Raw genomic sequence first — 57671 nt, 5'->3', positions numbered from 1 at the left:
CACCATCTGGCCGATCTGCTGGCGGAAGATAACAGCCGCGTCGTGCCGCGCGAGATCAACGTGCTGGATATCGGCTGCGGTGCCAACCTGATCTATCCGATTATCGGCCACAGCGAGTACCAGTGGCGCTTTACCGGCACCGAGGTGAACCCGCAGGCGATGACCGCCGCCAACGGCATTATCGCCGCGAATCCGGGCCTGAACCGCGCTATTCGCCTGCGTCGCCAGAAGGACAGTTCGGCGATCTTCAGCGGTATTATCCATAAAAATGACGTGTATCACGCCACGATGTGTAACCCGCCGTTCCATGCCTCTGCCGCCGACGCGCATGAAGGCAGCCAGCGTAAGCTGCGGAATCTTGGGCTGGATCGTAATGCGCCGCTGAACTTCGGCGGGCAGCAGGACGAGCTGTGGTGTGAGGGCGGTGAAAAAGCGTTTATCGGCCGGATGATTACGGAAAGCGCTAATTTCGCCCGCCAGTGCGTCTGGTTCACCTCGCTGGTTTCCCGCCGTGAGAACCTTCCTGAATTGTGGCGCGCGCTGGAAGAGGCCGACGTGGCCGCCGTGCGCACCATCGATATGGCCCAGGGGCAAAAGCAAAGCCGCTTTATCGCCTGGACCTTTATGGAACAGCCGCAGCGCACGCGCCTGTTGGGCAAGTAAGCTGACCTCGCCTGCGCAGGCGTCATCAGCGCCCTGAACGCACGGGCCAGGACAATCGTGGAGCAGGGCGCGCTGCACTCAATCCCAGCTTTTCGGTGCAGAGTTGCGGGTAAGCTGGCTTCAAATGGCCTGGTCTGGAGCAGGCAGCGCAGCCTGCACCCCAGCCGCCCCGGCGACATCGTTGCCGCTCTGCATCACCTGCACCGTCTGGTAAGGCACTTTGATCCCTGCGGCATCAAAGTGCTTTTTCACCATGCCGTCCAGCGCGAACCGCACCGTCCACTGCTTCAGCGGCTGTGTGGTGAACGACACGCGTACGGTGAACGCCTGATTGGTTAAGCCGACCAGCCCGGCAAACGACGGTTCGCCGATCACCATGCCCCGAATGGTTTTATCCTCCAGAAGCTCCCTGACCGCCGCCTGTAGCGTGGCGTTAACCCGATCGGTATCTTCGCGTCGATCGACGTCGTAGTTCGCCACAAACGAGCCGATGCCGCGCACGAAGTTGGCAAAGGTCGTGATCGAGGACCACGGAATGATGTGGTAAGCCCCGGTATCCTGACGTACCCCAACGGAACGAATCGACATCCGCTCCACCGTGCCGGTAATCGGCCCGATGGTCACCAGATCGCCGGTGTTCATGCCATTTTCAAACTGGATAAACACGCCGGTAATAATATCTTTCACCAGCGTCTGCGAACCAAACGACACCGCCAGCCCCAGCGCCCCGGCACCGGCCAGCAGCGGAGCGATATTCACACCGATCTCGGAAAGTACGATCATAATGGTGATGGTGCTGATCACCACTGCCAGCGCGTTGCGGAACAGCGTCAGCAGGGTGCGGGTGCGCGCACTGGGCATGGGTCTGCCGTGCGAATCCGAGGCCAGGCGGCTCTCAATCAGGCTGGCCAGCAGCGTCCAGCCCACCGCCGAGAAGAACAGGATCACCACGATGCGGATCAGAATATCCACCAGCTTTTCCCCTGCGCCCAAGGTGAGCCAGTGCCAGAGGTCAAACAGGTGCCAGGCATTCAGCAGCATCAGGGTGACGGCAAACACGCTGATCACCCGTGCCAGCTTAAGCATCGCCGACAGCCAGCCGTTTACCCGCTGCTGAAGCTCAGGGTAGTTACGGCGCAGTTCCGGGGAGAGCACGATGGTTTTATTGATCCAGCGAGTCAACATGCCCGACACCAGCGCGCCGATGGCGATGATGGCCAGCGATCGCACGCTGGCGGACATCATAAACTTCAGGCTGTTGCCGGGATCGAACAGGGAAAACAGGAACAGGGCGATAAAATAGGCGCTGGCCAGCCAGTGCCACACCAGCGCAAAGGCGCGAATAAACAGCGCGAAAAAGGCCAGCGAGCGATCCGCCAGCCGCGTCAGCTCCTGCTGGATATTGCGACGGTTGTGGAAAATCAAATACAGCGCCCACGCCGTGACCAGCCCCATGACCAGTATGTTGATCAGCGCCCCGACCTGCACGTTCACCTGATTCGACACGATCGGCACGATGACCAGCAGGCCATAGCCGATCAGCCCGCTCAGCCAGCTGATACGGGTACTCCAGTAGGTGGCGCGGTCGTCGCTGAGATGGAAAAAACGCAGTTGAGGGAAACGTGGGCAGAACATCAACCTGAGTATCGCTTTGAAAAATTCGATCAGCGCAAAGGCGTTAAGGAACAGCCCCTGCTGGTAGGCGATGGTGCGGCTGCCGCCATTCATATTGTCGCTGAGTATTTGCCCGACAAACAGCGCCAGCGCCAGCAGCAGCAGGTCGATAACAAAGGCACCGGCAATCATCGCGGGCAGGTGCAGCCAGCTGGTGCGATCGCTGTTTTTTCGCCGCCCCCAGGCGCCCATACGACGATAGACTGGAGAGACTGCCCAGCGAACCAGCCAGTAAAAGGCGAACAGCGCGGCCGCCAGCATAACAAAGTGGCTCAGGGCGTTAAAAAAGGTCTGCTGGTTAAACGGTTTGTGTGGGGCATCGACGATGTTGCGATGCAGGGTTTGCAGCCGGGAGGCAAATTCGCCGCCAAACTGACGGCTGACGTCGGTCACACTTTGCAGGACGGTTTTATCTTCCTCTTCTTCCGGCGGCGTCAGAACCGGATCTGCTGGTGCCGCCGGAGGTTCTGACGCTTTGCGCAGCTGCTCAATCAGCTGCTGGCGCGACTGGTCGTTATCCAGAATGTTGGCCAGTGCGGCCCACGCGGCGCGCTTTTCATCGGCATCGGGCGGTGTGGTATCAGCGGCGGCTGTCGTCTGCTGAGACTGGGCGGCGACGGCCGCAGCGGGTAAGGTCACTGCCTGAGCGGTGGAAATAAATGTGCTGCACAGCATCAGCAGCAAAGCCTGTAACAGATAGCGCAGTGGGGAAGTGAGTCCGGGCATCCTGTTCTCCTGTTGTGACGCCAGCGTCAGCGGCAACAGAAAAGTATAGACGCCTGGCTCAGGGCCAAAAGGCAATGCGTGGGATTTTAGGAATCAGACGAAAGCGGGGCGGCGGAAACCGCCCCGGCAGGATTACGATACGTGCTGCAGGAATTCGCGCAGGCGGGCGCTCGGCGGGTTAGTGATTAACTCGTCCGGGTTACCGTCTTCGGCGATGCGGCCTTTATCGATAAAGATCAGGCGTGAGGCCACTTTCTGGGCGAAACCGACTTCGTGGGTGACGATGACCATGGTCATTCCCTCTTCCGCCAGATCCTGCATCACTTTCAGGACTTCGTGGCGCAGTTCCGGGTCGAGGGCTGAGGTAGGTTCATCAAACAGCATCATCTTTGGCTTCACCGCCAGCGCACGGGCAATGGCCACGCGCTGCTGCTGGCCACCGGACAGCTCGGAAGGGAAGTGGTTGGCGCGCTCGGCGAGGCCCACTTTGCTCAGCAGCTCTTTTGCCAGCCGATGCGCATCAGCCTTCTTCGCGCCGCGGACGCGGATTGGACCAAAGGCAACGTTATCCAGCGCGCTCATCTGCGGGAACAGATGGAACTGCTGGAACACCATCCCGGCTTCCTGGCGGATCAGGCGATCATCGACCTTCGGGTCGTTAACCTTCAGGCCGTCAACGATCAGCTCGCCGCTGGTGATCTCTTCCAGCTTGTTGATGCAGCGCAGCAGGGTGGATTTACCGGAACCCGATGGGCCGATAATCACGACGACTTCGCCTTTTTCGATTTTCAGGTCGATATCGTGCAGGACCTGAGTGGCACCGAAGTGCTTGGAAACGTTCTTAAATTCAATCACAGGATTTTCATCCTTTTCTCAATGCGACGCAGAACAAAGCTCAGCACCAGCGTAATAATCAGATAGATAACGGCAACGGCGCTCCAGATTTCCAGCGCGCGGAAGTTACCGGCAATAATTTCCTGCCCCTGACGGGTCAGTTCGGCCACGCCGATGACGATGAACAGGGAGGTATCCTTGATGCTGACGATCCACTGGTTACCCAGCGGTGGCAGCATGCGGCGCAGCGCCAGCGGCATGATCACGTAGCGCAGCGTCTCACGGCTGGACAGGCCCAGCGCCAGACCGGCTTCACGGAAGCCGCGGTTAATCGACAGCACCGCACCACGGGTGATTTCAGCGATATAGGCGCCTGAGTTAATGATGATAGTGACCACGGCAGCGCTGAACGGGTCGATCCGCAGATCGGTAAACGCCATGGGCAGAGCAAAGTAAATGAACATCACCTGCACCACGATTGGGGTGCCGCGAATCAGTTCGATGAAAACCAGCGCGATGTTGCGTGACAGCCAGCCGCCGTAGGCGCGGGCAAAACCGGCAATCAGGCCGATAATCACACCGCCAACCAGACCGAGGACCGAAATCCACAGGGTCAGCTTGGCACCTTCAAGCAGGATTGGAATAGCAGGCCAGATGGCGCTCCAGTCAAACTGCATGTTTATTCTCCGGATCTAAAACCATTTTTGTTGATGTGGAAAAATGCGGGAACAAATCGGTTCCCGCATTAAGTACAGCCGTTAGACTCTTATTATTTAGGTTCGCTGCCGAACCATTTTTTGTACAGCGTGTTGTAAGTACCGTTCTCTTTCAGCGTTTTCAGCGCGCCGTTCACTTTCTCACGCAGATCGTCGCTGCCTTTCGGGAAGGCAATACCGTACTGCTGAGCTTCAACCGGCTCGCCTACCGCTTTGAACTGGCCTTTGCCAGCGGTATGGATGAAGTACAGGATGTTTGGCGTGTCGTGCAGCACGGCGTCAGCACGGTTGGTACCAAGTTCCATGTAGGCGTTATCGATGTTCGGGAACTGGCGCAGATCTTTAGTTTTGATGTGCTCTTTCGCGTAGTCCACGGAACCGGTACCGCTCTTCACTGCCACAACTTTACCGTTCAGGTCTTCAATGCCCTTCACGGTGTCGTTATTGGCCTTCACCATCACCTGCAGGCCGCTTTTGTAGTAGCCGTCAGAGAATTCGATCGCTTTCTTACGCTCGTCGGTAATGGTGATACCGGCCAGGGCCAGATCAATATTACGCGTTTGCAGTGCAGGGATGATACCGGCGAAATCCATCGGTTTCAGGGTGTATTCAAGATTCAGCTGTTTTGCAATTGCATCCCACAGGTCGATGTCGAAGCCGACATATTTATCACCCTGTTTAAATTCGAAAGGAACAAAAGCGGTATCTGTTGCTACGATCAGTTTCTTATCTGCAGCTGTGGAAGACACGGCGAACGCCATGGTCAGCGCAGCCAGAGTGACCTTAAAAATTGACTTCATCATTTTATCCTTATCGCTTCCCGGACGTCCCGGGTAAATGCCAGCAGCCCTATGAAAGAATCATGCCAGGTTTGCAATGATATGGAAAACAGCGGGTTAATGCGAGTTTTCCGAAAGGTGCTGACACGATACAGTGTATTGCACTCATGTGGGGCGTCATTTTGGTGCATCTCGTCCAGTGTGGTGCAATGGGCCGCCCCGCTTGCATTAGCAGTTGTAGCAAATTGCCGGATAAAAACAACAGATAGTGTCGTAGGGGATTAATTTATTGCCAGTGGGCTCTGATTTTTTGTGGGAATAGCGTGGGGTATGCGCCGAGGTGCGGGATAAAAAAAGAGCAGATGGCGGGACCATCTGCTCAGAAGTGGTGAACACGTCAGATTAATGCAGCGGGTTTACTCGATATTGGATTCGATGAACCACAGGAATTTATCCAGATCGCGAGACGCGGCGGTGAAGATATCGGCGCTGTCTTCATCAGACACTTCGCTGATGGCTTTACGCACGTCGTTAGCTACAACCGCATAGCGGTCAGCCAGCGCTTTCAGGTGTTCCTGCACGCTGTGAATGTTCAGCGGATAGCTTTTCAGCGGTGTTCTGTCGTTAACAATCTGCGTGGTTCCGAGTGCAACGCCACCCAGCTGCACCACACGTTCTGCAATAGTATCCTGGTGATCGGTAATCGCGGTGCGGAATCCATCCAGCATTTCGTGAACGGCGATAAAGTTAGCGCCGCGCATGTTCCAGTGTGCCTGCTTGGTGATCAGGGACAGGTCGATGAATTCGGTAACCAGACGATTAAGCACCTCAATCGTGGCTTTTTTCTCGTCGTCGGCCACATCGTTACGGGTGTAAATCAGATCAGAAGATTTTGCTTTAACCAGTTTAGCGGTACTCATCATTAATATCCTCTTAATAGTCAGGTTGTCCTGTTAATTGACGGGGATAAGTATAGCACCGTTTTTTAAAGCTGCATTAAAGGTGGTTCCTATCGCTTTAATAGCGCGTGATGAGTTGATTTGCCGAGGGTTTATTTGTTTTTTTCGAAGGTTTAAATATTAACGGGAATGATTTGTATTTCTAATTGTTTTACAGGTCATTGAATTGAATGGGAGTTTTTATTTTTAGTTTGAATATGGATTCTTTGTAATTAATAATTAACGATTATTTCCATGTTAATTAATTGTTACTGCATAAAATTACAAATCGATAAATCTCCCGCTCCGTTTGGGCGAAGCGGGAAGATGCCCGTTATTCTCGACTCTCATTGACCGGCACGATTTTCGCCTTTGCCGGGCGCAGAGTCATGGTCGAACCTGCCGATGCCACAATGATCGCCAGCAGCGCCAGCCACTGCACCAGGCTCAGCACTTCGCCCAGAAACAGAATGCCGGAGATCGCCGCCATTGCCGGTTCCAGACTCATCAGAGTGCCGAAGGTACGTGCGGGCATCCGGGTCAGCGCCACCATCTCAAGCGAGTAGGGCAGCGCGCTGGAAAGGACGGCAATCGCCAGGCCAATCGGGATCAGCGACAGCGCCCAGCCGCCGCTGTTGGCAAAGGTAATGCCTAGCGGAACAAACACCAGTGCGCCGATCAGCGAACCCATAGCGGCGGTAGCCGGTCCGTGCTGGCTGCCCGCACGCTTGCCAGTAATGATATATACCGCCCACAGCGCACCTGCGCCGAGGGCAAGCAGCGCGCCGACGGGATCGACGCTGCTGACGTTCTCACCCAGCGGCAGCAGGAAAACCAGTCCCAGCAGCGCCAGTATCACCCAAAGGAAATCCAGCGGGCGGCGCGAGCTGGCCAGCGCCAGTGCCAGCGGCCCGGTAAACTCCAGCGCCACCGCAATGCCCAGCGGAACCGTGCGGATCGATAAGTAAAACAGATAGTTCATGCCGCCCAGCGACAGGCCGTAAATAATCAGCGGCAGGATCTGGCTGCGCTGAAAGCGCAGACGCCAGGGTTTAAACACGATGCAAAGGATCAGCGTACCCAGCCCGAGACGCAGCGCGGTGATACCCGGTGCGCCCACCAGTGGGAAAAGCGATTTCGCCAGCGCGGCACCACCCTGTATTGACGTCATTGCAATCAGTAAGAGCAGAACGGGAAGCCAGATGGAATTTTTTAACTGTTGAGGGGACATCCTTTATCTCAGTCCTTATGTTCCGTTGTTATCAGATGTAGCGCTAGAGTCTACGTGAATGACGACGATAATCTCAGCTTGCCGCGCTAAAAAATAAACGGAAGCTAAAGAAAACAAAAGAGTTAGGTAAAGAACTGTCAGGTTTCAATTAGGATTACTCTCAATGAACCTTTTTTTACAGGGGATAAAATAGCGAGCGATGTCGCATAAATATAAGAAAAATGAATAACATATAAACTTCCATTAACTTTCTGTTACACCAAATATTCCGTTAGACAATGAAAATAGGGCGGAGTTTCCCACTATATTTTGTTATATTTTTAGCGTTGTCAGGATAGAAGTACTTTTTACATTTGAGGTGGTTATGAAAAAAATTGCATGTCTTTCCGCACTGGCTTGCGTTCTGGCAGTTTCTGCTGGTTCAGCAATGGCACAAAGCACCGTTACCGCTGGTTACGCACAGAGCGACTACCAGGGTATCGCTAACAAGGCGAACGGCTTCAACCTGAAATACCGTTACGAAAACGGTAGCGATCCACTGGGTTGGATCGGCTCTTTCACTTACACCGAGAAAGATCGTACTGACGCTGGCGATTACATCAAGGGCCAGTACTACGGTTTCACCGGTGGTCCTGCTTACCGTCTGAATGACTGGGCGAGCATCTACGGCGTTGTAGGTATCGGCTACGGCAAATACCAGTACAACGAACCAAACCGCGAAAAATATGATTCAAGCGACGTAGGCTTCTCCTACGGTGCTGGTCTGCAGTTCAACCCAATCCAGAACGTTGCTCTGGATGTGGGCTACGAGCAGAGCCGTATCCGCAGCGTTGACGTTGGCACCTGGACTGCTGGCGTAGGCTACAGCTTCTAAGTTGCCTCTGCCCGGTTCGCTTTTGCGAATCTGCGCTGATAAATCCGCCCTTCGGGGCGGATTTTTTTTGGCTGCTATTTGGCGAAAGGGTCCTGCTTCAGCTGGCTGAACGGCAGGCGCTTGAGGGCAAAGTTGGTGACCTGAATCGCCGGGCCCTTATCGTTGGAAATAAACCGATAGGTGGGGGTTATCTCTTTGGCACTGATGCCGGTCCACTGCGAAAACAGCAGCAGGAAGTCATTCGCCGAACGCGGCTGGCTGATGACCTGGTGGCGGCTGTCGTTGCTGGAGCTGATAAACATCGGCACCTCAAAATTCTGCCGGTACTTGTCATCGTGCGTCAGATACTCGTTGCGCGTGCCTTTTTCCTTAAACGCCAGACCGTGGTCGGAGAAATACATCAGCGAGAAACTCAGCCCGCTGCCGTGCAGCTGTTGCCACAGCTGGCTGAGAAAACCGTCGGTCTGCGTGATGCTGTACAGGTAGCAGGAGGTTTCACTGGAGTGCAGATGCTCCACAAAGCGCCCGCGAGTGCGATCGCAGGCTTTCGGGTGCGATCCCACCAGGTGATACACCAGCAGGCGCGGTTTTTCCACCGGCCTGGCCAGCGCCGCGGCGGTAAAGCCCAGCAGATCTTCATCCTGCGTATTTTTATCCGCTTCAAAATCGCCCTGCTTGAGGAAATGCACCGTCTTCGCGCGGCGGGCGATACTGGCAATCGGCGTATCAAATTGCCCAATCTGCCCCTGATTCGACAGCCACCAGGTATCAAAGCCCGCACGGTTCGCCAGGCTGATAATATTGTTCTGGTACTGCGGCTGGCCGTTGACGACCTGATTCAGCGTCAGCCCCAGCGATTTCTGCGTGGAGGAGGCCGCGGAGGTGTACTGGCTGAAAAACTGGCCGTTAAGCTGGCTGGCAAAAGGGGTGTTATCCCAGCGGCCACCAAAAGCACCCATGGCATCACGACGCGCACTTTCGCCGATCACAATAACGTAAATTTGCCGATCGGGTTTGACCCCCAGCAGATGCCAGTCATCCTGCAGCGTGGCAAGCTGATTCATGCGGTCGATCTCTTTATCCACCGACACTTTGCTTTCAATCGTATCTTTCACGAAGCGCACCAGCGGATAGCCGGCATCTTTCAGATTGAATACACCACCGGTGAGCTGATTCAGCACCGGCTGGGTGAGCCAGGCCACCACGACGAAAGCCAGACAGGCGCTCTCGCGATGTCCCCATTTCGCCTTTGGCTCGGGTTTGCGTTTTAACGACATCAGACCGGCGGCGATAATCGCCAGGCCAATCGCATAATCGTGCAGCGGGAAAATCATCAGCACCTCGCTGGCTTCTTCCGCATTGGTGGCGTGCAGGGCGAGCAGGGTGTTGAAATTGGGCGGGCCATAAACCTGGCCAAACGGATAATAGAAGCCGGCAACCAGCGTAGTTAGCACCAGCAGGATCTTTTGCCCACGAGGCAGTACGCGGGCAAGCAGCATCAATAGTGCAGTAAAGGCAAAAAGATAAAGCCACTGCAAAACGTAGCCAAATGCCTGGTTAATCATAAATGAAAGCAGCAAATACAGCCCGGTATACGGGCTCAGCCAGCCACGGTAGCGGCTTACCGAAACGGTTCTCAGCAGGGTCAGGTTCATACTCAATTCTTATAGAAAACGCTATAGCTCACCGCTTCAGTTGACTGAAGTGGCAGACCGCCTGATACAGCTCGTCAGAAATGGGTGGGCTGGGGAAGGGAGGGACCCGATCGGCCTGCACTCTTTACGAAAGGCTGGGAAGATAGTCGTTGTTTTAGCGGAAGGCAACCAGCAATATGAATAAGTTATGTGAAGCAGTATACAAAATGAATACGGACGGGGAAGGGATCAAGAGGCCGGGGTTGCCGGCCTGTTTTTAAGCAGCATGTTCAGCAGCATCAGCCGCAGGGTAAAGGGTGAACGACTAAACAGTTTCAACAGTAGTGGTACTCTCATGTTAAGCCCCTCCAAACGTCAGGGTATGAACGAATTATCAACAGATATAGCACAGGCTATATCCCATAGCCAGTGCTAATACGCTAAATTTTGTGCTTCTTTGAGCTTCGTTTACAATGTCAGACGAACAGACCGCTGCACGCTGTTAAAAAGCAGCGGTGGATAATAAGAGGAAGCTGAATGAGTCGTCGCGCAAAAGTAGCAGTGCCCGCGCCACTGAAAGATATTGAAGAGCATGTCGAAGGCTTCCGCCAGGTACGTGAAGCCCATCGCCGTGAATTAATCGATGACTATGTTGAGCTGATTTCCGATCTGATCCGCGAGTTCGGAGAGGCCCGGCAGGTGGATATGGCTGCCCGTCTTGGGGTTTCACAGCCAACGGTGGCAAAAATGTTGAAACGTCTGGCAACCGCTGGCCTGGTGGAGCAGGTCCCCTATCGTGGCGTCTTCCTGACCCCGGAAGGTGAAAAGCTGGCGGAGGAGAGCCGTGAACGTCACCATATCGTTGAGACATTCCTGCTGGCGTTAGGTATCAGCCCGGATACCGCCCGCCGCGATGCCGAAGGCATTGAGCATCACGTCAGCGATGAGACGTTAGCTATTTTCCAGAAGTTTAGCGAAAGCCGTAAGTAATCTACTTCAACTCTGCGAGCCAGCATGACAACCCTGCTCAGGCCTTTTTTGCACGATCGTTTTCTGCATCTGTTAGTGGTTCTGGGCCTGTTGCTGGCCTGCTTTGTTCCTTTCTCCCTGGCCGAACTGCCCCGAGCAGTTGACTGGCCGACGATGATCACCCTGTGTGGTCTGTTAATGCTGACTAAAGGCATTGAGGCCAGCGGCTACTTCGACGCGCTGGGCAGGCGTCTGGTGCAGGGCTTTAACCATCAGCGCCAGCTGGCGCTGTTTCTGGTGGCTGCCGCCGCGCTGCTGTCGACGTTTCTTACCAACGATGTCGCGCTGTTTATTCTCGTTCCCCTGACGCTTTCGCTGCGGAAATATTCGGCGCTGCCTATCGCGCGGCTGATTATCTTTGAAGCGCTGGCGGTGAATGCGGGATCGCTGCTGACGCCGATCGGTAATCCGCAAAATATTTTGCTATGGCGTCATGGCGATCTGGGTTTCGGCGGATTTATCTGGCAGATGCTGCCGCTGGCGGCGTTGCTGCTGTTGAGTTTGCTGCTGCTAACCGTTTTTTGCTTCCCGGCCCGGCGGATTGAACGCCATCCGCATGAAGACGAAGCCCGCTGGCAGCGGCCTTTGCTGATCGCCAGCGCGCTGCTTTATGCGGTGTTTATTGCAGCCCTGGAACTGGATCTGCCAGTCTGGGGATTGGGCCTGGTGTTTGCTGTTTTCCTGCTGATGGCGCGGCGTATTCTGCTGACCATCGACTGGAGCCTGCTGGTGGTGTTTATCGCCATGTTTATCGACGTATTTTTACTGACCCGGCTGCCGGTGCTGCAGTCGTCGCTGCACGCCGTGGGTCAGCTGCCGCAGCTGGGGCAGTTTCTGCTGGCGGCGGGATTGTCTCAGGTGATTAGCAACGTTCCCACCACCATTCTGCTGCTGAGCAGCCTGCCACCTTCGGTGCTGCTGGCCTGGGCGGTGAATATCGGCGGCTTTGGATTATTACCGGGATCGCTGGCTAACCTGATCGCACTGCGCATGGCGAAAGATCGCCGCATCTGGTGGCATTTCCATCTTTATTCTATTCCGATGCTGCTGTGGGCGCTGGTCAGCGGCTGGATTCTTCTTTTGATTATTCGTGCTGCCTGAACCGTGGACAGTCTGGTTTCGTCAAGAAAGCCTGGTAATTGTCAATTTACGCTTTATGTTTAGATCAGACTGACTCATTGCGACTTAATTTTGAGTGCGCCTTCTGATCGATGGGAACTATGGCTAATCAAACGACACCAGGCTCGACTGATGAGACACCTCATCAGCATGACCAGCAATCCCCGAACCACGATGACAATGAAGCTCCCCGCAAACGGCCCGGTAAAAAGCCACTGATTATCCTTGCGATAGTGGTGGTGGTGATGCTGGTGATAGCGCTGTGGTTCTGGCTGACCACCCATAATATCGAAACCACCGATGACGCCTTTACCGAGGCAGACGCCGTGACCATCTCGCCGAAAACCTCGGGCTACGTCACCGAACTCCGGGTGAAAGATAACCAGCGGGTGAAGAAGGGCGATCTGCTGGTGGTGATCGACCCGCGCGATACCACCGCACAGCAGGCGCAGGCACAGGCCCAGCTGAGTCTGGCGCAGGCACAGCTGCATCAGGCACAGGCGCAGCTCAGCCTGGCGAAGGTGCAGTATCCGGCGCAAAAAGATCAGGCGCTGGCGCAGCAGGCGCGCGCCGAAGCGAACTATGCGAATGCGCTGGCTGATGATAAGCGCCAGCGCAACGTCGATCCACGCGCAACCTCGCAGCGCAATATTGATTCTGCCAGCGCCCAGCTGCGCTCCGCAAAAGCGGAACTGGAAAATGCCAAAGCGCAGGTAGAAGTGGCTTCGCAGGTTGCTCTGCAAATTCGCCAGCAGGAAACCAACGTCGAAGCCCGTCAGAGCCAGGTTGAACAGGCGCAGGCGCAGCTTAACGTGGCGAATCTGAACCTTTCTTACACCGAAGTGCGCGCGCCTTATGACGGCTTTGTCACCAAACGTAATGTGCAGGTGGGTACGCTGGTGCAGGCGGGATCGTCGCTGTTCTCGCTGGTCTCGCCGGATGTGTGGATCGTCGCTAACTTTAAAGAGTCGCAGCTGCGTCGCATGAAGCCGGGCGATAAGGTGGAAATCGGCGTGGATGCCTGGCCGGATCTGAAGCTGGAAGGGCACGTTGACAGTGTGCAGATGGGCTCGGGTTCACGCTTCTCGGCCTTCCCGTCGGAGAATGCCACCGGTAACTACGTAAAAATCGTACAGCGCGTTCCGGTAAAAATCGTTATCGACAAGGGGCTGGACCCGAATAAGCCGCTGCCGATTGGCCTCTCGGTTGAGCCGAAGGTGACGGTGGAATGACCCCCGGCCAAAGCTGGAAGCCGTCCAGCAACCCCTGGCTGGTAGCCATGACGGTCACGCTGGCGGTATTTATGGAGATCCTGGATACCACCATCGTCAACGTGGCCCTGCCGCACGTAGCCGGTTCGCTCTCTGCCAGCTATGACGAATCCACCTGGGTGCTGACCTCGTACCTGGTGGCCAACGGCATCGTGCTGCCGATTTCCGCCTTCCTCAGCCGCCTGCTGGGGCGCAAGCAGTTCTTCCTGATCTGCATTGTGATGTTCACCGTCTGTTCGTTCCTCTGCGGTATTGCCACCGAGCTGTGGCAAATCATTCTGTTCCGCGTGATGCAGGGCTTCTTTGGCGGTGGCCTGCAGCCGGTGCAGCAGTCGGTGCTGCTGGACTACTTTAAGCCGGAAGATCGCGGCAAGGCGTTTGGCCTCTCTTCCATTGCGGTCATTGTCGCCCCGGTTATGGGCCCGACGCTGGGCGGCTGGATCACCGACAACTACAGCTGGCGCTGGGTGTTCTTCATTAACATCCCGGTAGGGATACTCAGCGTGCTGGCAATTTATCAGCTGCTGGAAGATCCTCCGTGGGAGCGGAAGTGGGCGAAGGGCAAACTGCGGGTGGACTATATCGGCATCAGCCTGATCACTCTCGGGCTGGGCTGCCTGCAGGTGATGATGGATCGCGGCGAAGATGAAGACTGGTTTAACTCCAGCTTTATTGTCACCTTTGGCCTGCTGGCGCTGACCGGCATTGTCGGGGCTATCTACTGGCTGATTTATGCCAAAAAACCGGTAGTCGATCTGCACGTGCTCAAGGATCGCAACTTCGCGGTGGCGGGGCTGCTGATGGCGGGGATGGCGGCGATACTTTACGGCAGTTCGGTGGTGATCCCACAGCTCGCACAGCAGGATCTGGGCTATACCGCCACGCTTTCCGGGCTTGTGCTGTCGCCGGGGGCCGTGCTGATCGTCCTGTCGATTCCGCTGGTCCTGAAGCTGATGCCGCTGATACAAACCCGGCTGATTATCGCCTTCGGTTTCACGCTGCTGATGCTGTCGTTTATCTATTCGGCAACCCTGACCCCGGATATCGACTTCACCACGCTGGTAATGATGCGCAGCGCGCAAACCATCGGTCTGGGTTTCCTGTTTGTACCGCTCACCACCATTGCCTTTGTCACCATCCCGCAGCGGCTTAACGCCGACGCGTCGGCGCTGTTTACCATGTTCCGTAACGTGGCCGGTTCGATCGGCATTTCGCTGTCAACGGCGATGATTACCGAGCGAACCCAGGCGCGCAGCGCGGAAATGGTGCACAACATGACGCCGCTTAACGAGCCGTTTAACCTTGCCGTGGAGCGCTGGGCGCAGGGCGTACGCGACTTTGTTCATATGGCGGGCGATCCGATCGCCATCGCAACCGGGCAGCTCTACCAGCAGATGATCGTGCAGGCGAGGTTCCTCGCCTATATTGACGTCTTTATGGGCCTGAGTATTGTGGCCCTGATCCTGATTCCATTTTGTCTATTGCTGTCGCCGATTAAGAGCGAAGGCAGTGCGGGAGCACACTGACATGCACGTTTATTTCCCTCTGGCCCGTTCACGGACGGCAACGCTGGTGGCCGCCGTGCTGGCGCTGAGCGCCTGCGCCGTTGGCCCTGATTACCAGGCTCCCAAACCCGCCACGCCGGGCAGTTTTAACAGCATGCAGTCGGGCAGCGCATCGCGCCCGCAGGCAACGGCGGTTAACACCAGCTGGTGGAAGTCGTTCAACGATCCGCAGCTGGATAGCCTGATTGAGCGGGCGATTGCCGGCAACCTGTCGCTACAGCAGGCGGTGCTGCGCATTGCCGGTGCGCGTCAGCAGCTGAACCAGGCACGCGGAGCCTGGGCTCCCTCGGTGAACGGTAACGCCCGATTTACCCGGCAGCAGTTGGGCATTAAGGGCGAGCTGGAGTCGGAAGGGGCCTACGACCGCGTTGATCAAATTGATACCGATACCGACTTAAAACCGGTTCTGGACAGCCTGTCCAAACCGGTCGGCCTGTACCAGGGCAGCTTTGATGCCTCCTGGGAGCTGGATATGTGGGGCAAAGTCCGTCGTCAGGTTGAAATGGCCGGCGCGCAGCAGCAGCAGTCGGTAGAAAACCGCAATGATGCGCTGGTGTCGCTGGAGGCCGAAGTGGCCCGGGCCTATCTGCAGCTGCGCGGCGCGCAGGCGATCACCGCGACGCTGGAGACGCAAATTGCCGTGGCGCAGCAGACGCTGGAGCTGACTCAGAGCCAGCAGCGCAACGGGCTGGCACCGCAAACTAACGTGGAAAACGCCCGCGCCCAGTTCAATTTGCTGCGCTCCCAGCTGCCGCAGTATCAGGCGCAGATCCACCAGGCGATGAACGGACTGGCGGTGCTGACCGGTCGCGTGCCCGGCGCGCTGGATGGCGAACTCGCCGCCAGCAAACCGTTCCCTGCGCTGCCACAGGTGGTGCCGGTTGGCATCCCTGCCACGCTGGCCCGCCGTCGCCCCGATGTGCGCGAGGCGGAAGCCAGCCTGCATGCCGCCACGGCGAATATCGGCGTGTCGGTGGCCGAACTGTTCCCCAGCGTGTCGCTGACCGGGCAGTTTGGTATGCGCAACAGCGATGCCAGCTATCTGGATAACTGGAGCAGCCACTTTTACAGCTACGGCCCGTCTGTCTCCATCCCTATCTTCCAGGGAGGACGGCTGGTGTCGAGCGTGAAGGTGGCACGTGCGCAGCAGGCCAGCGCCGCACTGGGCTATCGCCAGACGGTGCTGACCGCGCTACAGGATGTAGAAAACGCACTGGTTAGCTACCACAGCGATCAGCAGCAGGTTGTCGGGCTGGATGAAACGGTAAAAGCACAGCAGTCGGCGTTTAATCTGGCCAGTGACAGCTACCGGCAGGGGATTTCTTCGTTTATTGAAGCGCTTGACGCCCAGCGTCAGCTGGCGCAAGCGCAGCAGCAGGCCGAACAGGCAAGGGTGCAGAGCGGTCTGGATCTGGTTGCACTGTATAAAGCGCTGGGCGGCGGCTGGGAAAATTACCAGAACGTTAGCCTGCCGGAATATACCGTATTTGGCCCGGCGGAAACCCCACAGTAAAATTTCCTTCCCTACAGCCCCCTGTTCGGGGGCTAATAACTCTCCGTGTTAATCCCTTCCTGCCGCTTCTGCCTGACAGTTCTTATATCCGCACAAGTTTAATCCCTGTTTTAATTCCGGTTATCTCCTGTAACCCTCACTCCACAAGATAAAAGTGATAGCGATGATGATGAAATGATAAATAAACCATCATTTTCATAACTAATTGATTTTTAATTGGTTTAAATATATTTTTGGTTGATTTTAATTGAGAGGTTGAATGATAGATAGCTATCATTTCTATTTTATGGTGAAACTTATATTCTCTTTTTTGTGATATGAAATGAAATGGCAGGCATACTATCGGGTCAGTTCAACCTTAAAAGCGGATTAATGAGCGATGCGTCACAAATTAAAGGTAGTAATGGGATCGGTTTCTCAAAATTTAATTTTCATTGTTAATTAAAATGAAAAAAATGATCTAAATTGGTTGTGCAGACGGTTGTTGTTAAAACAAGGTTGAGTTTTACCGCTCTGTCCCCTTACCAACCAGGTCGTTAAGAGGTCATTGAAGTCGCTATGGCAAAAGAACAATATATAACCGCTAACCGTGCGTCAGGTCCCAACAGCAACACCAAAACAGAACCCCTTGTTAAAGTGATTGCCGCAATCGCCACTTTAGGTGGCCTGCTGTTTGGCTATGACACTGGCGTTATTTCCGGAGCCCTGCTGTTTATGGGCGACGAGTTACACCTTACCCCCTTCACTACCGGACTGGTTACCAGTTCACTGCTGTTTGGTGCGGCATTTGGCGCACTGTTCTCCGGTCATTTTGCCGCCGCCGTAGGCCGCAGAAAGATCATTATTACCCTGGCGATTATTTTCGCGATGGGATCGATAGGCACCGCGCTGGCCCCTGACGTGGAGTGGATGATCTTCTTCCGCGTGGTTTTAGGCGTTGCCGTCGGCGGCGCGTCGGCCACCGTACCGGTGTATATCGCGGAAATTGCACCCGCCAACAAGCGTGGGCAGCTGGTGACGATTCAGGAGCTGATGATCGTTTCCGGTCAGATGCTGGCCTATATCTCCAACGCCGGGTTTAACGCGGCCTGGGGCGGGCATGATACCTGGCGCTGGATGCTGTTCGTTGCCACGATTCCCGCCGTACTGCTGTGGTTCGGCATGATGTTTATGCCGGATACGCCACGCTGGTACGCGATGAAAGGGCGGCTGGCCGAAGCGCGCAAGGTGCTGGAGCGGACGCGAGCGAAGGAAGACGTTGAATGGGAGCTGGAGGAAATAACCGAGACGCTGGAAGAGGAAGACCGCCAGCAGACGCGCTCAAGCATTAGCGAACTGAAAAAGCCGTGGCTGTTTAAGCTGTTTCTGATCGGCGTGGGCATTGCGGTAATTCAGCAAACCTCGGGCGTGAACACCATCATGTACTACGCGCCGACGATGCTGAAAGCGGTAGGCATGAGCACCGATGCGGCGCTGTTCGCCACCATTGCCAACGGCGCAATCTCCGTCATCATGACCTTTGTCGGTATCTGGCTGCTGGGGCGCATTGGCCGCCGCACGCTGGTGAAGATCGGCCAGTTTGGCTGTACCGCCTGCCTGTTCTTTATCGGTGCGGTGAGCTACTTCATGCCGGAAACCATCAACGGCGAGGTGGATGTTCTGCGCAGCTATATGGTGCTGCTGGGCATGCTGATGTTTTTAAGCTTCCAGCAGGGGGCACTGTCACCGGTCACCTGGCTACTGCTGTCGGAGATCTTCCCAACCCGCCTGCGCGGCGTTTTTATGGGCGGTGCGGTGTTCGCGATGTGGATTGCCAACTTCCTTATTTCTCTGGCCTTCCCACTTCTGCTGGCCAGCGTGGGCCTCTCCGGTGCTTTCTTTATCTTCGGTCTGATTGGCGTTTGCGGCGCGTTGTTCGTCATTAAGTGCGTGCCGGAAACCCGCAACCGCAGTCTGGAGCAGATTGAACACTATCTGCACGACTGGCTGAGTAAAGACGAAGAGGCCGCAACGCTGGCTCCATCGAAGCATAAAGCGGAAAGTCACTAAGCTTATGGCCGGGTACTCACCCGGCCTTTTTACCACTGCGCCCGCCTGCCGCACCAGCACACTGTATTCGCCGCGCCGTTTTTGGCATAATGCGCGCTGACTCACACATCCACCTCGCAAAAGAAAGGCAATCCTGTGCTAGTTTCCAGCAACGTCACCATGCAGTTTGGCAGTAAGCCGCTGTTCGAAAACATTTCTGTCAAATTTGGCGGCGGCAACCGCTACGGTCTGATCGGTGCCAACGGCAGCGGTAAGTCCACCTTTATGAAAATTCTGGGTGGCGATCTGGTGCCTTCTGCCGGTAACGTCTCCATCGACCCGAACGAGCGCATCGGTAAGCTGCGCCAGGATCAGTTCGCCTTCGAACAGTATTCAGTGCTGGATACGGTGATCATGGGCCACGGTGAGCTGTGGGCGGTGAAGGAAGAGCGCGATGCAATTTATGCGCTGCCGGAAATGAGCGAAGAAGATGGCTACAAAGTTGCCGATCTCGAAGAGAAATACGGCGAAATGGACGGTTACACCGCGGAAGCACGCGCCGGTGAACTGCTGCTGGGCGTGGGTATTCCGCTGGAGCAGCACTACGGTCCGATGAGCGAAGTGGCACCCGGCTGGAAGCTGCGTGTGCTGCTGGCGCAGGCGCTGTTCTCTAACCCGGAAATCCTGCTGCTTGACGAACCGACGAACAACCTGGACATCGATACCATTCGCTGGCTGGAGCAGGTGCTGAACGAGCGTAACAGCACCATGATCATTATTTCGCACGACCGTCACTTCCTGAATATGGTCTGTACGCACATGGCCGATCTGGACTACGGCGAACTGCGCGTTTACACGGGTAACTACGACGAATACATGACGGCGGCGACCCAGGCGCGCGAACGTCTGCTGTCGGATAACGCCAAGAAGAAGGCGCAGATCAACGAACTGCAGTCCTTCGTCAGCCGCTTCAGCGCTAACGCCTCGAAATCCCGCCAGGCAACCTCTCGCGCCAAGCAGATTGATAAAATCAAGCTGGATGAAGTGAAAGCGTCAAGCCGCCAGAACCCGTTTATCCGCTTCGATCAGGATAAAAAGCTGTTCCGTAACGCACTGACCCTTGAAGCGGTGACCAAAGGCTTTGATAACGGCCCGCTGTTTAAGAACGTCAACACGCTGCTGGAAGTCGGTGAGAAGCTGGCGATCATCGGTCCGAACGGTATTGGTAAAACCACCCTGCTGAAAACGCTGGTTGGTGAGCTGACGCCGGATTCCGGTACCGTCAAATGGTCTGAAAACGCGCAGATTGGTTATTACGCGCAGGACCATGCTCATGACTTCAGCGATAACCTTACCGTGTTTGACTGGATGAGCCAGTGGATGCAGGAAGGGGACGATGAGCAGGCAGTACGCAGCATCCTCGGCCGCCTGCTGTTCAGCCAGGACGACATCAAGAAGCCTGCTAAAGTGCTTTCCGGTGGGGAAAAAGGCCGCATGCTGTTCGGTAAGCTGATGATGCAGAAACCGAATATCCTGATTATGGATGAACCGACCAACCACCTGGATATGGAATCTATCGAAGCGCTGAATATGGCGCTGGAGATGTACGAAGGAACGCTGATCTTCGTTTCTCACGACCGTGAGTTCGTCAGCTCGCTGGCCACCCGCGTGATTGAAATGTCCCCGGGCAAGATCACCGACTTTACCGGCAACTACGAAGACTACCTGCGCAGCCAGGGCATCGTCTAAATTGCTGTTCGTGGGCCAGGCTCCTCTGGCCCACGCTTAATGGCTCTCCGCCACCTGATTTTTCCCCGCATTTTTCGCCACGTACAGCGCCCGATCCGCCCCGGCGATCAACGTCTGCGGCGACAGTATCTGATTTTCCTGAGTCATTACATGCAGCCCAACGCTAACGGAAACCGCCTGCTGACCACAGCTGTTTTGCTGGTGTGGAATGTTCAGAGCGGTAATCGCTTCAAGCGCCTGCAGTGCTAAACGATAAGCCAGATCGCGATCGCAGCCGGGAAGAATAATCGCAAACTCTTCTCCGCCGTAGCGGGCCACCAGGTTATCCGGGCGATGGGGTAGGTGGGCCAGCGCATCGGCAATTTTCTTCAGGCAGTCGTCGCCCGCCGGATGACCGTAGCTGTCGTTGAACGCTTTAAACGAGTCGACATCAATCATCAGCAGCGCCAGCGGAATATGTAATTTGTTCGCCCGATCGATGCTGTGCTGCAAATAGAGATCGAACTGACGACGGTTTGCCAGCCCGGTCAGGCCGTCAACCAGCGCCAGCGTCTGCAACGTCCGGTTCATTGCTGTGAGCCGATCGCGTACGGCGGTCAGCTCCTGCTGGTTCTTCAGGTTCAGGCCGATATGCCGCAGCACCAGCATCCCCAGCAGGAAAATCACCAGCAGCAGAATCGTACAAAGTGCGATGTAGACGCTCAGCGTAGAGAACCAGCCGCGCATCAGCTGCCCTTTATCATAGCCGGCGGCGGTGACCAGCGAGTAGCGCTCCAGGGCCGAGTAGCCGAAGACGCGCTCTTTACCGTCCAGCCTGGATTTATATACGGCGGTGCCGCTGGAGGCGTTTTTCAGCAGGGTGGTGAACAGCGGGCTGTCGGAAATATTGCGGTTAATGGCGCTCTCAACATAGGGGCGCACGTACAGGATCGTGCCGTCGCTGAGCATCAGCGCCAGTACGTTGTGGCGACCCAGGTTGTAGTAGCCGTAAACCGTTTTAAAAAAGCTGAGATTGACCGAAGCGAGCAGGATACCGCGAAAGGACCCATCGCTGTTATTCAGGCGCAATGATACCGGGATCACCAGATCGCCGGTCGCGCGGCTGCGGATCACCTTGCCGATATGGACCTTGCTGTCGGCATGGGTGAGGTGATAGCGGAAATATTCTCGATCGCTGTTGTTAATCTGCTTTGGAATATTGCCCTTGGAAGTGACCAGCCAGTTACCCTGTGCGTCATAAATAGCCATGCCGTTAAGCTGCGGCAGTGAGCTGGTGCGCGAACTGAGCAACTCGCGCAGATAGCCGTGCTGTGCCTGATTCAGTCCAATGAGCGAGATGCGATCGCTGACATCCTGTAGCGTCAGGTCGACCTGTAAGAAGGTATCCTCCGCCTGCCTGGAGAGTGACTGTGAAAGATTATGTGCATCATCCTGCGCCGAGGCGATGGTCCGCTGCCAGGAGTTCCAGATCAGCCAGCCGTTTATCAGAATCACTACGCTCACGATCGCCAGTAAAAAAATAATCATCATCTGGCGCAATGAAAGCTTACTGGAGTGAGTGGTCACGGCGTGCTGGTCTGCAATCATCTACGTCATCCTTCCTGCCACCGGGGCGGTCATACTTTATTATAGGTTCTGCCAGCCGAAACGCTTGTTTTTACTCCGTAAAAATTACGAAAAGCGTTTATTCCGATGCGCTGTCTGAGCAAACTTCACAGTGGGGATCGCGGGCTACTTTCATCGTGCGGAACTGTAAGGTCATGGCATCGTACAGCAGCAGTTGACCGGCAACCGGGCTGCCGTAGTCGGTGAGTGTGCGAATTGCCTCCATCGCCTGGAGAGAACCGATCACCCCGACCAGCGGTGCCATCACACCGGCTTCCACGCAGCTGAGCGTTGCGGCACCAAACAGCCGGCTGATGCAGCGATAGCACGGTTCGTTATTGCCCCAGCGAAACACGCTGATTTGCCCTTCCATACGAATCGCCGCGCCGGAAACCAGCGGCGTTTTGCTGCCATAGCACAGGCGGTTGAGCTGTTCACGCGTGGCGACGTTATCGCAGCAGTCGACCACCAGATGATGATCGGCAATCAGCTGCGCCAGTTCGCCATCGTCAAGCTGCGCATTTATCGTGCTGTAGCGGATCTGCGAGTTGATGGCTGCCAAACGCGCACGCGCTGACTCGACTTTCGCCATACCCAGCTGCGCTTCGCCGTGCAGCACCTGCCGCTGCAGGTTCGACAGTGAAACGCTGTCGAAGTCGAGCAGGGTCAGATGACCGACGCCCGCAGCGGCAAGATACTGGCTGGCGGCACAGCCCAGCCCGCCCAGCCCGACCACCAGCACGCTTGCCGCTTTCAGCTGCTCCTGGCCTTCAAAATCAAAGCCGCGCAGCACAATCTGGCGGTTGTAGCGCAGCATCTCTTCATCGCTGAGTTCGGGATGCATATCAACCTTCCAGCAGTGCGTTAAACGGTTCAATCTCCACCCACTCACCGGGCTGTACAGTGCCGCGTTCGCGCTCAAGAACGATAAAGCAGTTTGCCTGATGCCATGAGCTGAAGACGTGAGAACCCTGATGGCCGGTAGATTTCACCTCCAGTTCTCCCTGCGCGTTACGCAGCAGGAGCCCGCGCTGGAAGTCGAGGCGGCCCGGCGATTTTTTTAGCACATCGGCACTGCGTACCCGCTGGCGCGGCGGCAGGGCAGGGCCGCTTTGACCGGTGAGTTTAGCCAGCAGCGGCTGCACCAGCTGATAGAACGTGAGCATGGCCGAGACAGGATTGCCCGGCAGGCCGCAGAACCAGCTGTTTTTCAGTCGGCCAAAGGCGAACGGTTTACCCGGTTTGATCGCCAGTTTCCAGAAGGTGACTTCGCCCAGTTCTTCAAGCATCTCCCTGGTGTAATCGGCCTCGCCAACGGAGACACCGCCGCTGCTGATCACCACGTCAGCACGGGCGTCGGCTTCATGAAAAGCGGCACGTAGCGCATCGCGATCGTCACGAATAATGCCCAGATCGATCACTTCACAGCCCAGCTTATTCAGCATCAGATGCACGGCAAAGCGGTTAGTGTCGTAGATCTGCCCGGCGGCCAGCGGCTGGCCCGGTGATTGCAGTTCATCACCCGTGGAGAAAATCGCCACGCGTAACGGGCGCAGTACCTGCACGCTGGCGATCCCCAGCGAGGCCAGCAGCGGCAGTTCGGCGGCGCCGAGCCTGACACCGGCGGTCAGTACTTCGCTTCCCTGGCGGATATCTTCGCCAGCGCGGCGGATGTTTTGCCCGGCACTGACTTTGGCGGTAATCACCACCGCGTCACCCTGCTGTTCGGTCTGTTCCTGCATCACCACGGCTTCACATCCCGCAGGTATCGGCGCGCCGGTCATAATGCGAATACAGCTGCCGGCCGGCCAGTTACCGTTAAAAGGCGAACCGGCAAAGGCTTTACCCGCGACGGTCAGCGGCGTGCCGGATTGAACATCGGCCATGCGGACGGCATAGCCATCCATCGCAGAATTATCAAAAGGGGGAACCGCCATCGGCGATATTACCGGCGACGCATTGATGCGTCCTGCCGCCTGCGGCAGCGGTAAAAGCTCACTTTCATCAATAGGGGTAATGCGGCTCAGCATGTTGCTCAGGGCATCGTCGAGGGAGATCAATCCCGATGTAAACGCTTCCATAACTTCTCCTCGGTTCGCGCCGCAGGGCGGGCGAAATGCTTTTGGCAGTATTATGGCGCGATTCGACAGCAGGGTCACGCATGCTGAAAACGGCGGTGCGAAAGTACGAAACGCAGCTAAGTTAGAACCATTGGTTATTATCAGGGTGCGAACTTTCCGCTTTACAACCTCAGGTATGCTACCTATAGTCAAAACGGTATTTTTTCAAAAAATACCAGCTAACCCGGTGTTTTTCATGCTGATTTAACAGACAGGATAAATAATCATGGTCAGAGCGACGATTGCCATCCACGGTGGTGCAGGCACGATAACTCGTACCAGTATGGATGCAAAAGCCGAGCAACGCTATCGTCAGGCGCTGACGCAGATCGTGGCCAGCGCCCAGGCGATGCTGGCCAGCGGTGCCAGCGCGCTGGATGTGGTAACCGAAGCGGTCCGTCTGTTGGAAGAATGCCCGATGTTTAACGCCGGGGTGGGATCGGTATTTACCCATCAGGCGACCCACGAACTTGATGCCTGCGTGATGGATGGTCGGACCCTTGAGGCCGGGGCTGTCGCGGGCGTATCCCATATTCGTAATCCGGTGCTGGCAGCGCGCGCGGTGCTGGAACACAGTCCCCACGTGCTGTTCACTGGCGCCGGTGCGGAATCGTTTGCGGCTGCCCAGGGGCTGGAAATGGTTGCCGCTGACTTTTTCTCTACGCCGGGGCGCCGCAAGCAGCTTGAACGCGCGCAGAACCAGCAGAAAGTGGTGCTGGATCACGACGAAGCCCGTTCGGGCGAGCCGCTCGACCCGGATCGTAAAATGGGCACCGTCGGTGCCGTCGCGCTGGATTCCGCAGGAAATCTTGCTGCAGCTACCTCCACCGGTGGCATGACCAATAAACAGGTTGGCCGGGTGGGTGACTCCCCGCTGCCGGGCGCGGGCTGTTATGCCAGCGATACGGTGGCGGTATCCTGTACCGGTACCGGCGAAGTCTTTATTCGTACTCTTGCGGCCTATGACGTTGCCGCACTGATGAACTACGGCGGCCTGTCGCTTCAGCAGGCAACCGAACGGGTCGTTATGGAAAAAATCCCTCAGCTCGGCGGCAGCGGTGGGCTGATCGCCATCGATCGCCAGGGAAATGTGCTGTTGCCGTTTAACAGTGAAGGGATGTATCGCGGTTACGGCGTGGTCGGCGAAGCGCCGGTGGCGGCTATTTTTCGCGAGGAGTATTGATGAGCGCGCTTCACCAGCACAATGAACTGGTGCTGACGGTCAGTGACCTCAGCGTTAGTTTTCAGCAGGAAGGTCAGCGCATTCAGGCGGTAAATAATCTCTCGTTAACGGTTCGCGAAGGCGAAACGCTGGCGATTGTCGGCGAGTCCGGCTCCGGTAAATCGGTGACTTCACTGGCACTGATGCGGCTGGTAGAACAGGGCGGCGGCAGCATTGATAGCGGCAGTATTCTGCTGCGTCGCCGCAATCAGCAGCAGGTCGATCTGGCGACGCTCTCCGCCCGGAAACTGCGTGAGATTCGCGGTGCCGATATCGCGATGATCTTTCAGGAGCCGATGACCTCGCTGAACCCGGTGTTTCCGGTCGGTGAGCAAATCGCCGAATCTATTCGCCTGCATCAGGGTAAAGATCACCAGCAGGCGCTGGAGGAAGCGAAGCGCATGCTGGATCTGGTCCGCATTCCGGAAGCTAAAAATATTATGTCCCGCTATCCGCATCAGCTTTCCGGCGGCATGCGTCAGCGGGTGATGATCGCCATGGCGCTCTCCTGTCGCCCCGCGCTGCTGATTGCCGACGAGCCGACCACCGCGCTGGATGTGACCATTCAGGCGCAGATCCTGCAGCTGATCCGCGTGCTGCAAAAGGAAATGCAAATGGGGGTGATATTTATCACTCACGATATGGGCGTGGTGGCGGAAATGGCCGATAGGGTACAGGTGATGTATCGCGGCAACGTAGTGGAAACCGGCGAAGTAGAAACGCTGTTTTCCGCACCGAAAGAGCCTTACACCCGTGCGCTGCTGGCGGCGGTGCCAAAACTCGGTGCAATGACCGGTCGCCCCTTTCCGCAGAAGTTTCCACTGGTGGGTGAAGAAGATCCCACGGCGGAACTGCCGCAGGATACCGTGCGTAAAGACGGCCCGCCGCTGCTGCAGGTTCGCGATCTGGTGACCCGTTTTGATATTCGCAGCGGTATCTTTAACCGCGTTACACGGCGAGTGCATGCGGTGGAAAAAGTCAGCTTCGATCTTCATCACGGCGAAACGCTGGCGCTGGTCGGTGAATCCGGCTGTGGCAAATCCACCACCGGGCGCTCGCTACTGCGGCTGGTAGAGAGCCAGGGCGGCTCGATTACCTTTGACGGTAAGCGCATCGATCTGCTCAAGGGCAGCGCGCTGTCGCATCTGCGCCGCGATATTCAGTTTATTTTTCAGGATCCATACGCCTCTCTCGATCCGCGTCTGACGGTGGGCTACTCGATTATGGAGCCGCTGCTGGTCCACGGCATCGCCCGTGGGCAGGAGGCCGAGCAGCGAGTGGCCAGCCTGCTGGAGCGGGTCGGGCTGCTGCCGGAACATGCGCAGCGCTATCCGCACGAATTTTCCGGCGGCCAGCGGCAGCGTATCTGTATCGCCCGGGCGCTGGCGCTGAATCCGAAGGTGGTGATTGCCGATGAATCGGTGTCTGCGCTGGACGTGTCGATTCAGGCACAGATTATTAATCTGATGCTTGACCTCCAGCGCGACTACGGCATTGCGTTTTTGTTTATTTCCCATGATATGGCGGTGGTTGAGCGCATCAGTCACCGGGTGGCGGTGATGTATCTGGGGCAGATCGTAGAGATCGGCCCGCGCCAGGCCGTCTTTGAAAACCCGCAGCATCCGTATACCCGCAAGCTGATGGCGGCCGTGCCGGTCGCCCAGCCCGGCCATCGCCGCCGCGAGCGAGCGCTGCTTGTTGATGAAATTCCCAGCCCGATCCGTGCCCTTGGCGATGAGCCGCTGGTGGCCCCGCTGGTTGAGGTCAGTGCCGGGCATTATGTTGCCCGACATGTGATTAACCGCGCCTGATTATTTGATAATGAAAATAAGAGACAGGAGATTGAGATGATGGTTCTGAAAACGCGTAAGCTGTTGTTAACCGCCGGGCTGCTGGGCACTATTGCCGCTCTGCCTGCCTGGGCGGCGAAGGATGTCACTATCGCCGTGGCCTCCAACTTCACCACCCTCGACCCGTATGATGCCAACGATACGCTGTCGCAGGCGGTGGCGAAATCCTTCTATCAGGGCCTGTTTGGTTTTGATAAGGATATGAAACTGCAGAACGTGCTGGCCGAGAGTTATCAGGTCAGCCCCGACGGTCTGAACTACACCATCAAACTGCGCAGCGGCGTGAAGTTCCAGGACGGTACGGAGTTCAACGCGGCGGCGGTGAAGGCCAACCTCGATCGCGCCAGCAATCCTGACAATCACCTCAAGCGCTTTAACCTGTTTAAAGTGGTGTCCGGCACTGAAGTTATCGACCCGACCACGGTGAAGATTACGCTTTCGCAGCCGTTCTCCGCCTTTATCAATACCCTGGCCAGCCCGGTGGCGGCGATGATCTCCCCGGACGCGCTGACGAAGTACGGTAAGGATATCGGCTTCCACCCTGTGGGAACCGGTCCGTATGAATTTGTCACCTGGAATCAAACCGACTTCGTTAAAGTGAAGAAGTTTGACGGCTACTGGAAGCCGGGCTATCCGAAGCTGGATTCGATTACCTGGCGGCCGGTGGTCGACAACAATACTCGTTCAGCAATGCTGCAAACCGGTGAGGCGAACTTTGCTTTCCCGATCCCCTTCGAGCAGGCCAAACTGCTGGAAAAAAACAGCAAGCTCGATCTGGTCACCTCGCCATCGATTATGCAGCGCTACATCAGCCTGAATGTCACCCAGAAGCCGTTTGATAACCCGAAAGTGCGCGAGGCGATTAACTACGCGATTAATCGTGATGCGCTGGCGAAAGTGGCCTTTGCCGGTTACGCCACCCCGGCTACCGGCATAGTTCCGCCGTCTATTCAGTACGCGCAGAGCTATCCGGCACCGGAGTACAACCCGGCGAAGGCGCGCGAGCTGCTGAAAGAGGCGGGCTATCCTGACGGTTTCAGCACCACGCTGTGGTCATCCCATAACCACAGCACCGCGCAGAAGGTGCTGCAGTTTACCCAGCAGCAGCTGGCGCAGGTGGGGATTAAGGTACAGCTGACGGCAATGGATGCCGGCCAGCGTGCGGCGCAGGTTGAAGATAAGGGTCAGAAAGAGAGCGGCGTGCGGATGTTCTACACCGGCTGGTCGGCGTCAACCGGTGAAGCCAACTGGGCGCTGACGCCGCTGTTTGCCACCCAGTCCTGGCCGCCAACCATCTTTAATACCGCCTTCTACAGCAATCCGCAGGTGGATAAAGATCTGACCGACGCGCTGAACACTACCGACGGCGAGAAGAAATCCGCCCTGTATAAAGATGCCCAGGATCTCATCTGGAAAGATCAGCCGTGGGTGCCGCTGGTGGTAGAGAAGCTGGTTTCCGCCAACACTAAAAACCTGACCGGTTTCTACGTGATGCCGGATACCTCGTTCAGCTTCGACGATGCTGACCTGAAGTAACGCCCGACAGCAAAAACGCCCCCTGTGAAGGGGGCGTAGGAACATCGATGCTTAACTATTTTATTAAACGCCTGCTGGGCCTGATCCCGACGCTGCTGATTGTGGCGGTGCTGGTGTTTCTGTTTGTTCATCTTTTACCGGGAGACCCGGCGCGATTGATTGCCGGCCGCGAAGCGGATGCCGAAGTGGTGGCGATGGTACGCGAACAGCTGGGGCTGGATTTGCCGCTGCCGCAGCAGTTCTGGCGCTATATCACCAATGCGTTGCAGGGGGATTTTGGCCTGTCGATGGTGTCTAAACGCCCGGTGTCTGAAGAGATTGCGCTACGCTTTATGCCCACTTTCTGGCTGACGCTGAGCAGCATGGCGTGGTCGGTTGTTTTCGGCATGGCGATTGGCATTGTTTCCGCCGTGTGGCGCAACCGCTGGCCCGACCGTCTGGGGATGACGCTGGCGGTGTCCGGCATTTCCTTCCCGGCTTTTGCTCTGGGTATCCTGCTGATGCAGGTTTTTTCCGTTGAGCTGGGCTGGTTGCCGACCGTTGGCGCTGACAGCTGGCAGCACTATATTTTACCCTCGATTACCCTTGGTGCCGCCGTAGCGGCAGTGATGGCTCGCTTTACCCGCGCGTCGTTTGTCGAAGTGATGCAGGAAGATTACATGCGTACTGCGCGGGCCAAAGGCGTGCGTGAATCGCTGGTGGTGGTCAAGCACGGCCTGCGCAATGCGATGATCCCGGTGGTGACCATGATGGGGCTGCAGTTTGGTTTCCTGCTCGGCGGATCGATCGTCGTGGAGGTGGTGTTCAACTGGCCTGGGCTGGGACGGCTGCTCGTTGATTCCGTTGAGATGCGTGATTATCCGGTGATTCAGGCCGAAGTGCTGCTGTTCTCACTGGAGTTTATCCTGATTAATTTGATGGTCGATATGCTCTACGCGGCGATCAATCCGGCAATTCGCTACAAATAAGGATGGTTGATGCTTAACTGGCGACGCAAAGCTGCGCTATCCGCACTGCCGACAATCAGCCCCGATCGTCTGCGTACTCCGTGGCGTGAGTTCTGGCGGCGTTTTCGTCGTCAGCATCTGGCGATGGCGGCAGCCATATTTATCGTGCTGCTGGTCGTGGTGGCTGCATTTGCCCCCCTGCTGGCACCGTTCGATGCGGAAAACTATTTTGACTACGACAGGCTTAATGAAGGGCCGTCGATGCTGCACTGGTTCGGCGTGGATGCGCTGGGCCGCGATATCTTCAGCCGCGTGCTGCTCGGTGCGCGTTTGTCGCTGGTTGCCGGGGTCTTTTCGGTGGCGGTGGGGGCCGCTATCGGCACGCTGCTGGGTTTGCTGGCTGGCTATTACGAAGGCTGGTGGGACCGCATTATTATGCGCATCTGCGACGTGCTTTTCGCCTTTCCCGGTATCCTGCTGGCGATAGCGGTGGTGGCGGTACTCGGAAACGGCATGTCTAACGTGATCCTCGCGGTGGCGATTTTCAGCATTCCAGCCTTTGCCCGGCTGGTGCGCGGTAATACCCTGGTGTTGAAGCACCTGACCTATATTGAATCCGCGCGCAGCATCGGTGCGCCGGACTGGGTGATTATTCTGCGCCATATTCTGCCGGGAACGCTCTCTTCCATCGTGGTGTATTTCACGATGCGTATCGGCACCTCGATTATCTCTGCCGCCAGCCTGTCGTTTCTGGGGCTGGGTGCTCAGCCGCCAACGCCGGAGTGGGGCGCAATGCTCAATGCGGCGCAGGCGGATATGGTGATGGCACCGCACGTGGCGATCTTTCCGAGTCTGGCCATTTTCCTGACGGTGCTGGCCTTCAATCTGCTGGGGGATGGTCTGCGCGATGCGCTGGACCCTAAACTGAAGCACTGAAGCACTGAAGCACTGAAGCACTGATAGCACTGATAGCACTGATAGCACTTTGAGCGCGCAGGGAGAGCTGCGCGCTCAAACCATCCGGTTGACATTACCCAACGCCCACCGTGCGGTTCACATCATCCAGCTCAGAGCATTTAACTTACATCGTCCTTCTCACGGCACATCATCCAACTTACATCATCCTTCTCACGCCACATCATCCAGCTTACATCATGCGGCTGAGCACGACCGCGGCAGCGTAGATCGCGATGGCAACAATGCTGATGCAGGTTCCGCATGAAATTGCGCGCGCCGAACGGCCGGTGCCGAGGTAGTGGGTTTCCAGTACGATAATATTCGCTGCGGGCGGCAGCAGGCAGAACAGATACAGCGTGGCCGCGTTATCGGTCAGTATCTGAATGTCATAAAGATGCCCACATAACAACAAGGCGCTGACCAGCAGGAAAATGGCCCCGCCGCGCAGTAGAAAAGGGCGCAGCTCGTTACGGAAATCCGCTGCCGTCACCCGGACTTTCGCCAGCCAGAATCCCAGAATAGCCATCCCAAGGAAGCTCATCAGAAATTTGGCAGCATCGTAAAGTCCTTCCCCGAACTGGGTAATCTGCTCGCCGAAAGGGATCAGCACGATACCCGCACCCAGCGCCAGCACCGGCGGCGTTTTTAGCAGACCTTTCAGGTCCAGGCCCGCGCCGGAGAGCATACCTGCACCAATCGAATTGCCAAAAATCGAACTGCCGACGTACGCGGCGATAACGATCACTATCGCCTGAGCGGAGAACAGGGCGCTGACGATGGGCAGACCCAGCCAGCCGATATTCAGATAGAAGAAGCAAAGATGCTGCACCGGATCGCGGCTAACAAGGCGGCCAACGCTCAGTAAAATCAGCATTAACAGCGCGGTGACCAGAATAATGCCGCTCATGGCATGAAAGTGGCTGGAGACGTTATAGATGATGACCAGCGGAATGATGAGTCGGGTTAACAGCAGGGAAGCCAGCGCTTTGAAATCCCAGCGGCTATGCCCCATAGCGTAACCCGCCAGCAGATAAATCAGCGGTAGGAAAATGGTCATCGGCGTTCCTTAGCGTTTTTTCCGGCTGAATGATATAGCACTTTTGTTAATGAATTGTCATTGACTAATACTCAGGCATGCTGCCTCTAAGTAGTTGTTTGTAGAACTGGGAGTTGGCGCTGGCTGGCCGTGCCCATGGCGGACGTCCTGCCTCTAAGTTGTTTGCATCGCTTGGAGTTGGCGCTGGCTGGCCGTGCCCCCGTTCGGGCGGTCCTCGCGCCGCGTTGCGGTTCCTTCACTTCATTCGTCAGCCTCACGGACCGGCCCAGACGCGCGTCCTGCGCGGCTGGGCCTTTCGCCTGCGTCCATGCAGGCGAATCCTGGCTTCCTCTCTGCGTTCAGCGCTGCGGATTGCCCGAGCGGGGGCACGGCCAGCCTGCTTTCTGACTTTTGCGTTGCCTGATCTTTAAATAACTCTGTAGGTTCATGCTTACATCTAATGCTAAAACGACGTTCAGGCAGCGATGATAAGCTCAAAGGGGAAAGCCTCTGCTGCTGCGTAAGGGCATCCGCAGCGCTGAGGTGGAGGCATTACGCCAGGAGAAGGCAGCAGGGACGCTGCCATCAGGCCGGGTTTGAACAGGGACGTTCAATCCTGGCCGATCCGTCGGCGAAATGGCGTAACCGAAGGCACCGCAACGCGGCGCGAGGACCGCCCGGAGCAGCAGCAGAGGCTGAACCTCATGCACCCATCCCTCAGCGGCATGTGCATGAACTCATACCATACACGAATCAATAGTGATGGATTCCGTTCAGCGCTGCGGATTTCCCATTCCTCATTAAGGTTTTGTAAAAAGCCCGCCGCTTTAGCCCCGATTCGCTACGGTTATCTGATACATCCCGTTACGGAGAGAAAACAATGTTCAAACCTCTGGCCGCTGTTAGCCTGCTTGTACTGCTGTTTAGCCCGACGGCGATGGCGGAAAACGTAACGGTTGAGGAACTACAGGATGGCCTTAATCATCCCTGGGCACTGGCGTTCTTACCTGATAATCAGGGGATGTTAATCACTGAACGATCCGGCGAGCTCCGGCGCTGGCAGGCCGGAAAAGGGCTATCTGCGCCGCTTAAAGGCGTACCGGAAGTCTGGATCCGCAGTCAGGGTGGCCTGCTTGACGTAGTGCTGGCCCCCGACTTTGCCGAGAGCCGCCGCGTCTGGCTGAGCTATACGCGAGGCGAGTCGGATGGACGCGGTGGGGCTGCCGTAGGTTATGGCAGATTGAGCGAGGATTATCAGCAGCTCAGCGATTTCCGCGAAGTGATCCGCCAGCAGCCGGGCCTTTCCGGCGGGGCTAATCTGGGTACCCGCATGGCCTTCGACGACAGTGGCGATCTGTTTATTGCCTTCGGGGATAACTTCCAGGCGGAAAAAGCGCAGGATCTGAATGCGCTACAGGGAAAAATTGTGCGGCTGAAGGCGGATGGTTCAATACCGCCGGATAATCCGCTAGTGGGTAAAGCAGGGGCGCGCCCGGAAATCTGGACGTGGGGAATGCGCAACCCGCAGGGGCTGGCGCTCAATCCCTGGACCCGGCAGATGTGGGAGAGCGAACACGGTCCACGCGGCGGTGATGAAGTGAATATTTTACGTAAAGGGGCCAACTACGGCTGGCCGCTGGCGACCTGGGGTATCGATTACAGCGGCGCGAAAGTTCCCGGCTCAAAAGGCGGCGAGGTTGAGGGAACGCTGCAGCCGATCTGGTACTGGAAGGTTTCACCCGCTATCAGCGGTATGGCATTTTATAACAGCGACCGCTTTTCGCAGTGGAAAAACTCGCTGTTTATCGGCGCGCTGAAGGAAAAGAATCTGATTCGGCTCAGCCTGAACGGCGAGCGGGTAGTCGATCAGCAGCGCCTGCTTGAGGATCGCGGCGAGCGCATTCGCGATGTCCGCGTGGGGCCGGACGGCTGGCTGTATCTGCTCACCGATGAGTCCGACGGCAAGCTGCTGCGGGTGGGGCTGGCTCCCTGAAGTACAGCGTCTAACGTACCCAGTTACACACTTCCCAGCCGCGCTGCTGCGCCAGGGAGAGCAGTGTATCGGCCGGATTCACCACGTGCGGGCGATCGGCATTTTCCAGCATCGGCAGATCGTTTATTGAGTCGCTGTAGGCCCAGGTTTTCTCAAACTGACGGGCGCTGCTCTGAGACAGCCAGCGATTAACGCACTCCACCTTGCCTTCTTTATAGGTCAGCGGTCCGAAGATTTTGCCACTGTAGCGGCTGTCGACCACCTCGACGCCAATCGCCAGTGCGCAATCGGCACCCAGGCGTTGCGCAATGGGGGCCACCAGATGCTCGCCGCTGGCGGAAATCACCATTACCGTATCGCCGCGCTGCTGATGCCAGCGCATACGCTCGCGTGCCGCCGGATAGACGCGTGGCACAATGTCACGCTGGATAAATCGACGTATCCAGCCGCTAACCGTCGAGGTCGCCAGGCCCGCCAGCGGTGCAAGCGTGGTATCCATATATTCTTCCATTGAAAGAGTTCCCTGATAGTACCGATCCATCAGCGCCTGCTCCTGTTGAAGGATCGCGGGAGGGGCGAAGCCCTGAGAAACCAGCCAGTGTAGCCATAATCCTGTGCTGTCTTCACAAATAATAGTTTCATCCAGGTCAAACAGTGCGAGATCCATGGTCACTCCTCCTCAGCAGATTGCTCTCAGAGTAGCGAATTATTGTGACAGGCTTAACCGTTTAGCCCTAATTCAGAATTAGTCCTGGTGTAATCGTGTCGGGGTTGGCGATTATTTACCCATCATGACAGGCAAGGTTAAGATTTATCTAATAAACTCTAAGAAACTTTACGGTTCGAAGGTTCTTTTAAGTGATGTAACGTCTTAGTGTAGGGTGGCTCTGTACCCGATTGCGCTTCGAATACACGTCTTTCAAATGGATATCCGGTCACGCCATGAAGAAAAAACTCCTTTCTGCCAGCGTTATTACGCTGGTCACTGCCACAACGGTGTTATTGACACTGCCAGCGGCCTACGCTGAACAGGCTCCTGCTGCGCCTCAAATTGATGCCAAAGCCTGGATATTGATGGATTACAACAGCGGTAAAGTGCTGACGGAATACAAGGCGGACGATCGCCTCGATCCGGCCAGCCTGACCAAAATGATGGCCAGCTATGTGATTGGTCAGGCGTTGAAATCCGGCAAAATTAACAAAGATGATATGGTCACCGTGGGTAAAGATGCCTGGGCGACCGGCAATCCAGTATTGCAGGGGTCATCGCTGATGTTCCTGAAGCCGGGGGATCGCATCCCGGTTTCAGAGCTGAACAAAGGCATTATCATTCAGTCCGGCAATGACGCCAGTATCGCCCTGGCGGATTATGTTGCGGGCAGTCAGGATTCTTTCGTTGGCCTGATGAACAATTACGCGAAGGCGCTGGGTTTACAGAATACCCATTTTAAGACCGTACACGGGCTGGATTCTGACGGGCAGTACAGTACCGCTCGTGATATGGCGCTGATTGGTCAGGCCCTAATCCGCGATGTGCCCGATGAGTATGCGATTCACAAAGAGAAAGAGTTTACTTTCAATAAAATCCGCCAGTACAACCGTAATCGCCTGCTGTGGAGCACCAATTTGCAGGTGGACGGCATTAAGACCGGCCATACTTCCGGCGCGGGAAATAACCTTGTCGCATCGGCGGTTGACGGCGATCAGCGGCTGATTTCCGTGGTGCTGGGGACGGCAACCGATGCGATTCGCATGCGTGAAAGCGAGAAGCTGTTGACCTGGGGGTTCCGTTTTTATGAAACGGTGACCCCGATAAAGGCCGGTAAACCGTTTGCCACGCAGCGCGTCTGGTACGGTGAGCAAAGCGAGGTCAATCTTGGTGTTGCTAAGGATGCGGCAATCACCGTGCCGAAGGGACAGATGAAGAATCTGAAAGCCAGCTTTACGCTGACTCAGCCGCAGCTCACTGCGCCGCTGGCAAAAAATCAGGTGGTTGGCACCATTGATTTCCAGCTGGATGGCAAATCCATCGATCAGCGTCCGCTGGTGGTATTGGAAGAAGTGAAAGAGGCGGGATTCTTTGGCCGTATCTGGGACTTTATCGTGATGAAAATCACCGGGCTGTTTAGCTAACGCTAATTGTTGCTGACTTACGCTCGTGAAGCAGGGGCGGACCGGTCGGTCCGCCCGCTGAGGAACATCAGATTAAATCGTAAACCACGGCGGAAATCGCCACCAGGCCTACCAGCACCACAAACACGTTGCTCAGCTTGCCGCTGTACTTGCGCATTGCCGGAACTTTGTTAATGGCATACATCGGCATCAGGAACAGCAGCACGGCGATAATCGGGCCGCCCAGGCTTTCGATCAGGCCGAGAATGCTCGGGTTCAGCGTGGCAACAATCCAGGTCGTTACCAGCATAAACAGCGCGGTAAAGCGGTTCAGTTTATTTTCAGCGATAGTTTTACCACGGCTGCGCAGCATCTTATTAACTGTACCGTTGAAGCCTTCACGCGCGCCAAGATAGTGGCCGAGGAAAGATTTGGTGATCGCCACGATGGCAATCATCGGTGCCAGCCACGCCATCAGCGGAGTGCTGAAGTGGTTTGCCAGGTAGGACAGGATAGAAATGTTCTGCGCTTTGGCTTCCGCCAGGTTTTCCGGTGACAGGCTCAGCACGCAGCTGAACACAAAGAACATCACTGTAATCACCATCATGATATGGCTACGGGCCAGGATGCGTGAGCATTTATTCTCGGCCATGTCTCCGTACTCACCGCGTTTGGCAACGGCAAAGGCGGAAATAATCGGCGAGTGATTGAAGGAGAAGACCATCACCGGGATCGCCAGCCACAGCGTCATCAGCAGACCACTGCCGCTGCCGCTCAGGCTGACGTTGTTGAAAATCGAGCTGTTCCAGTGTGGGATCAGATACAGCGCCAGCGCCATCAGCACCAGAACAAACGGATACACCAGCATGCTCATGGTTCTGACGATAATGTCTTTACCAAAACGCACGATGGTCATCAGGCCGACGATCAGGATCAGCGACAGCAGCGCGCGCGGCGGTGCCTGCATATGCAGCTGATGGGTCATAAAGCTTTCGACGGTGTTGGTAATTGCCACGCTGTAAACCAGCAGGATAGGGTAGATGGCGAAGAAATAGAGCAGGGTGATCAGCTTACCGGCACCCACACCAAAGTGTTCTTCCACCACTTCGGTAATATCGCCGTCAGGTTTGCTGCCTGAAAGCACGAAGCGGCACAGTCCCCGGTGGGCAAAGAACGTCATCGGGAAGGCCAGCAGCGCCATAATGATCAGTGGGATCAGGCCACCGATTCCGGCGTTAATCGGCAGGAACAGCACACCTGCGCCAATGGCCGTGCCGTACAGGCCCAGCATCCACATGGTGTCGGTTTTACGCCACGTACTGGCATCCTGAGGGGCTACGGGATTGAGCACCGCTGTTTGGGATGAGTCCATCACTTTCTCCAGTGTTTAAAAACAATTAATTAAATCGCTTAACATCCGCACAGCAATTTTTAATTACCGATAACGGATTTAATTAATCACTCTGATTTTTATGGCGCACACTCTACCATCAGAAAAAATAGATGAAAGCACTGGATGATCTATTACCGGTGATCGCAGTCACAATTCTATTACCTTTTTTGGTGTGAACATCTGTTGGAGGAGGTTTTGCAGGGATTATCTACCAGGTAACTGCTTTCTTAACAGGCATTTAAACTGAATTTAAGGTTTTTTAAATGGTTAAATAGTAGTCTTGTTGGCTGTTTTTTGTTAGCGCCATTTTTTATATTTTATTAAAAACAATGAGTTATTTTAAATTCATGGATTGAAGTGTTGCTGGTTTAATCAATTGCGCAACGGCAGTGAGCAGGCAGCATTTAATTCGGATTTATTGCGCAATAAGAAAAGTGGAGGGAGAGGAAGAGGTTTATCCTGGCGTTGCGGGCCGGAGGATTCCGGCCCGTCAAATAATTAGTGGCGTACCCAGCCTTTACTGATTGGAAAAGCAAATACCGTTCGATAAAGAGAAGAGAGCAGCGGTAACAGGCGACTACCGAACATCAGCCAGAAAATTTGTGCAAACAGGCAGGACAATACGCCGACCAGCAGCCCGCCCAGCATATCCATTGGCCAGTGGACGCCAAGGTAGATGCGTGACCAGGCGATAGCCGCACCGGTAGCCAGCAGTACGGCACCGGACCAGATGCGATGCCAGGCAATAAACGCCAGTGCAAAGGTAAAGATCACCGTGCCGTGATCGCTGGGGTAGGAGTCATCAGGGGCATGGGCAAGATACTGGTGGCCAAGCCCGATTGCGAAGGGGCGAGGATGCGGGAAAAGATGGCCGAGGCTCCAGGATATTGCCAGCGCATACAGCAGCGCCACACCGGTTTTCACCACCAGCACGCGCTGCGAGGTCAGCTGGCTGCGTGGCCCCCACAGCCACAGTACGACGATCATCAGCGGGACGATGGCAATCACGTCGCGGGCGATAAACGTTGCCAGTGCGATCAGCCATCCCGGCGAGTCGCCGTTGGCATTAATCCAGAGAAACAGCGAGCGGTTAATCTCTTCCATCATTGTATTTATTTCCTCTTCATTTTAAACAGATGCGTCACGCACCCGAAAATTACACACTGCGTCAGCCATACCCACCACGCTGCCCAGAGGTTGTGGGACATGAAGTGTGCGCCTCGCATAATCTGACCAAAGCCCATGGCCGTCCCCAGTACCAGCGCCGCCCACCAGCAGCACCAGGCGAGGCGCGGGCGACGGGGCCAGAACAGGAAAAACAGCGCCATCGCACTGAATCCGCTGGAGGCATGCCCCCCAGGGAAGCAGCGGCCCGGCCCGCTATTTTCGGGAATAGATCCAAATAGCGGATAGGAAACGGCATGACCACCAAACTGCACCAGGTCCCACGGGCAGGAGTGCGCACTGCTGCTTTTCAGCACACCAACCACCAGCGGTCCGATACCCATCAGCAGTGCCACCAGTACCCATCGCCACTGGCGGCGTACGATCCCGGCAATCAGCAGCAGTACACCGCCGCCGATGACCAGGTCTTTTAACAGGCGGTGGTTAATCACATCCAGCCAGACGTTATCTTTCCATGGAAACCGCTGACTCAACGGGTCGTACCACATCTGGCTAATGGCCATGTCCCAGCTTTCACTGCGCGACAGCCAAATCAGAAACATCGCGCTCAGTACTAACAGCACGGATTGCTTAAAATAAAAGTCAGCCGGAAGAGGGTAAAGAGCTTCCCTCCTAATTACGCGCTTCGTTTCGGGTTTGTTGAGAATTGATGACATTTTTATGACGCTTTGGCGATAAGTACAGGGAGTCTACGATGCCTGAAAGCGCTTAAGGCAACATTAAGAGCGGAAGGAAAGGGTGCTGCGGAAGTCACGGAGCAGAAAAGAAAAAAACCCGCTAAACATAACGTTTAACGGGCTCCTCAATTTGGGGATTTCAAAGAAAAGCAGTGGCATTAATTCAGACTGCACCCCGCCATAAAAGTTCTCTGAAGTCCCTAAATATTTTTAGTCAGCCGAAAATTGGCCAGATTACCACGATCAGCGTACCGGCGAGCGTAAGCAAAACGTTAGCAATCGCATAAGTTCCTGCATATCCCAGTGCCGGGATGTTGCTGCGCGCCGTGTCGCTGATAATTTCCATCGCCGGAGCACAGGTCCGTGCGCCCATAATGGCACCAAACAGCAGGGCGCGGTTCATCTTAAGCACCAGCGCACCAAACAGGAAACAGATCACCACCGGCAGCAGGCTGACAATCAGGCCGGCCGCCAGCATCAGCAGACCGGTTTCACCCAGCCCCTGATTAATTCCGCTGCCCGCGCTCAGCCCGACGCCAGCCATAAACACCATCAGGCCAAACTCTTTCACCATCGTCAGTGCGCCCTGCGGGATATAACCAAACGTTGGGTGGTTAGCCCGTAGGAAACCGAGCATGATCCCGGAAAACAGCAGCCCGGCGGCATTACCAATGCCAAAGTTGAAGCTGCTGAACTGGAAGTTAATCATGCCGATCATCAGACCGATGATAAAGAAGGAGCAGAAGGCCAGCAGGTCGGTTACCTGGCTGTGGATCGAAATAAAGCCAATGCGGTCAGCAACGGACTTCACGCGCTTTGCTTCACCGCTGATGTGCAGCACATCACCTTTATTCAGGATGATGCTGTCGTCGATCGGCATTTCAATCTGGCTGCGGATAACCCGGTTGAGGAAGCAGCCGTGATCGGTCAGTTTGAGCTGGCTGAGCCGCTTGTTGACCGCATTGTTATTTTTGACCACGATTTCTTCATTAACGATGCGCATGTCCAGCAGATCGCGGTCGAACACCTCTTTGCCGTTGCGGAAGCTGGGGTCCAGGCGCGAATGGGCATCCGGGTACCCCACCAGCGAAATCTCGTCGCCGGGCTGGAGTACCGCATCGCCGTCGGGATTTGCCAGAATGCCGTTGCGGCGAATACGTTCGATATAGCAGCCGGTCTGCCGGTAAATGCCCAGTTCGCGCAGATTTTTGCCGTCACTCCATGCGACTAATTCGGGGCCAACACGATAGGCGCGGATCACCGGAAGGTAGACTTTCCGCTTGCTGTCCGGGTCGAGGCCGCGTTCGCGGGCGATTTGCTGGGCGCTGGTCGGCAGATCCTGGTGCTGCAGTTTGGGAAGATAGCGGGCGGCAACAATCAGGCTGACGAGGCCAATCAGATAGGTCAGGGCATAGCCGAGGCTGAGATGATCCTGCGCGTGGCTGAGGCTATCGCTTTCGGTCATTGTTTGCCGCAGGGTATCACCCGCACCCACCAGAACCGGCGTAGAGGTCATCGACCCCGCCAGCATTCCGGCAGTCAAACCGATGTCCCAGCCGAAAAGTTTGCCCAATCCCAATGCGAGAATCATTGCGCTGGTGACCATGACCACCGCCAGCATCAGATAATTTTTTCCATCCCGGAAGAATATAGAAAAAAAGTTCGGGCCAGCTTCAACTCCGACACAAAAAATAAATAACATAAAGCCAAGATTCAGGGCTTCGGTATTAATTGAAAAATGCTGTTGACCGAGCAGCAAAGAAACCACTAAAACGCCAATGGAATTACCCAGTTGTACCGAGCCCAGTCGTATTTTTCCTAAACACAAGCCCAATGATAAAACAACAAACAATAACAGTATGTAATTTCTACTTAACAAGTCTGCGACGTTTATATTCACGGTTTAACTTCTTGTTTACCATTAACCTATTGATGAAAGGGCATTTATGCGCTAAATTTTATCCGCCAGGCCCCGTTGCAGTTCAGTCACAGCATGAGAGCTGTGGGCTAATTTTTAGCAATGATGTTTACGGATAAAGCGACGACTATTTTAATCGTTATACTGCCTTACAGCCAGCATCCGCCTGGTTTATTTTTAGCAATATCAAGATAATTAAATTTGTTGTTGTATAACAATCACACGCTCATTCTTTTTTGAATTGATGTTGGGTTAAAAATAACCTGGAGAAGATTCTGATGTGGGTTAAAGCCTTCAGCTGGTCTGGTGTTATTGCCTGCAGCTCTCTTTATGGGTTGCTCTTTCTTGCCGTGCGTTATCTGATCGCTATCGGCGGGGCTAACCACGTCCAGTTTGGCCTGCTGCTGTTTATGATCCCCGGCGCGCTGGCGGCGCTGATGTCGAAAGAGGCGCCGTTTACCGTTTTACTGCTGGCGGTGCTGCTGGCATCCCCTCCCTGCCTGGCACTGATGCAGTTAAGCACCTTCCATAGCGTGGGCCTGGGTCAGGAGATCGCGATTATCACCAGCGCGGTTTTCTGGTGTGGCTCAGGAGCATTGGCGGTGATGCTTTGCCGAACGCTGGTGGAGATTCATCAGCGGCAGAGCAGAGGGTAAGGGGAGCAAAGAGGGAAGTACAGCATCAGGGGGTGCGATATCGCCTCCCCTGAGGAACAAAGCTGTTAAGACTGGAACAGTCCCAGATTAGCTTTAGCGTAGGCTTCAAAATCAGTGCAGCCACCGATGTGAGTCTGATCGAGGAAGATCTGCGGCACGGTTTCAACAGGTTTACCCACGGTCTTCTCCAGATCTGCTTTGGTGATCCCTTCCGCGTGAATGTCCACATAGCGGAAGTTAAAATCATCACGCTCTTCAGTCAGTTTCTCAGCCAGTTCTTTAGCACGCACGCAGTAAGGGCAGCCCGGGCGTCCGAAAATCACAGCAAACATAGATGTCTCCTCAAGGGTTGGATTCTTTTATGTGACTTAAGTCACAACTTATTGCTCAATGCCGCCTATGATGCCCGCAACCCCTGTTGAATGAAAGAAGGAATTACCTGTTGGTATGATTCGTACAGGCTATACCCCTTGCGTTTTTCTGTTCTTTTAAGGCAGAGTGTGGCGGCGCGAGGCCGGGACTTTTGGGTTGATTAACAGAGCGTAAGGAGAGTCAAAATGCGTGCTTTTACTCAGTTACCCCGACCGGTTCTTATTCTCGAAGCCCTGGGTGGAATCGTGTTGCTTATTGCCCTGCTGACGCTGCATGAAGTGCTTCCTTTACCTTCGCCTTTCACCGGTAAACTGGCCGTAACCGTCATGATTTTCGCCGGAATTGTCCTGATGCTTCCTGCGGCAATCGTGATGATGTGGCGCACCGCTAAAGCTATGGCCCCGGACTTATTTAACACGCGCCGTTCCCACACGAAAAAAGAAGGAGATTCTCATGACGCCGACCATTGATTTGCTCTGCGCCCATCGTTCCATTCGCGCTTTTACCGAGCGGAAGATGACCGGGGAGCAGCGCGCTGCCATTCTTGCCGCTGCGCAGTCGGCTTCCAGCTCCAGTTTTTTACAGTGCACTTCAATAGTACGCATCAGCGATCCCGCACTGCGTGAGGCGCTGGTCACCTTGAGCGGTGGGCAAAAATATGTTGCCCAGGCCGCTGAGTTTTGGGTGTTTTGCGCCGATTTTAATCGCCTGCAGCAGATTTGCCCAAATGCGCAGCTGGGGCTGGCAGAGCAGCTGCTGTTGGGCTGTGTTGATACCGCACTGATGGCGCAGAACGCAATGACCGCTGCGGAATCGCTGGGTTTTGGCGGCGTGTTTATCGGCGGTATTCGCAATAATATCGCCGAGGTGACGCAACAGCTTAAGCTGCCGAAATATGTGCTGCCGCTGTTTGGGTTGTGCCTGGGGGAACCCGCGCAGGACCCGGTTTTCAAGCCGCGCATGCCTGCAACAATGCTGGTGCATGAAAACCAGTATCGGGATCTGGAACCGGCCGAGCTGGAAGAGTATGACCGCCAGCTGGAAAGTTACTACCTGAGCCGCGACAGCAATCGCCGGGTGGAAAGCTGGAGCGACCATATTCGTAAAACGCTGGTGAAAGAAAGCCGACCGTTTATGCTTGATTACCTGCACCAGCAGGGCTGGGCTACGCGCTGATCTTCCCGCTTCCGGAGGTAACTGTTGAAAATTGCCGTACTTTCTCGCGATGGTTCGCTTTATTCCTGTAAGCGTCTGGTTGAGGCTGCGCGGGCGCGCGGCCACAGTGTGGAGGTTATCGATCCGCTCTCCTGCTATATGAATATCAACCCTGGCTCCTCGGCGATTCATTATCGTGGCCGCCAGCTGGAACATTTCGATGCGGTAATTCCTCGTATTGGCCCTTCTACCACTTTCTATGGAACGGCGGTGCTGCGCCAGTTCGAGATGTGCGGGAGTTATCCTCTTAATGAATCGCTGGCGATTGCCCGTGCGCGCGATAAGCTGCGTTCGCTACAGCTGCTGGCTCGCGCCGGGATTGCGATGCCCATTACCGGTTTTGCGCATTCGCCTGACGATACCAGCGATCTGATTAAGATGGTCGGTGGCGCGCCGCTGGTGGTTAAACTGCTGGAAGGAACCCAGGGTATTGGCGTAGTGCTGGCGGAAACACGGCAGGCGGCGGAAAGCGTGATTGACGCCTTTCGCGGGCTGAATGCGCACATTCTGGTGCAGGAATTTATTAAAGAAGCGCAGGGGCGGGATATTCGTTGTCTGGTAATTGGCGGCGAAGTCGTTGCCGCCATTGAACGGGTGGCGAAAGAGGGGGAATTCCGGTCCAATCTGCATCGTGGCGGCAGCGCCCGACGCGTGGTCATTGACGATCGCGAGCGGGAAATTGCGGTTCGTGCGGCCGCAACGCTCGGTCTGGATGTGGCCGGGGTGGATATTCTTCGTGCTGAACGCGGCCCGCTGGTCATGGAGGTCAACGCCTCTCCCGGACTGGAAGGCATTGAAAAAACGACCGGTCTTAATATTGCTGCAATGATGATCGGCTGGATCGAAGAACAGGCTCGTCCAGGTTTCTGCCTCAAAACCGGTGGCTGATGTCTTATTTCTGTCGTAAACGTAGTTTTTGTTAACGATTTTCCGTAAGCTAGTGCGCAATTTTATGGCGGCAAGAGATAAAGCATATGGATTCACTCATCGTCCCGGATCTCGACGTATTACGGCGTTGGCTGGATCAGCAAAGCATCACCTGGTTTGAGTGTGATTCCTGCCAGGCCCTTCATCTGCCGCATATGCAGAATTTTGACGGTGTGTTTGATGCCAAACTGGATCTGGTTGATAACGTGATCCTGTTTTCGGCGCTGGCCGAAGTGAAGCCTACTGCACTGATTCCGCTGGTCGGAGATTTGTCGCAAATTAACGCCAGTTCACTGACGGTGAAGGCGTTCCTCGATATTCAGGATGATAATCTGCCAAAACTGATTGTCTGCCAGTCGCTCAGCGTGAGTGCCGGTGTGACCTACGCGCAGTTCGTTCACTTTATGAAGCAGAGTGAAGAGCAGATTTCGATGATCGTGATGGAAGCGTTTGCTAATCATCTACTGATGATCGGTGAAGATGAAGAGCGGGCACCGGTTATTACCGGGCACTCTATGCTGCACTGATTCTATTCTCTCCTCCCCGGGCAGTAGAGCATACTGCCCGACAGCCCGACAGCCCGACAGCCCGACAGCCCACAGCCCACAGCCCACAGCCCACAGCCCACATCCCGGTTTCCGACTTTTCAGCATTCTGCTTAATTATTTGCGCGAGCTGTATTTTTCCTGCCTCTTAACGTCCGAACGCCACCACTTTTTATTCTGCATTTTGCCCTTAATTGCCAGATATCTATCGCTGTTTATGCCGCGAATGGCATATCACGTAGAGGAAACATGCATAGAAAATCGATAAAAGGCGTTTTTTACGCTAAGGTCTGGTCTGGACCAGTGAGTGGGGCTATTCTTGCGTTGCCGTATTCATGCGTGCAACGTCGCTACAAATATAGGTTTTTTCTATTAACGGCGCAGTGAATAATGATTCATTGTGGACCTGTATTTTGCGGCAAGCGCTCACCGGTTCGCTTGCTGAGAAATGTACCTCTGGGTACTGCTGTGATTATCCCTGTTCAGGAGAATGGAAGATGTTCAACCAACGCAAAAAATGGTTGTCAGGTGTGGTTGCGGGTGCGCTGATGGCGATCTCCGCTGGCTCTCTGGCGGAAGATAAAACGCTGCACGTTTATAACTGGTCTGATTATATTGCGCCAAACACCGTAGCCGATTTTGAAAAGCAAACCGGCATCAAAGTCGTTTACGACGTGTTTGACTCTAACGAAGTGCTGGAAGGCAAACTGATGGCGGGCAGCACCGGCTACGACGTGGTGGTGCCATCTTCCAGCTTCCTGGCGCGTCAGCTGCAGTCCGGTGTGTTTCAGCCGCTGGATCGCAGCAAGCTGCCAAACTATAAAAACCTCGATCCGGATCTGATGAAAAAGCTGGAACAGCACGATCCGGGTAACAAATACGCTATTCCTTACCTGTGGGCTACCACCGGAATCGGCTATAACGTCGATAAAGTGAAGGCCGCGCTGGGTAAAGATGCGCCGGTTGACAGCTGGGATCTGGTACTGAAACCGGAAAACCTCGAAAAACTGAAAAGCTGTGGCGTGTCGTTCCTGGATGCCCCGGAAGAGATCTTTGCTACCGTGCTGAACTACCTGGGTAAAGATCCGAACAGTAGCGATGCAAAAGACTACTCGGGTGCGGCAACCGATCTGCTGTTAAAACTGCGTCCAAGCATTCGTTACTTCCACTCTTCTCAGTACATTAACGACCTGGCGAACGGTAACACCTGCGTGGCCATTGGCTGGGCGGGTGACGTCCTGCAGGCGAAGAAACGTGCGGAAGATGCGAAAAACGGCGTCAACATTGCCTACAGCATTCCTAAAGAGGGCGCTCTGGCGTTCTTCGATATGCTGGCGATCCCTAAAGATGCGAAAAATACCGATGCGGCCTATCAGTTCATCAACTATCTGATGGAACCGAAAGTGATGGCGCAGATCTCTAACACCATCTTCTATGCCAGCGGCGTGAAAGCATCGATTCCGTTTGTTGATGAAGCTATCCGTAACAACCCGGGTATCTACCCAACTCCTGAAACCATGGCAAAACTGTTTACGCTTAAGTTGCAGGACCCGAAACTTGATCGTGTGCGCACCCGTGCATGGACTAAAGTTAAAAGTGGTAAATAACTGAGTAGTGAGTCTGACTCACTCTTGCTAAGCAGCAGAGGCCGGTTATCGGCCTCTGTTTGTTATTTTTGGGCCTGTCCCACAGCGGGAAGGCTCTTTAGCGCCGGAGAGTAATGGTAGTGAACGACGCGATCCCCCGTCCTCAAAGCAAGGCTGGCAGGGCGTTAACGCCGCTGCTGGAAATCCGCAATCTGACGAAATCGTTTGATGGTCAGCACGCGGTAGATGATGTCAACCTGACCATCTACAAAGGCGAAATCTTCGCCCTGCTGGGTGCTTCTGGCTGCGGTAAGTCTACGCTGTTGCGTATGCTGGCCGGGTTTGAAAGCCCGACGCAGGGACAAATCCTGCTGGATGGCCAGGATCTCTCCCACGTGCCGCCTTATCAGCGCCCCATTAACATGATGTTTCAGTCCTATGCGCTGTTCCCCCATATGACGGTGGAGCAGAATATTGCTTTTGGTCTGAAGCAGGACCGCCTGCCTAAAGCTGAAATTGCCAGCCGCGTCGCTGAAATGCTGACTCTGGTGCACATGCAGGAATATGCGAAACGTAAGCCGCACCAGCTTTCCGGCGGTCAGCGTCAGCGCGTGGCGCTGGCACGTAGCCTGGCGAAGCGGCCTAAACTGCTGCTGCTGGACGAACCAATGGGTGCGCTGGATAAAAAGCTGCGCGACCGTATGCAGCTGGAAGTGGTCGATATTCTGGAGCGCGTGGGCGCCACCTGCGTGATGGTGACGCACGATCAGGAAGAAGCGATGACCATGGCGGGCCGTATTGCCATTATGAACCGCGGCAAGTTTGTGCAGATCGGCGAGCCGGAGGAGATTTACGAGCATCCGACTACCCGCTTCAGCGCTGAGTTTATTGGATCGGTTAACGTCTTCGAAGGCCTGCTGCGCGAGCGCCAGGAAGACGGGCTGATTATTGACAGCCCCGGACTGGTGCATCCGCTGAAAGTGGCGAGCGATGTGTCGGTTCTCGACGGTGTGCCGGTGTACGTGGCGCTGCGCCCTGAAAAAGTGCTGCTGTGCGACGATGTTCCGGCCGACGGCTTCAATTTTGCCGTGGGTGAGGTGGTGCATATTGCCTATCTGGGTGACCTGTCTATCTATCACGTGCGCCTGCGTAGTGGCCAGATGATCAGTGCTCAGTTGCAAAACGGCCAGCGTTTCCGCAACGGTACGCCGACATGGGGTGATGAAGTTCGCCTGTGTTGGGATGCCGATAGCTGTGTGGTTCTGACGGTATAAGCGGGGGTAATAATGAGCCAATTTTCTGAACGTACCACCAAACCACCGAGCGTGCGGCGCATCGGCGTTTCGCTGCTGACCCGGCTGCAGATGGCCCACGGCCGCAAGCTGGTAATAGCACTGCCTTACATCTGGCTGTCGCTGCTATTTTTATTGCCGTTCCTTATCGTACTGAAAATCAGTTTTGCTGACATTGCGCGTGCCATTCCACCGTACACTGAGCTGCTGACCTGGGCCGACGGCCAGCTGAGTATGGTATTGAATCTCGGCAACTATTTCACGCTGACCGACGATCCGCTCTACGTCGATGCTTATCTGCATTCGCTCCAGGTTGCGGCCATTTCAACGGGTATCTGCCTGCTGATCGGCTATCCGCTGGCCTGGGCGGTGGCGCATGCCTCACCCTCAACGCGCAATATCCTGCTGCTGCTGGTGATCCTGCCATCCTGGACCTCCTTCTTGGTCAGGGTTTATGCGTGGATGGGTATCCTGAACGATAACGGTATTCTAAACCGCTTCCTGATGTGGACCGGCGTGATCGATCACCCGATCGCCATTCTGTACACCAATATGGCGGTGTATATCGGGATTGTTTACTGCTATCTGCCGTTTATGGTGCTGCCAATCTATACCGCACTGACCCGCATCGATTATTCGCTGGTGGAAGCGTCTCTCGACCTCGGCGCGCGTCCGCTGAAGACCTTCTTCAGCGTGATTGTGCCGCTGACGAAAGGCGGCATTATTGCCGGTTCAATGCTGGTCTTTATCCCGGCGGTGGGCGAGTACGTGATCCCGGAACTGCTGGGCGGACCGGACAGTATTATGATTGGCCGCGTGCTGTGGCAGGAGTTCTTCAATAACCGCGACTGGCCTGTGGCCTCTGCGCTGGCGGTGATTATTCTGCTGATCCTGATCATGCCGATCGTCTGGTTCCACAAGCATCAGAACAAAGAAATGGGGGATAAGGCATGAACAGTTTGCCGACCATTCGCTCGAAGTGGCGTACGGCGATCCTCGCTGTTTGTTTCTTCTTCCTCTATGCGCCGATGCTGCTGCTGGTGATCTATTCGTTTAACTCGTCGCAGCTGGCCGCGTGGGAAAGCTTCTCGTTCCACTGGTATAACGTGCTGTTCCACGATGATGCGATGATTAGCGCCGTCACGCTCAGCCTGTCGATTGCCGCACTGTCGGCAACGGCGGCGGTGATCCTCGGCACCATTGCCGCCGTGATCATTGTGCGCTTTGGTCGCTTTAAGGGATCGACCGGTTTTGCCTTTATGCTGACCGCTCCGCTGGTCATGCCTGACGTGATTACCGGTCTTTCGCTGCTGCTGCTGTTTGTGGCGATGGCGAACGCCTTTGGCTGGCCTGCCGATCGCGGGATGTTGACCATCTGGCTGGCACACGTGACCTTCTGTACCGCGTATGTGGCAGTAGTGATCAACTCGCGCCTGCGGGAGCTGGATCGGTCAATCGAAGAAGCGGCAATGGATCTGGGTGCGACACCGCTGAAGGTGTTCTTTGTGATCACCGTGCCGATGATCGCGCCGGCCATCGTCACCGGCTGGCTGCTGGCCTTTACGCTGTCTCTGGATGATTTAGTGATTTCCAGTTTTGTTACCGGACCGGGGGCTACAACGCTGCCGATGCAGATCTTTGCCACCGTTCGTCGCGGTGTGAATCCGGAAATCAACGCGCTGGCTTCGTTAATTCTGTTTGTGGTTGGGCTGGTGGGCTTTATCGCCTGGCGCCTGATGGCACACGAAGAGAAGCAGCGAATTAAGGATATTCAGAAGGCCCGTTCCGGGCATTGAGTTGTCAGGCGGGTGCGTTCGTCTTCAGCATCCGGTCGACGAACCACCAGGGCGCGGGCTTCCTGCCCGTGCCCGACCTGATGGCCGCTCCGTGCTGTTCTCTCCTGGCCCCTGGCTTTCGCTACCGTGCTGCGGAATCCGATAGCTCTCGCAAAGGCCTGGCAGCAGTTACCCCAGCACCCTTCGAACGCAGGCTTTAAATATTTTCACCCCAACCGGTAGCGAAGCCAGATCGAAATGCATATCGGGATGATGCAGCCCCGGCAGCAGACCCGTACCCAGCCCCCAGAAACCTGCCTTCACCTCCGGCCGCTGTACCGGATACTGGAAGAAATCTTCGCTGCCTGGCGTTGAACGTACCGGCATCAGCGCAGCTTCACCCTGCACATCAACAATCGCCTGCGCTATCAGTGCGGTCATCTCGTCATCAATCACTGCCGCAGGCATGCTTTTCACCACCGTCACATTGGCTTTGGCACCGTAGGCCGCCACGCTGTGCTCAACGGCCCGCTGAACGCGCGCCTGTAGCTCAACCATATCTTCATTCTTGGCTGTACGCAGATCGAACACTACCCGGGCTTCATCCGGGATGGAATTGGTTACGCCGGCATCGCAGATAAAGCGAGTGGCTTTTACACTCCAGCCACTGTCCGGGGCCAGATGTACCGCATTCACCGCCTGTACCGCGCTGACGGCGGCATCCAGCGCGTTGATACCCAGATGCGGTCGTGCACCGTGTGCCGCCTGTCCATAAATAATGGCTTCCAGTGTGACGCATGCCGCATAGTGAACGGCCGGAATGGCTGTACCCACGGCGCATTCCTGGGCCGGGCGCACATGGAAGCCTAAAATCATATCCACATCGTCAATTGCGCCTCCGGCGATCATCGCCAGCGCACCGGCCCCCAGCTCTTCCGCCGGTTGGAAAATCAGCTTCAGCCGACCGCGTTTCACTTCATGCCCGGCAATCAGCTCCTCGGCGGCGCTCAGCACGACGGAAGAGTGGCCATCGTGGCCGCAGGTGTGCCGCGCGCAGTGTACTCCGTCAATAATGTGCCCCAGTGCATCCATATCCGCCCGCAGCGCCAGAGTCGGGCCTGGAATACCGCTGTCAAGGATCGCCACAATACCGGTAGTCCCATTGAAATTATCCTGTACGACAAAGCCCGCGTTTTTTAACTGCTGGCTGATATAGGCCGACGTTTTAAATTCCTGGAATCCCAGCTCCGGGATTTCATGCAGGTAGTTATAGTGCTCCAGAACCCTTGACACGTTTTCCACTCCATTCAGAAATAATTAAAGTAATACGCTTACCAGTGGGCGGTTACCTTACGGTAATCATGCATCTGGCCATCCTCAGCCAACGGGTACGCCGTTTTCCTGAGAGATTAAAATATATTCAGATGCAGAAATATACTTTTTGTCTGGTTTTATTTTGGGATAATTAATGACCGAAAATAATTTTATTTCGTGGAGTGGAATTATTGGCGCGTATAGGCTAAAAATAGTTGAATTAATCTGTCTGAATGCGTGTTGCAGGTTAATAACCAGACAGTAGCAGTGCGGGTTGACGATATTTAGCACAGGGCAGGAGAGGGATATGTCAGAGGTGTTCAGAGGTGGTGGTACATTGTCCGGCGACCGGATGGCTATCCCTGTACCGGTGCTGATTGCTGGCAGCGCGGTGATCGCGACCCGTGTGCTTAGCGTGCTGCTTCTGGCCAATGAACTGGGATATGAAGAGGTGATGAACTTTATTCACCGCAGTGCACAATCCTGGGATTCCACTTTAATTTTTATTGCCAGCCAGCTGATCTTCTTCCTTGAGCTGCGCTGCGCGATTGCAATGATCCGTGGGCGGAACTGGGGGCGCTGGACGTTCCTTGCCACTCAGGTGATTGTGCTGCTGTATATGATGGTCGCAACGCTGACCGGGATCTATCCGGAGATTTTCAGCATCAGTGGCGAAGATAACGTCCGTATTATCAGCTCGCTTATCGCGCAAAAACTCCCGGATATGCTGGTGTTGCTGTTAGTGTTTGTGCCGGTGAGCAGCCGACACTATTATCGCTGAACCGCATTTCGTCTGAGACTGCACCCGGCGCGAATTTGGGTATATACTGTCGCCCTGCATTTCGCACTCCCAATCAACAGGCTTTAACATGCATTGCGCGCTCTACGACGCCGGTCGTTGCCGATCCTGCCAGTGGCTGGAAACGCCGTACACCCAGCAACTTTCGCAAAAACAGGCTCATCTGCAGCAGCTGATGGCTTCTCTGCCGGTGGCAAACTGGCTGGAGCCGGTGATCTCTCCGCCGGAAAAATTCCGTAACAAGGCGAAAATGGTGGTCAGCGGAAGCGTTGAGCGCCCGCTGCTCGGTATGCTGCATCGCGACGGTACGCCGGTCGATCTCTGTGACTGCCCGCTTTATCCCGACAGCTTTACCGATGTGTTTGCCGCGCTGCGCCCGTTTATTGCCCGCGCCGGGCTGACGCCCTATAACGTTGCGCGCCGCCGCGGCGAGCTGAAGTTTATTCTACTGACGGAAAGCCGCTACAGCGGTGAGCTGATGCTGCGCTTTGTGCTGCGCTCCACCACTAAGCTGGCGCAGCTTAAGGCTGCACTGCCGGAACTACAGCGCACGCTACCGCAGCTGGCGGCGATTTCCGCCAATATCCAGCCGGTGCCGATGGCGATTCTCGAAGGGGATGAAGAGATCCCGCTGACCGATAATCAGGCTCTGGCCGAGCAGCTCAATGACGTACCGCTGTGGATACGGCCGCAGAGCTTTTTCCAGACCAACCCGGAAGTAGCGGCATCGCTGTATGCCACCGCGCGCCGTTGGGTGGCGGAATTAGGCGTTAACAGCATGTGGGATCTGTTCTGCGGCGTCGGGGGCTTTGGCCTGCACTGCGCCACGCCGGACATGCAGCTAACCGGCATTGAGATCAGTAAAGAAGCGATTGCCTGCGCGAAACGTTCCGCCGAACTGATGGGATTAACGCGGGTGAATTTTGCGGCGCTGGACTCAACGGCATTTGCCACCGGAGAGGGCAGCGTGCCGGAGCTGGTACTGGTTAATCCGCCACGACGCGGTATCGGTGCGGAGCTGTGCGACTATCTCACCCGAATGGAACCGCCGTGGATACTCTATTCCAGCTGTAATGCGGTGACGATGGCAACGGATCTTGCCCGGCTCAGTGACTATCGTATTGTGCAGGTGCAGCTGTTTGATATGTTCCCGCATACGGCGCACTACGAAGTGCTGACGCTGTTACAGCGGAAAGCATAAAGCGGGCAGGCGAGATATTCGCCTGCCGTTTGTGCATTACTCAGGGAACCAGCGCTGATTAATTTTCTCAATCGTGCCGTTTGCGCGCAGCGTATCCAGCGCGGTATTCAGTTTTGCCAGCAGCTCTGCGTTATCCTTACGCACGGCAATCCCTAAGCCCGTTCCAAAATAGCTGCTGTCGGTAACGTGCTTGCCTACGGTGCCAAGATTCGGACTGGTTTTCAGCCACTGATTGACCACTGCGCTGTCGCCGAAAATACCGTCCAGGCGGTTATTTTTCAGGTCCAGAATAGCGTTCTGATAGCTGTCGTAGGCCACGGCGGTAATCTCAGGATGCTGCTCCTGTAGATACTTCTGATGCGTGGTGCCGTTTTCCATACCAACGCGTTTGCCTTTCAGCTGCGAAAGGTCGGTAAATTTACCCTTTGGCGCAATCAGAATCGCGGAGTTAGCGTAGTAAGGCTTGGTGAAGCTGACCTGCTGACTGCGCTCCGGGGTGATATCCATGCCGGAAATCACGGCGTCGTAACGGCGAAACTTCAGGGCAGGAACCAGGCTGTCGAACGGGTTATTAGTGAAGGTACATTCTGCTTTCATCTCTTCGCACAGCGCTTTGGCCAGATCGATATCAAATCCAACAATCTGATTCTCACTGTCCAGCGATTCAAACGGTGGATAGGTAGCAGAGGAAGCAAAACGAATTTTATCTGCGGCTACAGCCCCAAAGGTCATGCTGGCCAGAACCGTGGCCAGAATAATTTTTTTCATGTTATCAGTTCCTTTTTTAGAAATCGTTCGCTCAGCTGCGCTGCTCAAAGGCTAATGCCCGGCGTTCAATTAGCCGCATCAGCAAGGTTAGCAACCCATTGACGATGAGATAAATTACCCCAGCGGCGGCAAACACCGTCACGTCATAGGTTCGGCCGTACAGCAGCTGCCCGTGGCCCATCACTTCCATCAGCGTAATGGTGTAAGCCAGCGAGGTACTCTTAAACACCAGCACCACCTCGTTCGAATAAGAGGAGAGGGCGCGCTTAAAGGCATACGGCAGTAAAATGCGCAGCGTATCCTTGCGGTTCATGCCCAGAGCCGCACAGGATTGCCACTGCCCGGCAGGGATTGCCCGCACGGCACCGTGGAACAGCAGCGTGGTATAGGCGGCACTGTTTAACGACAGCGCCAGCAGGGCACACAGCCACGGCTGTGACAGTAAATGCCATAGCCAGGGAATATTTTGTATGGAAGGAAACTGGCCCGGGCCGTAGTAAATCAGGAATATCTGCACCAGCAGCGGCGTACCGGTAAACAGTGTGATATAGCCACGGGTAATCAGGCTGAGAACCGGCACCTTCAATGCCAGAATCACCGTGAAGATCAGCGCCAGCAGGAGTGCCAGCAGCAGCGATGCCACGGTCAGCGTCAGGCTGGTTTGCAGCCCTTTAAGCAGTTCGGGGAAGTAACTCAGCATCAGGAATCTCCGCGCTCGAAGCGCGTCGTGCGCAGTTCAATACGCTTCAGCACCTGCTGACTGAACAGGGTGATTAGCAGATAAATCGCCGCCGCAATGACGTACCAGGTAAACGGCTCCTGGGTACGGGTGGCAATGCTTTTGGTCTGCAGCATAATATCGTTCACGCTAATCAGTGAAACCAGTGCGGTATCCTTGAGCAGCACCAGCCACTGGTTGCCTAAACCGGGCAGGGCGTGTCGCCACATCTGCGGCATGATTAACCGGAAGAATATCGCCGCTTTTTTCATTCCCAGCGCCTGGCCCGATTCCCACTGGCCAGCAGGCACCGCTTTCAGCGCGCCGCGCAGGGTTTGTGAAGCATAGGCAGAGTAGAGGATAGCCAGCGCAATCACGCCGCACAGGAACGGGCTGACGTCAAAGTTTTCAATGGTGACCTGAATCGGGATCTGCACCACGCCGAGATTCAGGGTGAAGCCATCCGAGAGCGTCAGCAGCAGCTGCGAGGCGCCAAAGTAGATAAACAGCACCACAAGAATTTCCGGCAGCCCGCGAAACAGGGTAACCAGCAGCGTGCCCAGCCACGCCAGCGGCCGCCAGCGTGCGGATTCCCACACGGCGAAAACCATCGCGAGAGCCAGTCCGACCACCAAAGCACAAACGGCAAGGCCGACGGTCATCCCGGCGGCGCTGGCAAGAGAATAAAATTCGCTCATTAATTACTGCTGAAACCACTTGCTGTAGATAGTTTTATAGGTGCCGTCGGCTTTCACCTTGTCCAGCGCCGCATTGAATTTGCCCTGCAGCTCGGTATTGCCCTGACGAACGGCGATGCCCAGGCCGGTACCGAAGTAAGACTTATCGGTCACTTTCTCACCCAGTGCGGCCAGGTTCGGGTTCTGTTTCAGCCACTCGTTAACCACCGCGGTATCACCAAATACCGCGTCGATGCGGCCATTTTTCAGATCAAGGATGGCGTTTTGATAGCTGTCGTAAGGGACCAGTTGAATATCAGCCTGTTTTTCGCTGAGGTATTTCTGGTGAGTGGTGCCGTTCTGCACGCCAACGCGTTTGCCTTTCAGGGCATCAATACTGGCGACTTTGCCTTTCTGCACCACGAACAGCGCGGAGTTGTCGTAGTAGGCATTTGTGAACAGGACCTGTTTTTCACGCTCTGGCGTGATGTCCATACCGGCCATTACCGCATCGAAGCGACGGAATTTCAGGCTGGGGATCAGGCTGTCAAAGGCCTGGTTGCTAAAGGTACATTCTGCACCAATTTCGCGGCACAGTGCGTTAGCCAGATCGACATCAAATCCCTGGATCTTATTGTCGGCGTCAACAAACTCAAACGGAGGGTAGGACGCTTCTGTCGCAAAACGAATGGTCTGGGCAGCGCTGGCTCCCAGGCTGATGCTGGCTAAAAGTGCGGCAAGTACAACTTTTTTCATCATTATGTCCTGCGTTAGTGCGAAAGGTAATTTGCAAACGCCTCGGTTTGCGGCTGTGTAAAGCGGCTGGCATCGCCCTGTTCAACGATGTACCCATTTTCCATGTACACTACGCGGCTGGCGGTTTTACGCGCGACTTCCACCTCGTGGGTGACGATTACCTGAGTGATATTGGTTTCCGCCAGTTCGCGAATAATGCTGACAATCTGCGCGGTAATTTCCGGGTCCAGTGCTGCGGTTGGTTCATCGAACAGCAATACCGCCGGCTCCATCATCAGCGCGCGAGCAATGGCCACGCGCTGCTGTTGACCACCGGAAAGATGCAGTGGAAAGCGATCGGCAAAGGGCGTCAGGCGCAGGCGATCGAGCAGTTTACTGGCCCGTTCATGGGCCTGTTCTTTACTCAGACCCAGTACGCGGCAGGGCGCTTCAATCAGATTCTGCGTGACGGTCAGATGCGGCCAGAGATTATACTGCTGGAAGACCATACCGACGTTCTGCCGTAGTTCACGAATGGCACTTTCGGTTGGCGGCTTGCTGAAGTCGAAGTGATTACCGGCGATCTCAAGCGTTCCGGCACGCGGCATTTCGAGCAGATTCAGCACGCGCAGAAGTGAGCTTTTCCCGGCACCGCTTGGCCCCAGCAGAACCAGCGTTTCGCCCTGCGGGCACGCCAGCTGTATGTCAAATAGCGCCTGGTGGGCACCGTAATAGCAGTTAATACCGTTTAGTTGAATACTCATGCGCAAAAAGTGAATAGCAATTGATGCCGCAAATCTTAACGTCGACAGAATAGTTATGCAATCATCGTGCGTTAAAATTTATAATTGTTGGCGAGGTGATTAAAGAGTAGCACAAGATAGGGCAATGTTGCCGTTTACCATGAAAAGCTTTGCTGTTGTTATGCAAATGTGTGAGTGAGATCGTGCCGTCGGGTCTGACGGCACGGAAGGATTGGTCACTCTTCGAACCGCTGGCGCAGTGAACCGCCGGTAATATGGGGAACGGGGCCGAGGTAGCGGATGTCGTCTACGGTCCAGCAGGTGCCTTCCCGCGCCATCAGGACTTCATCCTGCCATAGAACTTCCGGCTTTCCGGTATGGCTGAGATTCACCCGCAGGGCAATATTACGCGCGTCGGTATTGGGGATAGTGGATGAGTCGTTCACGCTGGCGCTGGTCGCTCCCGCAGAGCGGCTGCTGAACACGTCTCCCCGCAGTGGAGTTTTAGGTGATTTCTCTCGGCTGGCTTTCAGTAAATCCTGATAAAGCGGCCCGCTAAGCCAGGGACGGTATTTAGCCAGCTGTTGCTTATCGGGAACGCCGAAGGAAGGTTGTTCCAGGCGCATATCGTAGAACTGCTGGGCGACCTGGTCCGGCCCGCCGCTAATGCAGGGAGCATCACGTGAACCGATATCCTTATAAGCGGGTTCGACAGTGGTACAGGCGCTGAGTAGTATAGTCAGGGGAATAACAGCAGCAAAGACTTGGTATTTCATCTTGATTTCCTTATTGTTCTGCTTGAATGCTTTTACCACCGACGGCATTTGCTCTTCTTCACAGTAAGAGCGTTGTAATTGTTACAAGGAGAGATACATGAAATTTTCCACTACCCCAACGCTGGAAGGGAGCCCGATCGCTGACTATTGTGGCGTCGTGACCTCAGAGGTGATCCTGGGTGTAAATATCTTCCGCGATTTTTTTGCGGGCATACGCGACATCGTGGGTGGTCGAGTGGGCTCTTATGAGAAAGAGCTGGCTAAAGGACGTAAAATTGCCTTTGAAGACCTGGAAAAACAGGCAAAAGCAATGGGGGCTGATGCCGTGGTTGGCGTCCATATTGGTTATGAGAGCGTCGGTAAGGACAATATGCTGATGATTCTGATTAGCGGCACCGCGGTGAAGCTGAGCCGCCCATGACCCCGCTGTCCTTTATTCGCCCACTGCTGGTACTGCTGGCAATCTATTTGCTGACCTCTATTACGCCGCAGGGGCTGCATGAACAGAAGGGATATACGGTGGATACCCGCCAGGAGGCCTGGGGGGCACGTCCGCGTATTAAAGTGCTGGTTATCCACTATACCGCAGGTGATTTTTCCCCTTCACTCAATACGCTGACTAACCACTCGGTGAGTGCACATTATCTGTTGCCGGCATCACCCCCGAAATATGATGGG

Annotated in this window: 54 protein-coding genes (2 of these 54 running past the window's edge); 29 read left to right on the top strand and 25 right to left on the bottom strand. The window is 55.4% G+C overall.

The annotated features are described in order from the left end of the window. Nucleotides 1-663, top strand: the 3' portion of a protein-coding gene (gene rlmF, locus JOE09_RS07045; RefSeq protein ID WP_105593518.1) for a 23S rRNA (adenine(1618)-N(6))-methyltransferase RlmF. It extends 267 nt beyond the left edge of the window; only the last 663 of its 930 coding nucleotides appear in the window; the start codon falls outside the window, past its left edge; it ends in the stop codon at nucleotides 661-663. Between the two features lie 120 nt (nucleotides 664-783). Here rlmF and ybiO read toward each other — a convergent pair whose 3' ends face one another. From ybiO to rhtA, 6 genes are all read right to left on the bottom strand, one after another. Beyond that, nucleotides 784-3063: a mechanosensitive channel protein gene (gene ybiO, locus JOE09_RS07040; RefSeq protein WP_205065288.1), complete on the bottom strand. Its 2280-nt coding sequence runs from the start codon at nucleotides 3061-3063 to the stop codon at nucleotides 784-786. Nucleotides 3064-3195: 132 nt separating this feature from the next. Then, complete coding sequence (gene glnQ, locus JOE09_RS07035) at nucleotides 3196-3918, bottom strand: glutamine ABC transporter ATP-binding protein GlnQ (protein WP_205065287.1); 723 nt, start codon at nucleotides 3916-3918, stop codon at nucleotides 3196-3198. Continuing rightward, nucleotides 3915-4574, bottom strand: a complete 660-nt coding sequence (gene glnP, locus JOE09_RS07030) for a glutamine ABC transporter permease GlnP (RefSeq protein ID WP_205065286.1) — start codon at nucleotides 4572-4574, stop codon at nucleotides 3915-3917. The genes glnQ and glnP overlap by 4 nt, the downstream gene beginning before the upstream one ends. Before the next feature lie 92 nt (nucleotides 4575-4666). Beyond that, nucleotides 4667-5413, bottom strand: a complete 747-nt coding sequence (gene glnH / locus JOE09_RS07025; RefSeq protein ID WP_205065621.1) for a glutamine ABC transporter substrate-binding protein GlnH — start codon at nucleotides 5411-5413, stop codon at nucleotides 4667-4669. A 395-nt stretch (nucleotides 5414-5808) separates the two neighbouring features. Further along, nucleotides 5809-6312: a DNA starvation/stationary phase protection protein Dps gene (gene dps / locus JOE09_RS07020; RefSeq protein WP_200545817.1), complete on the bottom strand. Its 504-nt coding sequence runs from the start codon at nucleotides 6310-6312 to the stop codon at nucleotides 5809-5811. 352 nt (nucleotides 6313-6664) lie between these two features. After that, nucleotides 6665-7561, bottom strand: coding sequence for a threonine/homoserine exporter RhtA (gene rhtA, locus JOE09_RS07015; RefSeq protein WP_205065285.1), 897 nt, complete (start codon nucleotides 7559-7561; stop codon nucleotides 6665-6667). Between the two features lie 364 nt (nucleotides 7562-7925). Between rhtA and ompX the strand changes: the two genes are divergently transcribed. Next, a complete protein-coding gene (ompX, locus tag JOE09_RS07010) occupies nucleotides 7926-8435 on the top strand; it encodes an outer membrane protein OmpX (RefSeq protein ID WP_105593511.1) in 510 nt (169 codons plus the stop codon). A gap of 74 nt (nucleotides 8436-8509) precedes the next feature. On the opposite strand, the gene JOE09_RS07005 is transcribed toward ompX, so the two are convergent. Next, entirely contained in the window at nucleotides 8510-10090 is a 1581-nt protein-coding gene (locus JOE09_RS07005; RefSeq protein ID WP_205065284.1) for a phosphoethanolamine transferase, read from the bottom strand. Nucleotides 10091-10318: 228 nt separating this feature from the next. Continuing rightward, nucleotides 10319-10426, bottom strand: coding sequence for a hypothetical protein (locus tag JOE09_RS26500; RefSeq protein ID WP_476703938.1), 108 nt, complete (start codon nucleotides 10424-10426; stop codon nucleotides 10319-10321). Nucleotides 10427-10606: 180 nt separating this feature from the next. Here JOE09_RS26500 and mntR point away from each other — a divergent pair, with 180 nt between their 5' ends. From mntR to JOE09_RS06970, 7 genes are all read left to right on the top strand, one after another. Continuing rightward, on the top strand, nucleotides 10607-11059 hold the full coding sequence (gene mntR, locus JOE09_RS07000) for a manganese-binding transcriptional regulator MntR (protein WP_105593509.1): 453 nt from the start codon (nucleotides 10607-10609) through the stop codon (nucleotides 11057-11059). Between the two features lie 24 nt (nucleotides 11060-11083). Then, nucleotides 11084-12199, top strand: coding sequence for an SLC13 family permease (locus JOE09_RS06995; RefSeq protein ID WP_205065283.1), 1116 nt, complete (start codon nucleotides 11084-11086; stop codon nucleotides 12197-12199). Nucleotides 12200-12309: 110 nt separating this feature from the next. After that, nucleotides 12310-13449 carry an HlyD family secretion protein gene (locus JOE09_RS06990; RefSeq protein ID WP_205065282.1) on the top strand — a complete coding sequence of 380 codons (1140 nt, stop codon included), beginning with the start codon at nucleotides 12310-12312 and terminating at the stop codon, nucleotides 13447-13449. Continuing rightward, nucleotides 13446-15014 (top strand): DHA2 family efflux MFS transporter permease subunit, encoded by a 1569-nt coding sequence (locus tag JOE09_RS06985; RefSeq protein ID WP_200562218.1) that lies wholly within the window; start codon nucleotides 13446-13448, stop codon nucleotides 15012-15014. The genes JOE09_RS06990 and JOE09_RS06985 overlap by 4 nt, the downstream gene beginning before the upstream one ends. Before the next feature lies 1 nt (nucleotide 15015). Then, on the top strand, nucleotides 15016-16566 hold the full coding sequence (locus JOE09_RS06980; RefSeq protein ID WP_205065281.1) for an efflux transporter outer membrane subunit: 1551 nt from the start codon (nucleotides 15016-15018) through the stop codon (nucleotides 16564-16566). 558 nt (nucleotides 16567-17124) lie between these two features. After that, a complete protein-coding gene (locus JOE09_RS06975) occupies nucleotides 17125-18615 on the top strand; it encodes a sugar porter family MFS transporter (RefSeq protein WP_205065280.1) in 1491 nt (496 codons plus the stop codon). Nucleotides 18616-18750: 135 nt separating this feature from the next. Further along, a complete protein-coding gene (locus tag JOE09_RS06970; RefSeq protein ID WP_205065279.1) occupies nucleotides 18751-20343 on the top strand; it encodes an ABC-F family ATPase in 1593 nt (530 codons plus the stop codon). A 36-nt stretch (nucleotides 20344-20379) separates the two neighbouring features. Here JOE09_RS06970 and JOE09_RS06965 read toward each other — a convergent pair whose 3' ends face one another. The 3 genes from JOE09_RS06965 to moeA all read right to left on the bottom strand — a co-directional run bounded on the left by JOE09_RS06965 (nucleotide 20380) and on the right by moeA (nucleotide 24029). Then, nucleotides 20380-21930 (bottom strand): sensor domain-containing diguanylate cyclase, encoded by a 1551-nt coding sequence (locus JOE09_RS06965; RefSeq protein WP_205065278.1) that lies wholly within the window; start codon nucleotides 21928-21930, stop codon nucleotides 20380-20382. A gap of 97 nt (nucleotides 21931-22027) precedes the next feature. After that, a complete protein-coding gene (moeB, locus tag JOE09_RS06960) occupies nucleotides 22028-22792 on the bottom strand; it encodes a molybdopterin-synthase adenylyltransferase MoeB (protein ID WP_205065277.1) in 765 nt (254 codons plus the stop codon). Nucleotide 22793: 1 nt separating this feature from the next. Beyond that, nucleotides 22794-24029 (bottom strand): molybdopterin molybdotransferase MoeA, encoded by a 1236-nt coding sequence (gene moeA / locus JOE09_RS06955; RefSeq protein ID WP_205065276.1) that lies wholly within the window; start codon nucleotides 24027-24029, stop codon nucleotides 22794-22796. A gap of 265 nt (nucleotides 24030-24294) precedes the next feature. On the opposite strand from moeA, the gene JOE09_RS06950 reads away from it, so the two are divergent. The 5 genes from JOE09_RS06950 to gsiD are packed head-to-tail and all read left to right on the top strand — an operon-like array spanning nucleotide 24295 to nucleotide 30559. Continuing rightward, complete coding sequence (locus JOE09_RS06950) at nucleotides 24295-25251, top strand: isoaspartyl peptidase/L-asparaginase (protein ID WP_205065275.1); 957 nt, start codon at nucleotides 24295-24297, stop codon at nucleotides 25249-25251. Next, on the top strand, nucleotides 25251-27101 hold the full coding sequence (gsiA, locus tag JOE09_RS06945) for a glutathione ABC transporter ATP-binding protein GsiA (protein WP_205065274.1): 1851 nt from the start codon (nucleotides 25251-25253) through the stop codon (nucleotides 27099-27101). Before JOE09_RS06950 ends, gsiA begins: the two co-directional genes overlap by 1 nt. Nucleotides 27102-27137: 36 nt before the next feature. Next, the gene (gsiB, locus tag JOE09_RS06940) at nucleotides 27138-28676 is read left to right on the top strand and encodes a glutathione ABC transporter substrate-binding protein GsiB (protein ID WP_205065273.1); all 1539 of its coding nucleotides are present in this window, start codon (nucleotides 27138-27140) and stop codon (nucleotides 28674-28676) included. A 47-nt stretch (nucleotides 28677-28723) separates the two neighbouring features. Further along, nucleotides 28724-29644: a glutathione ABC transporter permease GsiC gene (gsiC, locus tag JOE09_RS06935; protein ID WP_105593496.1), complete on the top strand. Its 921-nt coding sequence runs from the start codon at nucleotides 28724-28726 to the stop codon at nucleotides 29642-29644. A gap of 9 nt (nucleotides 29645-29653) precedes the next feature. Next, a complete protein-coding gene (gene gsiD, locus JOE09_RS06930; RefSeq protein ID WP_200562202.1) occupies nucleotides 29654-30559 on the top strand; it encodes a glutathione ABC transporter permease GsiD in 906 nt (301 codons plus the stop codon). Nucleotides 30560-30770: 211 nt separating this feature from the next. Here gsiD and JOE09_RS06925 read toward each other — a convergent pair whose 3' ends face one another. Then, nucleotides 30771-31637, bottom strand: coding sequence for an AEC family transporter (locus JOE09_RS06925; RefSeq protein WP_205065272.1), 867 nt, complete (start codon nucleotides 31635-31637; stop codon nucleotides 30771-30773). Between the two features lie 859 nt (nucleotides 31638-32496). Here JOE09_RS06925 and JOE09_RS06920 point away from each other — a divergent pair. After that, entirely contained in the window at nucleotides 32497-33609 is a 1113-nt protein-coding gene (locus JOE09_RS06920; protein ID WP_205065271.1) for a PQQ-dependent sugar dehydrogenase, read from the top strand. Between the two features lie 10 nt (nucleotides 33610-33619). Here the strand turns inward: JOE09_RS06920 and JOE09_RS06915 are convergent, their stop codons facing one another. After that, complete coding sequence (locus JOE09_RS06915; RefSeq protein ID WP_105593492.1) at nucleotides 33620-34276, bottom strand: HAD family hydrolase; 657 nt, start codon at nucleotides 34274-34276, stop codon at nucleotides 33620-33622. A 275-nt stretch (nucleotides 34277-34551) separates the two neighbouring features. Here JOE09_RS06915 and JOE09_RS06910 point away from each other — a divergent pair, with 275 nt between their 5' ends. Continuing rightward, nucleotides 34552-35742, top strand: a complete 1191-nt coding sequence (locus tag JOE09_RS06910; protein ID WP_205065270.1) for a serine hydrolase — start codon at nucleotides 34552-34554, stop codon at nucleotides 35740-35742. A 67-nt stretch (nucleotides 35743-35809) separates the two neighbouring features. Here the strand turns inward: JOE09_RS06910 and JOE09_RS06905 are convergent, their stop codons facing one another. The 4 genes from JOE09_RS06905 to JOE09_RS06890 form a co-directional block, all read right to left on the bottom strand. Further along, nucleotides 35810-37093 carry an HAAAP family serine/threonine permease gene (locus JOE09_RS06905; protein ID WP_205065269.1) on the bottom strand — a complete coding sequence of 428 codons (1284 nt, stop codon included), beginning with the start codon at nucleotides 37091-37093 and terminating at the stop codon, nucleotides 35810-35812. Between the two features lie 519 nt (nucleotides 37094-37612). Continuing rightward, complete coding sequence (ybjG, locus tag JOE09_RS06900; RefSeq protein WP_200545818.1) at nucleotides 37613-38218, bottom strand: undecaprenyl-diphosphate phosphatase; 606 nt, start codon at nucleotides 38216-38218, stop codon at nucleotides 37613-37615. An 8-nt stretch (nucleotides 38219-38226) separates the two neighbouring features. Further along, a complete protein-coding gene (locus JOE09_RS06895; RefSeq protein ID WP_239552983.1) occupies nucleotides 38227-38955 on the bottom strand; it encodes a phosphatase PAP2 family protein in 729 nt (242 codons plus the stop codon). 235 nt (nucleotides 38956-39190) lie between these two features. Next, complete coding sequence (locus JOE09_RS06890) at nucleotides 39191-40876, bottom strand: aspartate:alanine antiporter (protein ID WP_205065268.1); 1686 nt, start codon at nucleotides 40874-40876, stop codon at nucleotides 39191-39193. A 296-nt stretch (nucleotides 40877-41172) separates the two neighbouring features. On the opposite strand from JOE09_RS06890, the gene ybjM reads away from it, so the two are divergent. After that, entirely contained in the window at nucleotides 41173-41550 is a 378-nt protein-coding gene (gene ybjM, locus JOE09_RS06885; protein ID WP_105593487.1) for an inner membrane protein YbjM, read from the top strand. Between the two features lie 65 nt (nucleotides 41551-41615). On the opposite strand, the gene JOE09_RS06880 is transcribed toward ybjM, so the two are convergent. Then, a complete protein-coding gene (locus JOE09_RS06880; protein ID WP_105593486.1) occupies nucleotides 41616-41882 on the bottom strand; it encodes a GrxA family glutaredoxin in 267 nt (88 codons plus the stop codon). Nucleotides 41883-42107: 225 nt separating this feature from the next. On the opposite strand from JOE09_RS06880, the gene JOE09_RS06875 reads away from it, so the two are divergent. From JOE09_RS06875 to potI, 8 genes are all read left to right on the top strand, one after another. Further along, the gene (locus JOE09_RS06875; protein ID WP_205065267.1) at nucleotides 42108-42392 is read left to right on the top strand and encodes a YbjC family protein; all 285 of its coding nucleotides are present in this window, start codon (nucleotides 42108-42110) and stop codon (nucleotides 42390-42392) included. Continuing rightward, nucleotides 42376-43098 (top strand): oxygen-insensitive NADPH nitroreductase, encoded by a 723-nt coding sequence (nfsA, locus tag JOE09_RS06870; protein ID WP_205065266.1) that lies wholly within the window; start codon nucleotides 42376-42378, stop codon nucleotides 43096-43098. The genes JOE09_RS06875 and nfsA overlap by 17 nt, the downstream gene beginning before the upstream one ends. Nucleotides 43099-43122: 24 nt before the next feature. Further along, nucleotides 43123-44025 carry a 30S ribosomal protein S6--L-glutamate ligase gene (rimK, locus tag JOE09_RS06865; RefSeq protein WP_200545748.1) on the top strand — a complete coding sequence of 301 codons (903 nt, stop codon included), beginning with the start codon at nucleotides 43123-43125 and terminating at the stop codon, nucleotides 44023-44025. Between the two features lie 86 nt (nucleotides 44026-44111). Beyond that, complete coding sequence (locus JOE09_RS06860; RefSeq protein WP_105593482.1) at nucleotides 44112-44591, top strand: YbjN domain-containing protein; 480 nt, start codon at nucleotides 44112-44114, stop codon at nucleotides 44589-44591. A 515-nt stretch (nucleotides 44592-45106) separates the two neighbouring features. Beyond that, the gene (gene potF / locus JOE09_RS06855) at nucleotides 45107-46216 is read left to right on the top strand and encodes a spermidine/putrescine ABC transporter substrate-binding protein PotF (RefSeq protein ID WP_205065265.1); all 1110 of its coding nucleotides are present in this window, start codon (nucleotides 45107-45109) and stop codon (nucleotides 46214-46216) included. 119 nt (nucleotides 46217-46335) lie between these two features. Then, complete coding sequence (potG, locus tag JOE09_RS06850; RefSeq protein WP_200545819.1) at nucleotides 46336-47469, top strand: putrescine ABC transporter ATP-binding subunit PotG; 1134 nt, start codon at nucleotides 46336-46338, stop codon at nucleotides 47467-47469. A gap of 12 nt (nucleotides 47470-47481) precedes the next feature. Further along, entirely contained in the window at nucleotides 47482-48441 is a 960-nt protein-coding gene (gene potH, locus JOE09_RS06845; RefSeq protein WP_200545750.1) for a putrescine ABC transporter permease PotH, read from the top strand. Then, nucleotides 48438-49283, top strand: a complete 846-nt coding sequence (gene potI / locus JOE09_RS06840; protein ID WP_105593478.1) for a putrescine ABC transporter permease PotI — start codon at nucleotides 48438-48440, stop codon at nucleotides 49281-49283. The genes potH and potI overlap by 4 nt, the downstream gene beginning before the upstream one ends. 168 nt (nucleotides 49284-49451) lie before the next feature. Here the strand turns inward: potI and JOE09_RS06835 are convergent, their stop codons facing one another. Beyond that, complete coding sequence (locus JOE09_RS06835) at nucleotides 49452-50555, bottom strand: amidohydrolase (protein ID WP_205065264.1); 1104 nt, start codon at nucleotides 50553-50555, stop codon at nucleotides 49452-49454. A 328-nt stretch (nucleotides 50556-50883) separates the two neighbouring features. Between JOE09_RS06835 and JOE09_RS06830 the strand changes: the two genes are divergently transcribed. After that, nucleotides 50884-51357 carry a YbjO family protein gene (locus JOE09_RS06830; RefSeq protein ID WP_205065263.1) on the top strand — a complete coding sequence of 158 codons (474 nt, stop codon included), beginning with the start codon at nucleotides 50884-50886 and terminating at the stop codon, nucleotides 51355-51357. 88 nt (nucleotides 51358-51445) lie between these two features. Next, complete coding sequence (gene rlmC / locus JOE09_RS06825; protein WP_205065262.1) at nucleotides 51446-52576, top strand: 23S rRNA (uracil(747)-C(5))-methyltransferase RlmC; 1131 nt, start codon at nucleotides 51446-51448, stop codon at nucleotides 52574-52576. Between the two features lie 36 nt (nucleotides 52577-52612). On the opposite strand, the gene artJ (JOE09_RS06820) is transcribed toward rlmC, so the two are convergent. From artJ (JOE09_RS06820) to JOE09_RS06795, 6 genes are all read right to left on the bottom strand, one after another. Next, entirely contained in the window at nucleotides 52613-53344 is a 732-nt protein-coding gene (gene artJ / locus JOE09_RS06820) for an arginine ABC transporter substrate-binding protein (protein WP_105593474.1), read from the bottom strand. A 31-nt stretch (nucleotides 53345-53375) separates the two neighbouring features. Beyond that, nucleotides 53376-54044, bottom strand: coding sequence for an arginine ABC transporter permease ArtM (gene artM / locus JOE09_RS06815; RefSeq protein ID WP_200545755.1), 669 nt, complete (start codon nucleotides 54042-54044; stop codon nucleotides 53376-53378). Further along, nucleotides 54044-54760 (bottom strand): arginine ABC transporter permease ArtQ, encoded by a 717-nt coding sequence (gene artQ, locus JOE09_RS06810; protein WP_200545756.1) that lies wholly within the window; start codon nucleotides 54758-54760, stop codon nucleotides 54044-54046. Before artQ ends, artM begins: the two co-directional genes overlap by 1 nt. Before the next feature lie 3 nt (nucleotides 54761-54763). Further along, on the bottom strand, nucleotides 54764-55495 hold the full coding sequence (gene artJ, locus JOE09_RS06805) for an arginine ABC transporter substrate-binding protein (protein ID WP_205065619.1): 732 nt from the start codon (nucleotides 55493-55495) through the stop codon (nucleotides 54764-54766). Nucleotides 55496-55509: 14 nt separating this feature from the next. Further along, complete coding sequence (gene artP, locus JOE09_RS06800) at nucleotides 55510-56238, bottom strand: arginine ABC transporter ATP-binding protein ArtP (RefSeq protein WP_205065261.1); 729 nt, start codon at nucleotides 56236-56238, stop codon at nucleotides 55510-55512. Nucleotides 56239-56453: 215 nt separating this feature from the next. After that, the gene (locus JOE09_RS06795; protein WP_205065260.1) at nucleotides 56454-56993 is read right to left on the bottom strand and encodes a lipoprotein; all 540 of its coding nucleotides are present in this window, start codon (nucleotides 56991-56993) and stop codon (nucleotides 56454-56456) included. Between the two features lie 97 nt (nucleotides 56994-57090). Between JOE09_RS06795 and JOE09_RS06790 the strand changes: the two genes are divergently transcribed. Then, nucleotides 57091-57414 carry a heavy metal-binding domain-containing protein gene (locus JOE09_RS06790; protein WP_200545759.1) on the top strand — a complete coding sequence of 108 codons (324 nt, stop codon included), beginning with the start codon at nucleotides 57091-57093 and terminating at the stop codon, nucleotides 57412-57414. Beyond that, a protein-coding gene (locus JOE09_RS06785; protein WP_205065259.1) for an N-acetylmuramoyl-L-alanine amidase crosses the window boundary here: on the top strand, nucleotides 57411-57671 show its 5' portion. 588 nt of this gene lie beyond the right edge of the window; the window shows 261 of its 849 coding nt (coding positions 1-261); its start codon is at nucleotides 57411-57413; its stop codon lies beyond the right edge, outside the window. Before JOE09_RS06790 ends, JOE09_RS06785 begins: the two co-directional genes overlap by 4 nt.

It is taken from the genome of Pantoea coffeiphila (assembly GCF_016909495.1).
Taxonomy (GTDB): domain Bacteria; phylum Pseudomonadota; class Gammaproteobacteria; order Enterobacterales; family Enterobacteriaceae; genus Erwinia; species Erwinia coffeiphila.
The sequence above is the reverse complement of the archived record's forward strand: the minus strand, read 5'-3'. Positions and strand labels throughout refer to the sequence as shown.

Bases quoted from the DNA above. Each gene is read 5' to 3' on its own strand.
- gsiC (WP_105593496.1), top strand. From the start codon at position 28,724: ATGCTTAACTATTTTATTAAACGCCTGCTGGGCCTGATCCCGACGCTG.
- glnH (WP_205065621.1), bottom strand. From the start codon at position 5,413: ATGAAGTCAATTTTTAAGGTCACTCTGGCTGCGCTGACCATGGCGTTC.
- JOE09_RS07005 (WP_205065284.1), bottom strand. From the start codon at position 10,090: ATGAACCTGACCCTGCTGAGAACCGTTTCGGTAAGCCGCTACCGTGGC.
- JOE09_RS26500 (WP_476703938.1), bottom strand. From the start codon at position 10,426: ATGAGAGTACCACTACTGTTGAAACTGTTTAGTCGTTCACCCTTTACC.
- JOE09_RS06995 (WP_205065283.1), top strand. From the start codon at position 11,084: ATGACAACCCTGCTCAGGCCTTTTTTGCACGATCGTTTTCTGCATCTG.
- potI (WP_105593478.1), top strand. From the start codon at position 48,438: ATGAACAGTTTGCCGACCATTCGCTCGAAGTGGCGTACGGCGATCCTC.
- JOE09_RS06830 (WP_205065263.1), top strand. From the start codon at position 50,884: ATGTCAGAGGTGTTCAGAGGTGGTGGTACATTGTCCGGCGACCGGATG.
- moeB (WP_205065277.1), bottom strand. From the start codon at position 22,792: ATGCATCCCGAACTCAGCGATGAAGAGATGCTGCGCTACAACCGCCAG.
- ybjG (WP_200545818.1), bottom strand. From the start codon at position 38,218: ATGGAAGAGATTAACCGCTCGCTGTTTCTCTGGATTAATGCCAACGGC.
- gsiA (WP_205065274.1), top strand. From the start codon at position 25,251: ATGAGCGCGCTTCACCAGCACAATGAACTGGTGCTGACGGTCAGTGAC.
- ompX (WP_105593511.1), top strand. From the start codon at position 7,926: ATGAAAAAAATTGCATGTCTTTCCGCACTGGCTTGCGTTCTGGCAGTT.
- artJ (WP_105593474.1), bottom strand. From the start codon at position 53,344: ATGAAAAAAATTATTCTGGCCACGGTTCTGGCCAGCATGACCTTTGGG.
- JOE09_RS06965 (WP_205065278.1), bottom strand. From the start codon at position 21,930: ATGATTGCAGACCAGCACGCCGTGACCACTCACTCCAGTAAGCTTTCA.
- moeA (WP_205065276.1), bottom strand. From the start codon at position 24,029: ATGGAAGCGTTTACATCGGGATTGATCTCCCTCGACGATGCCCTGAGC.
- JOE09_RS06915 (WP_105593492.1), bottom strand. From the start codon at position 34,276: ATGGATCTCGCACTGTTTGACCTGGATGAAACTATTATTTGTGAAGAC.
- dps (WP_200545817.1), bottom strand. From the start codon at position 6,312: ATGAGTACCGCTAAACTGGTTAAAGCAAAATCTTCTGATCTGATTTAC.
- glnP (WP_205065286.1), bottom strand. From the start codon at position 4,574: ATGCAGTTTGACTGGAGCGCCATCTGGCCTGCTATTCCAATCCTGCTT.
- artJ (WP_205065619.1), bottom strand. From the start codon at position 55,495: ATGAAAAAAGTTGTACTTGCCGCACTTTTAGCCAGCATCAGCCTGGGA.
- potF (WP_205065265.1), top strand. From the start codon at position 45,107: ATGTTCAACCAACGCAAAAAATGGTTGTCAGGTGTGGTTGCGGGTGCG.
- JOE09_RS06795 (WP_205065260.1), bottom strand. From the start codon at position 56,993: ATGAAATACCAAGTCTTTGCTGCTGTTATTCCCCTGACTATACTACTC.
- gsiB (WP_205065273.1), top strand. From the start codon at position 27,138: ATGATGGTTCTGAAAACGCGTAAGCTGTTGTTAACCGCCGGGCTGCTG.
- JOE09_RS06985 (WP_200562218.1), top strand. From the start codon at position 13,446: ATGACCCCCGGCCAAAGCTGGAAGCCGTCCAGCAACCCCTGGCTGGTA.
- JOE09_RS06895 (WP_239552983.1), bottom strand. From the start codon at position 38,955: ATGTCATCAATTCTCAACAAACCCGAAACGAAGCGCGTAATTAGGAGG.
- ybiO (WP_205065288.1), bottom strand. From the start codon at position 3,063: ATGCCCGGACTCACTTCCCCACTGCGCTATCTGTTACAGGCTTTGCTG.
- JOE09_RS06990 (WP_205065282.1), top strand. From the start codon at position 12,310: ATGGGAACTATGGCTAATCAAACGACACCAGGCTCGACTGATGAGACA.
- gsiD (WP_200562202.1), top strand. From the start codon at position 29,654: ATGCTTAACTGGCGACGCAAAGCTGCGCTATCCGCACTGCCGACAATC.
- rlmC (WP_205065262.1), top strand. From the start codon at position 51,446: ATGCATTGCGCGCTCTACGACGCCGGTCGTTGCCGATCCTGCCAGTGG.
- JOE09_RS06950 (WP_205065275.1), top strand. From the start codon at position 24,295: ATGGTCAGAGCGACGATTGCCATCCACGGTGGTGCAGGCACGATAACT.
- ybjM (WP_105593487.1), top strand. From the start codon at position 41,173: ATGTGGGTTAAAGCCTTCAGCTGGTCTGGTGTTATTGCCTGCAGCTCT.
- potH (WP_200545750.1), top strand. From the start codon at position 47,482: ATGAGCCAATTTTCTGAACGTACCACCAAACCACCGAGCGTGCGGCGC.
- JOE09_RS06905 (WP_205065269.1), bottom strand. From the start codon at position 37,093: ATGGACTCATCCCAAACAGCGGTGCTCAATCCCGTAGCCCCTCAGGAT.
- artM (WP_200545755.1), bottom strand. From the start codon at position 54,044: ATGCTGAGTTACTTCCCCGAACTGCTTAAAGGGCTGCAAACCAGCCTG.
- JOE09_RS06920 (WP_205065271.1), top strand. From the start codon at position 32,497: ATGTTCAAACCTCTGGCCGCTGTTAGCCTGCTTGTACTGCTGTTTAGC.
- artP (WP_205065261.1), bottom strand. From the start codon at position 56,238: ATGAGTATTCAACTAAACGGTATTAACTGCTATTACGGTGCCCACCAG.
- artQ (WP_200545756.1), bottom strand. From the start codon at position 54,760: ATGAGCGAATTTTATTCTCTTGCCAGCGCCGCCGGGATGACCGTCGGC.
- JOE09_RS06790 (WP_200545759.1), top strand. From the start codon at position 57,091: ATGAAATTTTCCACTACCCCAACGCTGGAAGGGAGCCCGATCGCTGAC.
- nfsA (WP_205065266.1), top strand. From the start codon at position 42,376: ATGACGCCGACCATTGATTTGCTCTGCGCCCATCGTTCCATTCGCGCT.
- JOE09_RS06875 (WP_205065267.1), top strand. From the start codon at position 42,108: ATGCGTGCTTTTACTCAGTTACCCCGACCGGTTCTTATTCTCGAAGCC.
- JOE09_RS06980 (WP_205065281.1), top strand. From the start codon at position 15,016: ATGCACGTTTATTTCCCTCTGGCCCGTTCACGGACGGCAACGCTGGTG.
- mntR (WP_105593509.1), top strand. From the start codon at position 10,607: ATGAGTCGTCGCGCAAAAGTAGCAGTGCCCGCGCCACTGAAAGATATT.
- JOE09_RS06925 (WP_205065272.1), bottom strand. From the start codon at position 31,637: ATGACCATTTTCCTACCGCTGATTTATCTGCTGGCGGGTTACGCTATG.
- JOE09_RS06880 (WP_105593486.1), bottom strand. From the start codon at position 41,882: ATGTTTGCTGTGATTTTCGGACGCCCGGGCTGCCCTTACTGCGTGCGT.
- JOE09_RS06860 (WP_105593482.1), top strand. From the start codon at position 44,112: ATGGATTCACTCATCGTCCCGGATCTCGACGTATTACGGCGTTGGCTG.
- JOE09_RS06910 (WP_205065270.1), top strand. From the start codon at position 34,552: ATGAAGAAAAAACTCCTTTCTGCCAGCGTTATTACGCTGGTCACTGCC.
- JOE09_RS06975 (WP_205065280.1), top strand. From the start codon at position 17,125: ATGGCAAAAGAACAATATATAACCGCTAACCGTGCGTCAGGTCCCAAC.
- rhtA (WP_205065285.1), bottom strand. From the start codon at position 7,561: ATGTCCCCTCAACAGTTAAAAAATTCCATCTGGCTTCCCGTTCTGCTC.